The following is a 57671-nucleotide window of genomic DNA, read 5'->3' as shown; positions in this document are numbered from 1 at the left end:
ATAGCCTCTGCTTTCAATGTTTAAAGCAAGATTTTTCCCCATGACAGCCATGCCGACTACGCCAAATTGTTGTTTTGTCATTTTATGACCTCCTATATTATAATCAACGAAAATTCTATGAGCATTCTCTTATAATCCTCACTATTATAACGCACTATCTTTCATATGAAAACAATATAGTGCCAATAAATTTCCAATTTCTTCATATTTTCTTAAAAAAATACAAATCCCCTAGGCTCCATGGTTAGCCTAGGGGATTCAACATTTCAAAAAATGTTTTTATGCTTATGCTTCTTTAGACATTACGTCTTTTCCATCGTAGTGACCACATGCTGGACATACGTGATGGCTTTTTTTCATTTCACCACAGTTTGAGCATGCATTTAAGCCTTTGATTGTTAATTTGTAGTGTGTGCGACGTTTTGCTTTTTTCGCTTTAGAAGTTCTTCTAGCTGGTACTGCCATTGTTGTTCCACCTCCTTGTAAAGATGCGTGTATTTACATACACAATATATTCCAACCTAGCTGTTATCTTCCTCTTCAGCATTATCGCTGAGTAATTCTGATAGTTTAGCCAGACGAGGATCCACTGTTTGTTCTGCTGCTTTCTGCTTACTTTCCAAATATGCTTCTTCTGAAATCACTTCCCAGTCATTGCCACTTGGCATTTCTTGACTGTTTTGTTCTTCTTCTGTAAGCACTTGAATTGGAATGGACAATAGAATGTTGTCTTCGACAGATTCATCTAAATCAATTGTTGGCTTGTCCAATAAAATAATCTCTTCAGCTGCAAATCGTTCATCTCTTGTATCCATTTGTTCTTTTGTCATAAAGACTTCATCGACCGTGATTTGCATTGGCAAAGCCACAGGTTCTAAAGAACGGGATGAAGGAACGGTTACAGTTACCTGAATAGTGTAATGAAGTAAATATTCTGATTTATTGACTGCTAATAAGCCTTCTACTTTGATTGGACTAACATCCAACAAGGTATCATCTCGTTGAAGAAGCTCTTCTTTAAGATGCAATGTTTCTGAAAACACTAGCGGCTCTTCTTTGTATTTATTTAATTCTAACAAAGACCACTTCATAATTATCACTCCTAAGCAACAAAAGCTATTATACAGGGGTATGAAAGCTTTGTCAATGAAATTTTCTTGACAGCCCTTTCTTATTTCCTGTTTTTCTTTCGTTTTTTTTATAATTGTTTTTCTGTTGAAGATAACTTAGCGCTTATTCAATTAAATAACAAAATTTTTGTGTGAAATAACATAGATAATTTAAAAATAAGACATAATTTTACTATTTGCGCCCAACTCTTTATTTACTGAATACGTGTTTTCTGAACATTTCGTACTACTGTCTTCTTTGTAAAAAAAGCTGAGACAAACTGACGAATCGGTTTGTCCCAGCTTTGCGTCCGAGTACATATTGCTTAAAATCAAATGATTGAATTAATTAGACTTAGATAGCTGTTGTTGCTCCGCGGTAAACAATACCACGACGAGGATCAACAGTAATCACTTCGTCATTATTAATTAATGATGTTGCATCTGCAGCACCTACGATAACTGGAATATTTTGCGCAATCGCTACAACAGCTGCATGAGAAGTTAAACCACCTTCTTCAACAACTAATGCTGATGCTTTTTCAATTGCAGGCATGTATTCTTTATCTGTTGTTTTTGTAACTAAAATAGCTCCTTCAGTCGCTTTAGCAACTGCTTCTTCAGCAGTTCCTGCAACAACGGCTTTTGCAATAATTGCTTCTTCACCGACACCTTGACCTTGAACTAATTTAGAACCGATCATTTGAATTTTCATTAAGTTTGTTGTGCCTTTTTCGCCAACTGGAACACCAGCAGTGATAATGATTAAATCACCTTCTGAAGCATAACCTTCTTCTTGTGATACTTTTGAAGCTAAATTAAACATTTCATCTGTGCTTGATGGTTTGTCAGCAACTGTTGCGTAAACACCCCATGATAATGATAAGCTACGTGCTTTTTGTTCTGAGAACGTAATTGCAACGATATGTGCTTTTGGACGGTATTTAGAGATCATACGTGCTGTGTGGCCTGATTCTGTTGCCGCAACGATTGTTTGGATACCCAAGTTACGTGCTGTATGGCCAACAGATTGTCCGATTGCTTCAGTCATATCTGTTTTGCTATATAATTTCAATGCGAATGAATCTTGGTTAACTAATGTTTCTTCTGTACGAACTGCAATACGAGCCATTGTTTGAACAGCTTCTAATGGGTAATCCCCTGCTGCAGTTTCGCCTGATAACATTACTGCATCTGTTCCATCGTAGATTGCGTTTGCTACGTCATTTGCTTCCGCACGTGTTGGACGTGGGTTACGTTGCATTGAATCTAACATTTGTGTTGCAGTGATAACTGGTTTACCTAAAGCATTACATTTTTTAATTAAAGCTTTTTGGACAACTGGAACATCTTCTGTTGGAATTTCAACACCCATGTCACCACGAGCAACCATTAAACCATCAGAAACTTTTAAGATTTCATCGATATTATCGATACCTTCTTGGTTTTCGATTTTAGGAATGATTTGGATGTGTGTTGCGTTTTCTTCTTCTAAAATTTTAGTGATTTCTAAAACGTCAGAAGCACGACGAACGAAGCTAGCTGCGATAAAGTCAATTCCTTGACCAATTCCGAAACGGATATCGTTAGCATCTTTTTCAGTGATCCCTGGTAAGTTTACAGAAACGCCTGGTACGTTAACGCCTTTTTTGTTTTTCAAGACGCCTTCGTTTTTAACAACTGTTACGATTTCGTTTGCATCACGGTCGATATCAGTTACTTCTAAATCGATTAAACCATCATCTAAAAGAATGTGTGAACCTACGTTTACATCATTGATTAATTCTGGATAAGTGATTGAGAATTTTTCATTTGTTCCTAAAACTTCTGTCATAGAAATACGTACTGAGTCACCAATTTTCATTGTGATTGCGCCATTTTCCATGTCATTTGTGCGGATTTCAGGACCTTTTGTATCTAGTAAGATCGCTACGCGTTTCCCTGTAATTTTTACAGCTTCACGAATGTTTTTAATACGAGCACCATGCTCTTCGTAGTCACCATGTGAAAAGTTCAAACGGCAAACATTCATACCTGCATTAATTAAGTTTACTAGCATATCAACGGATTCACTAGCTGGTCCAATCGTACATACGATTTTCGTTTTTTTCATTACTAAAACGCTCCTATTCCAAATTTGTTTATACAAAGCTAATAAGATTAGCTAATATACAAGATTAAAAAGAAATTTCATGATTTAACTCATAAAGAGATAAATCTGGTTTGTGTTTATTGTTTTCTAACGTGTCAATAATATCAGCTGCAACTACTTGGTTATCTAACATACCGATACATAAACCGCCTTTGCCTTCTTTTAGAAGTTCAACAGCATATGACCCAAATTTACTTGCTAATACACGGTCACGAGCACTTGGCGAGCCCCCACGAACCACGTGTCCTAAAATTGATACACGCGTATGGAAATCACCGTATTCAGAAAGTTTATCAGCAAATTCATTTCCGCCCATTACGCCTTCTGCTAAAATGATTAAGCAATGTTTTTTCCCGCGGTCGCGGCCTTCTTGAATACGTTTGGCAACGTTTTTCATATCAAAATCATGTTCAGGAATAATGATTTCATCTGCTCCGCCTGCCACGCCTGACCACAATGCGATATCACCAGCGTTACGTCCCATTACTTCGATAACGAATGTACGAACATGAGAAGTCGCTGTATCACGAATTCGGTCAATTGATTCCAAAACAGTGTTAATCGCTGTATCAAAACCGATTGTGAAATCTGTTCCAGGAATATCATTATCAATCGTTCCAGGAATTCCAACAGCGGGGAAACCACGTTTTGTCAAAGCCATTGCGCCATGATAAGAACCGTCTCCACCAATAACAACTAAGCCTTCAATACCGAATTTTTTCAATTGTTCGATTCCTTTTAATTGCCCTTCTTCAGTAGCAAATTCAGGATAACGAGCAGAGTACAAGAATGTTCCACCACGTTGAATCTTATCGCCAACGTCAGCAACATCTAAACGACGGATGTCGCCTGCGACTAAACCGGCAAATCCATAGTTAATACCGTAAACTTCGATTCCATCAAAAATACTTTTGCGTACGACTGCACGAATTGCAGCGTTCATTCCAGGGGCATCTCCCCCGCTGGTTAAAATACCAATGCGTTTCATTCGCTATTTCACCTCATATAATATACTTTCAACTGCCAAAAGAAACCTTTTCGCAAAAATTGATATACAAAAATATTACGTCATTCATTTTACCATTAAAGAACCAAAATGTCTTGAGTTAAGAAGAAAAAAATGAAAAAAGTTGAAAACAACTAGTATTTTTTACCGTAAATCATTTGAAAATGACGTTTTGCTCGCCTAAAACGTAAGCTAATTGTTGCTGACTAGCGCTTGTATGAGCGACCCAATTTTCTTCATTTAATACTATTTTCTTTCCTGTTTTTTCAAAATAGACAATCACTGGAATGTGTCCAGCATGACGACTAAGTACCTCTTTCATTTTCTGAAAAACGTCCGTTTGTTCGACATCTTTTGTAATTCTGATAAAACACGTTTCGTCACTAATTGATGTTTCTACTTGTTGCGCTTTTTCTATTCGTTGAACCAATATTTGCAATTCTTGATTGTACGTACTGCGTTCCACTTTTCCTTCCACATAATAAACTTGCCCTTTCTCGACACTCTGTCTTAACTGGCGAAAAACAGTTGGGAACAACGTTAGTGAAATACTTCCTGTTGTATCATCCCCATCAACAAAGGCCATTTGTTCTCCCTTTTTGGTCCGAATCGTCCGAATGTTTTTGACATAAATCAATAATTTCGTGGGCTGATTTTCAACAAGTTCATGAACAAGTTGCGTTTGCTTGGCTAAGCGTGTTTTTTTGAACTCTTCTGTCGGATGTCCTGATAAATAGACCCCTAAATATTGTTCTTCTTGTTCTAGTCGCTCTTCTAGCGGATAATCGGCAATTTCTTCTTCCTTTGGCTTCAATGTTTCTAACAAATCCATACTACCACCGCTGAGAAGAATACTTTGGATATTACTCTCTAAACCTACCGCTAATTGACGGCGATTAGGCGCAATTTCGTCAAATGCACCGATGGCAATCAATGGTTCGATATTTTCAACTTTCAACCACTTACGGTCAATTCGCAAAAGAAACTCATCGAACGTTTTGTACGGTCCATTTTCTCGGCGTTCATTTAAAATATTTTGAATGAAGTCTCGGCGGATTCCTTTTAAAGAACTAAAACCAAATAAAATTTGCTGTTGCTGATTTAGGTAAAAGCTGTAGTGACTTTGGTTAATTGACGGCTGCAAAATCGTCTGCTTGTTTTTTCTAGCTTCGCCAATATATTCTTTAATTTTTGTTGGATTATGACGAACAGAATGCAACAATGCGACATAAAAAGCACTCGGATAATGAACCTTCAAGTAAGCCATTTGAAAACCAATAAAGGAATAGGCAAATGCATGCGAGCGGTTAAAGCCATAATTAGCAAAGCGCTCTATATAATCGTACACTTGGTTAGCTGTCTCTTGGGGATAGCCTTGTTGTAGCGCACCATTAACAAAATGATTTCGTTCTTCATCTAGCACATCTTTTTTCTTTTTACTAATGGCCCGACGTAAAATGTCAGCTTGCCCTAAAGAGAAGCCTGCCATTTTCGCAGCAACTTGCATAATCTGCTCTTGGTAAACAATAATTCCGTACGTATTTTCCAAAATGGGGGCGAGACTAGGCTCTGGATAACTAATTTGTTCCAAGCCTTTTTTCCGGCGGATGAAAACATCAATATTTTGCATCGGACCAGGACGATACAGGGCATTGACAGCAGCAATATCTTCAATGCTAGTTGGCCCTAATTTTCTTAATACATTCCGAATTCCAGCAGATTCAAACTGAAAAACACCACTTGTTTCCCCTTTTCTAAATAAAGCCAGCGTCGTTTCGTCATCTAATGGAATCTGATTCAAACGAATGGTTTGATTATAGACGCGTTTAACAGCTGTGAGGGTATCATCAATGATGGATAAATTTCTTAAGCCCAAGAAATCCATTTTCAGAAGACCAATTTTTTCAACATCATTCATAGTAAATTGGGTCAATAAAATTTCATTCGATCCTAGTTGTAACGGAACCAAATTCAAAAGATTTTCATCACTAATTACCACACCTGCTGCGTGCGTAGAAACATGGCGAGGCAATCCTTCTAGCTGAACAGCTGTTTTATAGAGCAATTGATTATTTGGTGAAAAATTGACCAATTCTTGCATCCGTTTCGACTCTTGGTACGCTTCTTCTAACGTAATTTTCAGCTTGTTGGGGACAGCTGCCGACCAACGATTCGCTTCACTCTGGGACAACCCGAAAACACGTGCAACGTCCCGTAAAACCATTTTCGCAGCCATCGTACCAAACGTGGCAATTTGCGCCATGTGATAATGACCATATTTTTGACTGACATAAGCTAAAACTTCCTCCCGCCGATTATCAGGAATATCTAAATCAATATCGGGCATCGTGTAGCGTTCCGGATTCAAAAAACGTTCAAAGAGCAAATCATATTTGATTGGATCTACATCTGTAATTGATAGCACATAGGACACTAAAGAGCCTGCAGCTGAACCTCGGCCAGCGCCTGTAACAATTTGATTGTTATGACAGAAGTCCATCACATCCCAAACGATTAAAAAGTAATCATCAAAGCCCATATTGTGAATGATGGTTAACTCTTTTTCTAATCGTTTTTGGTAAACTTCATTTAGATGAGGCACTCTTTCTGGTAATTTTTCTAAACACAATGTGCGTAAATAAGAACCAGCCGTTTGATTATCAGGCACAGGAAAATGCGGTAATAATTTTTGATGTAAAGGAATGTCAACTCGGCAATTTTCAGCTAGCTGAATCGTATTCTGGACCACTTCTGCACCAGCTATTTGAAGCATTTGTTCCATCGTCGTCTCTGCTTCACGCAAGTAATTCAGACCTTCTATTTCCGGTGTTTGACTTGTAATATTCAATTGATTATTTTCTTTGATGCTCTCAAGAACAGTTACGGCAAAGCCTTCTTCCCTTGTTAAATGACGTACCTCTTGCAAAGCCACGCCAGGTAATTGTTCTCTTTGGTAAAAAGAAAAGAGCGCTGGATTACGTTGTTGATTCATTGAAAAAGAATGTTCAACAAATAACGACTGGGGATCAAAATATGAAGCAAGTTGTTGGAAAGCGTGAACCGCTTGTTGTTCATCTTCAAAAAATGTTTGGGCGACTTCTCCTTTGGCTGACAAAGTCACGGCAAATAAATCACTTAATAAGGATTGATGTTCCGCTAAGTAAAAGGGACCCTCTGTCGTCATTTTGCTGCTAGATAGTTGCATTAATTGCTGATACCCTTTTAAATTTTTAGCAAATAAAAGCAATTCGGAATGCCCTTCTTTTTCTGCTGGGGTATATTCTAATCTTAAACCGATAATTGGTTGAATTCCCGCTTCTTGGCATGCTTCATAAAATTCAACCGCCCCATGCAAGACATTGATATCGGTAATCGCTAATGTTTGATAACCTAACGCTTTCGCTTGTTTTACATAGGAACGAATCCTAACCGTACTAGATAAAAGCGAATAGGAAGTAACGGTATGTAATTGTGGAAATGACATTGGACAGCTCCTTTTTGAATCCTTGCTATTTTTTGCCTCTTCTCTTATTTTCCTATCGCGGATTCTTTACTTTTAAAGAAAATATGCTAAACTAAGAGCTAGAAAAGAGGTGCTCATATGCGTTATCTTGTTGTATTTTTCTGGACCTTCGCATTAGGCCAAGTCGTTGGATATATCGGCGGTGCATTATCTGGTGGTTCATACGACTTTAAAATGACAACGATTCTATCGTTGGCAACAGCCGTTATTATTTTATTAATTGCACACTTTGCAGTACCGAAAGAAACCAAACCTGTTAAATAAGAAAAAACCAGTTACTAAAGTTATTGTAACTGGTTTTTTTATCTTTTCAACTGTTTAGAGCTTTTTATTTAAAACTTTTCGGAAATTAAAGAAGGACAACCCAATGTTTCCTAAAACGAAACAAGCGGTTACCAGAAAAACAGAAGAATAGCCAAAACCATGGGCAACTGTCGACCCTACCATCGGTCCTAAAACTTGACCGAAATTACTACACATCTGATTGTAACTATAAACTCTACTTACGCCCTCTGTTGGCGTTATTTTACTAATTAACGTATTAATTGATGGCATTAAAGCACCTGTTGAAAAACCTAAAAGGAATCGTAAAACACCTAACTGAAAAGGTGTTTGCACAAACGCCATGGGAATGTAACAAATAAAAGAAAGAATTAATCCGCCTAATAAAACTTTTTGGTTCCCAATGCGGTCCCCAATTTTTCCCAAAGTTGGAGAAGAAATAATTGCTGAAACGCCGGCAATCGAAACAATCAAACCACTAACAAATAATACATTCTCTGTATCGCCACTTAAAGATCGAATATAAAGCGTTAAGATTGGGCTGATACTTGTAATTCCTAATTGTAAAATTAACGTAGTCACAAACAAACCAATCAATACTGAAACATGATCCATCTTACTAAAAATTTCTTTCGTCGTTAATAAATCCTTTTTCTCAACTGGTTGAAAATCTTCTTTAACTAAAAAGATAGTCAACAACGTTGTAATGAATAAAATAACGCCGGTAATAATAAAGACATTTTCCATTCCAAACCACTGTGCCAACGCACCGCCAATCGATGGCGCAATTAACGTCCCAGCAATTGCACCTGTTGATAATGTCCCTAGAGCCCAGCCATTTTTCTCTTTTGGCGCCTGCGACGCAATCATCGCTGTTGCGTTAGGAATATAGCCGGATAAAATCCCGTTCATAAACCGCATAATCAACAGCCAGTATACATTAGGGACAAATGCTAACGCCCCCATTGTGATCGTCATTCCTGCTGCAGCGCGAATCATCATAATTTTCCGACCTTTTCGATCAGCTAAATTTCCCCAAATCGGTGCAACAATCGCAGCAGCAAACGCCGTGACAGAAATTGCCAATCCAGAAAACAACTCTACTTGACTCTTAGGCGTCCCTAATTGTTCAACGTATACTGGAATAAACGGCATAACTAAGCTAATACTCGCCCCTGTAAAAAAGCAACCAATCCATGCGACTAATAAATTCTGCTTCCATTTTATTTTCATACTTTTATCCACCTTATCACCTCTTCACCTACCACTATACTCTAAAAGAGTGAATCTCTCAAAAGAAAATTCTTTAAAAAAAAGTCTGACAGACCGGTCAAAACGACCAATCTGCCAGACTTCTTAACACTTGGGCTTAAGATAAACAGCTGAATAAATACAACACCTTCAAAGCTAACCGCTGTTATCTTAGCCTCACTTCTGTTTACTATAAAATAGCTAAGATTACAAAGTTTAAGATAAACAACGCATCAATGACCCAAATAATTGGTGAAACTTCTTTGGCTTTTCCTTTGACTACTTTCACCACTGCATAAAAGATGAACCCAGCAGCAATCCCATAAGAGATGCTATAACATAATCCCATGAAAATTGAAGCAAAAAATGCTGGAATCGCATCTTCTAAATCCGTCCAATTGATGTCTTTGAAAGAAGCTAACATCATAATTCCCACTAAAATTAACGCTGGAGCCGTAGCTTGTGCTGGTACAATAGCAATAAGTGGTGAAAAAAGACTACTTAGGGCAAATAGAATTGCTACCACTACCGATGTCAAACCTGTTCGACCACCCGCACCGATTCCTGCTGCACTTTCTACATAAGTTGTCGTATTCGATGTACCAAAAATCGCACCGATAGATGTTGCAATAGCATCTGCAAATAGAGCTTTGTCCATTTTAGTGCTGAAACCCTTACTATCTTCTAAAGCTAATTCATCTTCTTTAGAGAAAATCCCTGTTCGACGTCCCGTACCGATAAATGTTCCAATTGTATCAAACGTATCTGATAAACTGAAGGCAATAATGGTCATTAAGACTTGAGGAATTTTTGAAGAATCACTAAACAATGACTGTAAGCCCTCAGCACCAAAAGCAGCGCCAAAAGTTGTACCTAATTCTTTAAATGAATTGCCCAACGAATTAGCATGCCAATCAACCGAAGCAGTGTCTACCACCCCCATTGGAATTGCGACTAACGTAGTAACCACAATGCCAATTAAAATAGCTCCACGAACATTCGTGACAACTAAAATCATTGTTAAAACTAACCCAATTACCGCCAAAATAATGGCTGGATTATCAAAATTTCCTAAAGCGGGCACGATACTCGAACCATTCACAACACCATTTTGAGGTTCTGCTTGTACTGTGAAACTTAGTAAGCCAGCATTTTTCAACCCTACATAAGCGACAAAAATTCCAATCCCACCACCAATAGCATGTTGTAAACTCTCTGGAATTGCTTTAATAATCATTTTGCGAATTTTTGTCACTGTAATCAAAATGTTAATCAAACCACAAATAAAAACCATTGCTAATGCTTGTTGCCATGTATACCCCATCCCAAAAACGACCGTAAACGTGAAGAAAGCATTGAGTCCCATCCCCGGTGCTTGAGCGTAAGGTACATTAGCAAACAGCCCCATAATTAATGTACCGATGATTGAAGCAATAATGGTCGCTAAAAAAACAGCCTGAAAAGGCATCCCTGTTTCTGAAAGAATGGACGGATTAACAAATAAAATATAACTCATTGCAAAAAAGGTCGTGACCCCCGCCATTATTTCAGTTGATACCGTTGTCTTGTTTTCCTTTAATTTGAAAAACGTATTCATAATTGCACTTCTCTCCCTTAAAATCCATGTTTTCGAATAATTACTCTTTGATTATAAGAGAATCGCTATCTTTTTACAACAAAATATTAACTATTATATATATTTTTCTATATAACGTTCGTGTTTTGTGGATATAAAAAAAGAAAAAGCTTTACATTGCTTCTTCTTTTCCTAATAATTGGATTAGCCCAAACAACAGCATCTGTAGAAACATCATTAATAAAATAAACATTAATTTTTGAAGGGACCAGTCAAAAAAGATAATTTTCACTGTTTCAATTGGACTCATAAAAAGATAGACACTGTGTAATCGATCAAAACGTCCAACATAAATCGCCAAAGCAGACAAGAAATGAAGGCTGGCTTGAAAGACTACAATTGTTCTATAGTCACAATAACTTTGCAATTTCTGACTAACAGTTGTTACTGTTTTCATCCCTAAAAGTCCATATATAACAATCCCGCTAGTTAAGCAAACAAACGCCCACCAATCACCAATTTGGTTTGCAAAAATCGTATTAAAGCCTCGATAAATAGATAGCGTTTCTAAATGAAAAAAATCCGTAAATAGGTACGGCGCATTAGGATAAAAAATTAACCAAGCAAAACCTATCAACCAATCCCTTTTACGTTTTTCTGCGTTTAAAAGATAACTAAGTTCAATTGGAATATAGGCTAACAACACGTTCAACGCCATAAAATGAAAATGCGTAGCAAATAACCACATATAGATACAATAGATTAAGGTGATCACTCGTAAATAATTTCTAGAATTTTTCAAGATGCTCTGCGCTCCTTTTTCAAACGGTTTATTTTAGTGTAGCATACTTCTTAAGCTTTTTTTTAAACCTTATAAATGAACATGCTTCTCCCCTTGATAATCTTCGGTTTTATGCTAGACTGAGTAAAAGGCATTTAGGAGGAATTTTTACTTGAAAAAATTAATTGCTATTGATTTAGACGGCACAACATTAAATGCACAGTCTTTAATCAGTCCAAAAACCGAACAAACACTAAAAAAAGCGATTGACAACGGTCATTACGTCAGTATTGCCACTGGACGTCCCTATAGAATGAGTCATCAATTTTACCAACAACTTGGCCTAACGACCCCTATGGTTAACTTTAACGGCGCTTTAGTCCACATTCCAGAGAAAAAATGGGACTTGGAAAGCGAAGCCAATATTGAACGTGACCTAGTCTTTGACATTTTGGAACAGAAAAAAGAATTACAATTAGATTTTGTTGCTGCTGAAAACAAAGAAACATTTTATATCGATACGTTAGATGGGTTCGATCCGAAATTTTTTGCTTCCAAAGCAACCTTAGATAATTTACTTACTGCTAAAAATTTACGAACCAATCCTACCTCAATGATGGTTCGGACCACACCAAACCAAGCTGAAAAAGTTGCTGATACATTGACAAAACAATATGGTGATTATATTGATGTCCGCACTTGGGGCGGTCCAATGCCTATTTTAGAAATGGTCGCAAAAGGAATTCAAAAGGCCCATGGCGTTGATCAAGTGGCGAACTTTTTATCTGTCAAACCAGCTGATATCATTGCTTTTGGCGATGAACATAATGACGAAGAAATGTTAAGTTATGCTGGTTGGGGTGTTGCTATGAACAATGCCACGGATAAAATTAAATCCGTAGCTAACGATGTCACTGAAAAAACAAATGATCAAGATGGTTTAGCAGATTACTTAGAAAATTATTTAGATCTATAAAAGGCTAAAATAAAAGTATTTCTTTAAAAAGAACTCACTTTGGTTTAGCTGATAATCTTAAGATTACGAAAGTGGGGCATAAGTCGAAACGACTTATGCCCCACTTCCGTTTTTTTATTCCTTCAATGAATTTTGAAACGTGCTGATTTTTTCAGCCAATCTTTGATAAGTAGTAAAAGACGGATGCTTTAGCTCTTGTTCTTCGTTAACGGATAAAGTTTGTTGTGTCGTAATGGCCTTTGTTAGTGCATCTACAAAATGAATAAAAGAATTGTTGGTTTGTTTATTGTATCCTGGTGAATAATATTTCGATTGACGATAAAAAGGCCGCAGGGCTGTTTCTGTGATTTTTTCCTGTTCATCTGAAAAGTATTCATCATAGCTGACATGTTTTATTTTCTGCTCTTCTGTTATCACTTGAAGTCGAGCGATTAGGCCATTGCCTAAATCTTCTGCGTAACCGATATACGTTTCTTTCGATGGCTCTTTTAGCCAAGTGTCCATCTCTGCTGCTAAAGGCATTAAACCTTCACGCGCAGAAGTTGATGAACCGCGTACCGTATAAAAATTACCTGTGACACGATTTTCGTCACGCATTTGTTTTTCTACATAAGTAATACCATTAACAACGGTGACTAACGTATCGTCTGTGCGCGTGTTGCTTGCTTGAAATTCAGGATAATCCGACAGGCGTTTGTTGACACCCGAATATCGTGTATCGTAATAAGGATCACTAGCAAACTCTGTAAACTCAACATTCAGAATCCGTTGCGTTTCAGGTTCCGTAATAATCTCTACAATGCCGTAATTTCCGCCAGTAAATACACCTTCATTTTTATAATAGTTACCCGTCATTAATCCCAAAGGCGGTTGATTGGACCAAAACATTTTTTCCTTTTTTTCTTCTGGTGTATATTTTGCTGGTGGGGTTGTCCCAAATGTCGTTTGTGTGGCCCCTGTAACCACTTCGTACGTGTATTCATGAGAATCAAAAGTCAATTGATTAGCAATCAGTTCGTCATTTTTAGTCGGCGCTTGTTTTTCCACCGCAGAAGTCGTTTGATTGGTGACGGTAACTTGCTTCACTTGCTTTGTCTCTTGCGGACCACTTGTTGTTTTTTTCGTTGGCTCTTGATCTGGCGTACAACCGACCAAAACAAATAATCCGATAAAAACCAACATTCCTTTAATATGTTTCATTCACTTCTCTCCTTTTTATAAACGCTTAATTTCCTCTTATCTCCAGTGTAGCAAACATTTATAAACCAAAACTGACGGAAAAATGAATAAATAATAAACAAAAACGCTAAGCCTCCTGCAGCTTAAGAGACTTAGCGTTTTTTTATTTAATTGCTTGGCGCTTTTGGCGCAACCACTCTTCTTTAATGTGTTCAGATAGGCGAATCATTCGTTTACCAACTTCACTATATTGGTTAGTAGCTAAATTGGCTAAAGAAATTCGAACTGACCATTTGTCACTCCCGAAAGCATCCGCTTTTAAAAGCATTAATTTTTCTTTTTCTGCTAACGAAGTTAATACTTTTGTGATCGTCCACGATTTCGTTAAATAACTTGAAAATTCTGGGCCATAACGTTTTTCTGTCCAATCTCTAAAGTTAATTTCACAATAGTATGCTGTATTTAAACTTGCTAAAGGCTCTTCAATGCCTAAGGTGCGGAACAAGAGCTTTTCACGCGTATGACAAATATCCATCACTTCGTCTTTATATGCTTGACCGTCTTTTAACAAAGCATACAAACTAAATAAAGCCATCATTGCTTGCTGAATAGAAGAAAGTCCCGCTGCATGGTTCAACGCAATATCGCGGCTGTCTGCTACTAAGCGGCTGATAAAGTTAATTTGGCTTGTGTCTGCATTCAATGTAGCATAACGTGCCTGTAATTCCATTTTTCGAGCCACTGGCAATTCTTTTAATAATTGATCAAAGATGTTCTCTTGGCTAACCGCAATAGTCCCCACACGCCAACCGGTAGCGCCAAAGTATTTAGAATAAGAATAGATACAGGCTGTATTGTAAGGTAACTCCGTAAATAGTGAACGGAAAGCTGGCACAAAGGTTCCGTAAACGTCATCTGTTAAAATCATTAACTTAGGGTTATCCACTGCAACGATTTGTTTGATTTGTTCAATGGTAGGTTTTCCCATAGCATTAGCAGTTGGATTGCTGGGATTTACGACAAAAACAGCTTTGATGGACGGGTCTTTTAGTTTATCAATTTCCTTGTTTGAGTATTGATACGTCGTTTTTCCATCAATAATCATTTGCTCTGCTTTGATTTTAACCACGTCAAAATCATAACGTGGTAGTTCTGGAATTTCTAGATAAGGAGCAAACGTTGGTAATAACAACGCAATACGATCACCTTTTTCTAGTAAATAATTATTTGCCAACGTATCAAACAAGTAACAAATCCCTGCTGTACCACCTTCAACGGCAAAAATATCAAACGGTTGTGCTTCGCTGGAAAATAATTCTTGATTTAAATATGCTTTAATCGGTTGTTCACACGCCTTCAAGCAACGAACAGGATTCGGATAATTATCCCCAATCACATAGTCTAACATGGCATCTAACCACATTTCCTTATCCATCCCAAAATAGTTATGCTCTGCTGTCCAAATTTCTTGTAAAAAGGTTGCCCCTTTGCTAGGATTTTCTGCTAAAAAGTTTAAGAAGCGTTGCGTTCTACCAAAACTTGGCTGAATCATACCAGCCGTTTGTTCGCTCCCCTCTCTTAACGTTTCTTTTGTAGCAAATTGACCTAATAAAAAAAAGGCTTCCCTTGGTGTTGGCGCCGTCCAATTAGGATTGCCTCGCCCTGCATTTAACAATGTTTCTAAATTATGATTTTCTTCATGTAATTTCTTCTCTAAAAATAGACTTAATTCAAACGGACTAAGATTTTCTGTCAATTCATCACTTGTTATCATTTTATCCTCCTGAAGCACACGCGGTCATTTAGTATTTAGTATGTAGTCTATACTACTCTTCTACCTCCAGATGTCAACCATTTAAGCGGAATATTCTGACAATTAATAAAAAAGAAACAATCCTTTATAAAAAATAAAGGATTGCTTCTTTTTCGCTGATTAACCAAAGAACCGTTGCATCTCAATTTTTGCTGATTGGACAGAATCAGAAGCATGGATTAAATTTTTGGTGACAGACAACCCATAATCCGCTCGTAAGGTGCCACTTTCAGCATCTAACGGATTCGTTGCTCCAACTAATTTACGCACTTTTTTAACCACATTGTCCCCTACAACGACCATCACAACCACTGGGCCACTTGTCATATAGGCTAATAATTCAGGGAAAAATAGTTCATCTTTTAAATGCTCATAATGTTCCTTCACTGTTTCTACTGTTAGTCGTTCGAATTTAAGGTGCAATAAGTCAATACCTTTATCTTCAAAACGTTGAATGATTTTGCCAACTAACTTTCGTTCAACGCCATCTGGCTTAATAATTACTAAACTTGTTTCCTTCATTTTTTCCATCCCTTTCAAAACTTCCTTTTGCCCTTTCCCAAGGGGTAGCTACAGAATAAAATGAAAGCGGATACTTTGTCAATGATAAATTTTCTTTTCCTTTTGATTAAATAAAAAATTAAAGATTATTCACAAGGTTTGTGAATTGTTCTTTCAGTTCTGTATTACTTGTTTCTTTTAAAAACAAATAAGGTTGCTCCTCTACTGGCTGTTCTTTACTCACATAGACTTTGGCTTCACCATTCACTAAAGTAAATAAATAGACATGCTTCTGGGCAACTTGTGTCGCACTGTCAGAGTATACTGCCACCAGACAATAACCCCCTTCGCTGCCTGTTTCTGACCAATTTAACCAAATGGGATTGTTCCCAATAGCTGGTTGTATTTTAGGTTCATAACTCAATAAATCATCAGGCACTTGAATCGTGTAAAAAGCTACAGAGTGACCTGGTTGGTACGCTTGATAGTTCTGATTGCGTTCTTGACCCCAGGTTTCCATGTATTGTCCTAACTGTTTTGCTTTTTGCTGATTCCAAATCGTCCCTTCTTCTGTAACTAATTCAGTTAATTCTTGTGTTTGCGTTGTTTGCTCTAATTCCAACGCCGTAGTTTGACTAACTTCGGTTGCTGAAATTGCTCTTGTTTCTTCAGTATTTACATTGTTTGTTTGTACGGTTTGTACTTTCTGTGATTCCTCTTTCGATTTTTGCCAACCACAGCTAGATAAAACGCTTCCAACAACCGCTATCATAATAATCCCGTTTAGTTTCATTCCTTAAACTCCTGTTTTTATTTTTATTCTATCGAAATAAACCTAAAATCTCAATCCCTTTCTTTGGATAGTTGAAAACCATTTGGGAACTAGTAATTCTCCACAATTATAGTCCTCTAGTAATTGTTGGTATTGCTGTTCCATAGTCCTGATTTCTTTTTCACCAAAGCTCAGTGCCCAAACTAAAGAATAGAGTCCTGCGTGAAAAGTATAAAGCTTTTGAAACTGCCAAAATAAGGTAGGAACTTTCCCAGCAAAATAACCTTGTAATTGACCATAAGCAAACAATGGCGAAACATTTCTTGAAAAAAATTGTAACTTGTAAAATTCTTCATAAGGATCCCCAAAATCCCATCGATTAAAATCAATCACACCGACCTGCCTAGTTGGCAAGTAAATAAAATTTCCCACATGGAAATCTCCATGCTGATAAACCACAGGCCGTTGTTGCAATAACGGTAATTGTTTTTCTAAATATGAAATTATTGGCTGCTGGTACGGCATACAAAATTGAGATTCCTTATACTTATTTAGTTGGCTCTGCTTTTTTTCGTATAAATTTCGCGCAATCTCTCTTTGACTAATCCTTTCAGGCAACAAAAGCTTATGGATTTTGTTTAAATAGCGGCCTGCCTCTACGCCTAAGTTCAGTTGTCCTTTGGGAGAAAGAGCGGGTAAAACACCGCTTAAGTCTTCACCTTCTAGATACGTTAATAACATGTATCCTTGTTCACTTTCAGGAATAGGTGCACATAAAAAAGGTTTAGAACTGGGAAATCCTAACGCCGCTACTTTTTTGATAAATTGATATTCTTGTTGTTTGGCTAATAACTCTTCTTGTTGAAAAATTCGCAATAAAAAGGTTTCTTGATTTTTGGTAACTTTAAACTTTAAATCAGTTGACCAACCACGGTGAATAGCTTCAACTTTTTGCCATTGCTGAAACGCTGGAATCTTCTCAAACGCCCTCATTACTTTCGCCTCCATTTCCCTATTGGTTTTAGTATACCAAAGAAAAAAGGCTGGAGACAATTGGGGATAAATTGTCTCTAGCCTTCACTGGTTATCATTTTCTAGTTTTCCTTATATAAATCGTTCCACTCGTTACTAAGAAAGCTCCTCCTAAAACAACCCAGAAAGTACTAGGTACTTCTGCACCTGCTTTTGGTAATACTTTTTTGGGAAGCTGTTCTTGTTTCCCAATCATACTTTTATTAGAAAAAGCATGCGTACTTTCTGTTGATTTGGTTCCCTGATTTGCTGATGAATTCAGCGAATTATCTAAGGATGACTCACTAGTAGTTTTTCCAGCTTTGTCTGGGTTTTGGTTTTGATCTTTTCCTTCGATTGGTCCTTCACTTGTTTTTGTTTCTTTGTCTTTTTCTGGTTTGCCACTTGCATCTGAGTCTTTATCTTTTTCTGGTTCGCCACTTGCATCTGGTTCTTTGTCTTTATCTGGTTCGCCGCTTGCATTTGGCTCTTTGTCTTTGTCTGGTTCGCCACTTGCATCCGGCTCTTTGTCTTTATCTGGTTCGCCGCTTGCATTTGGGTCTTTGTCTTTGTCTGGTTCTTCTACATGTGGTTGATTTATCTTGTGGTTATTTTCAAATAAAGCACCTAATTGTAGCAACGTTCGGTCTTCATTTAATGCACTATTAAATTGAATCCCCAAAGGCAGTCCTTCTTTTGAAACGTAAGTTGGTACACTTAATGCTGGATGTCCAAATAAATTTGCTTGTTGTGTAAACGGTGTATATGTGAACGCCGTCAGCCATTGGTCATAAATCAATTGTTTTTGTTCTGCTGGTGACAATTGATCAATTTTTTCCATCTGTGCTGCATGTTCTGACTTTAGTAACGGATTATCAATACTAGGTGCCGTGGCAGCCGTCGTTGGTGTTAATAAGATAGGATACTGTTGATAAAATTCGTCCATCGCTTGTGCTTGTAAAGCAATATCTGTCCAAGCCGCAGTTGTCTCTTCACTCGTTATATTTTTTCCTGTTTGAAAAAGCGCCCATGTTAACAGTTCTACATCATTTCGTTCAAGCGGTCTTTTCAATTTCTGCCGCGCCATAAAATCGGCAATTCCTGCTGAGCCAGCAGCTACAGTATAATAATTTTTCATTAGACGTTCCCCATCAACAGGGTGCTTCACTTCAACCAATGTGTACCCTTGGTCTTTTAAAAAAGCAACAGCTTCAGCGACCGCCTCTTTTGCTTCGGCACTTACAGGCGTTCCGGCAGGAGATTCTGTTGTATAAGCAATGGGTTGCGCTTGACTTAAATGTCCCGCAGGAAGATCTTTTTTGGTTAATAAGGTTTCAAATAATGCATTTGTATCCGCCACGGTTCGACTTAAACCAAAGTGAACAGTTTGACCTTTTGCACTATTAGAATTACCAATGATTACTCCTCTAGAAGGTTTCAAGCCTACGGTGCCTGTCCAAGAAGCAGGGATGCGGATAGAGCCACCAGCATCACTTCCAGAGGCAATAGGAACAAATGCCGCGGCGACACTAGCACCCGCTCCGCCTGAAGAACCGCCTGAATAATGGTTAGGATTCCATGGATTGACGGAAACGCCATATAACTTTGAATCTGAAATATTCTTCCAACCTAATTCTGGATAATTCGTTTGACCAATGATTATGAATCCGGCATTTTGTAGTGCTTTGACAAAGGTCGATGTCCCACCAGCCACTTGATCTTGGAGAAAACCAAAACCGTTCGTGTTGCTTTCACCTTTCAAGGATTGTCCTAACCCTTTTAGTAAGAGCGGCACACCTAGAAATGGTTGACCTGTATCTTGTAAAGCTTTTGCTTCTGTCAAAGCCGCTTCTTCTCGTAAAGTAATGACCGCATTTAATGTAGGATTTTCACGTTTAGTGATGGCCAACGCAATTTTTACTAATTCTTCGCTCGTCACCTTTTTTTCTCTTACTAAAGTTGCTAACTCCAGTGCAGTTGCTTGTTTATAATCTGTTTCTGAAAAAGCATTCTCTGCAGAAACAGCTTTTTCATCTGTATCACTATTTTGTATCTCATTTGTGGTTTCAGTGGTTACTGCAACCACATTTCGGCTACTGCTTTCGGCGATTGCCGAAGAGGATTCTTTTTCCTGCATCACCGTTTGGCTAGTAGTTTCAGATTCCAAGTTAGCTACAGTCTGACTGGTTTCTGTTGTTACTGATTCCGTTTCTGTTTGAACGGTTGTTTCTAGTATACTTTCTTGTGCCAACATTGGTACCCCTACCAGTGTTTGGCTAATTAATAAAATAATCCCTAACTTTTTGAACAAAATCGACTTCTTCATAAGTCACATCCTTTATCTATTAATACAGATAAAAAATCTGTATTACTTATAGCATAAATGAAAGCGATTAAAAAGTAAAGTTCTCTTGAACATTCCAATGTTCAACTTTTAGGCTAGGTCCTTTTTATATGCTAAAATAGAATAGAAACGGAGGTTTTTTAATGGAATGGATTGAAATTAAGCACGCAACACAAAATAATTTGAAGAATATCTCTGTCAATATCCCTAAAAAGCAACTAACTGTTGTTACTGGACTTTCGGGTTCAGGAAAGTCCTCCTTAGTATTTGACACATTAGCCGCTGAATCACGTCGTGAACTAAATGATACATTTAGTTCGTTTGTTCAAAATTACTTACCCAAATATGGTCGTCCAGAAGTTGAAAAAATCGAGAATCTTCCTGTTGCAATTGTCATTGACCAGAAAAAAGTAGCAGGCAATTCTCGCTCGACAGTGGGAACGTATACAGATATTTATACGTTTTTACGTTTGCTGTTTTCACGAGCAGGTTCTCCATTTGTTGGTTATTCAGATACTTTTTCGTTTAATCATCCGGATGGAAAATGTCCAACATGCGATGGCTTAGGAAAGATTACCGAAATCAATCTTCATCAGCTAGTTGATTATGACAAATCATTAAACGAAGGGCCTATCGATTTCCCCACATTTACAGTTGGCAACTGGCGGTGGAAGCGTTATGCCCATAGTGGTCTATTTGATTTGGATAAAAAAATCAAGGACTATTCTCCTGAAGAGTTAGCATTATTTTTATATGCTCCACAACAAAAACTAGCTAATCCACCCAAAGAGTGGCCTCATACAGCTTTGTATGAAGGAATCGTCCCGCGTATGCAACGTAGCATATTGCATACAGACGAAGGCAAACGTCATCAAAAATACCTTAATCACTTTGTTACCGTAAAAAGATGTCCTGATTGTTTAGGAAGTAGAGTCAATGAACGTGTTCGTAGCTGCAAAATTAATCAGAAAAGTATTGCTGATGCTGTTGACATGCCACTCACTGAATTACATTCTTTTATTCGTTCAATGGACCTATCCTTAATAAAAAATATTCAAGAAGAGCTACTTGTACGTCTAGAAGCATTAATTAATATCGGTCTCTCCTACCTCACATTAGGACGAGCAACTGAAACACTTTCTGGTGGTGAAGCACAGCGGATTAAAATTGCTAAGTATGTAAACAGCGCCTTAAATGATATTATGTATATTTTAGATGAACCAAGTGCTGGCTTACATCCAAAGGACATCGAACGGATCAGTCGTGCGTTGCTCAATTTAAAAAATAAAGGAAACACCGTGGTTCTCGTGGAACACAATCCACAATTAATTAGAGAAGCTGATTTTATCATCGATATAGGACCTTTCGCAGGCGAAAATGGTGGCCATGTCCAGTTTTCAGGAACGTATGACGCATTTTTAGCCTCCAAAACCTTGACTAGTCAAGCCCTTCAAGAGCCGCTCCCTTTAAACGACCAACCAAGAAAAGCAAGGAAGTCTTTAACAATCGAACATGCGACACTGCATAATTTAAACAATCTATCTGTCGAAGTTCCGTTAGGAGTTTTGACTGTTATTTGTGGGGTCGCTGGTTCAGGTAAATCATCATTAGCGGAAGAAATTTATCAAAAAGCCCAGGCTGATAACCAAGAAATTATTCATCTTTCACAAAAAAGCATTACCGCAAATTTACGATCCACACCTATGACCTATCTTAATATTTTTGATAAGGTCCGCAAACTGTTTGCGGAAGAAAATCATGTTAGTCCAGCTTTATTTAGCTATAATTCCAAAGGCGCCTGTCCTACTTGCAAGGGGAAAGGCATAATTGTCTCCGATATGTCTTTTATGGAGGATGTTACTAGTATTTGCGAAACCTGTCACGGAACGCGTTACAAAGAAGAGGTGCTTCATTATCTGTATAACGGAAAAAATATCGTTGAAGTACTAGCTTTAAGCGTTAAAGATGGCTATGATTTTTTCAAAGACCAGCCTTTTGCTCTTTCATTAAAAAATTTACTGGAAGTTGGCTTAAGCTACCTTAAACTCAATCAATCGCTCTCAACATTATCTGGTGGCGAATTGCAAAGGGTAAAATTAGCAGACACACTTCACCAAAAAAAAGCTATCTATTTAATGGATGAACCTACAGATGGTTTACACTTAATTGATATCCAACAAAGTCTTCAACTTTTCAATCGAATGGTAGAAGAAGGAAACAGCTTGATTTTATTAGAACATCACATTGATGTGATTAAAAGTGCCGACTGGTTGATTGAACTAGGTCCCGAAGGTGGAGAAAATGGCGGACAGCTTCTTTTTACAGGAACGCCAGCAAATATGCTAAATTCCACTCATTCTATTACTAAAGGCTATCTGTAAAATAAAAAGTACAAACGGTGCAAGCAACAAGCACCGTTTGTACTTTTTCTATTTTAACCCAACTTCCATCTTCACAGGTTGGTGATCTGTATATTTAAATTGTTCGTCCTTTGTTTTCACGCTATGAACAGCCACATTATCAGAAACAATAAAACCATCAATTACATACACTTGAGATGTTTCATAAGAGCCAGTGTAAGGCTTATTAAGCACCCGCACAGTCGGTTGTTGATCATCATAAGCAAGTGAAAAATGTTTAGGTAAGTCTGCAGGATCAATTTCTCCTGGCGCCCAACCAGCTTCCCCTAAGTCAGGATATCGATGACTGCCTTTGAAAACTTGATTAAAGTCACCTCCAGCAATTACATAGTTTCCTTTAGCGTATTCTTGGGATAATACCTCAGCTAACTTTTTGCTTTGAGCAATCTTCCCTTCCCCATTGTCATAGGCTTCCAAATGTAAGTTAAAAACCACTAATTCTTTGTCTGTGCCTTTAATTGGAAAGCGCGTTTCTAGAAGCGCTCGTTTTAAGTTACTAATGCTAACGGGCCAACGAAAGGGATTGGGTAAAGCAATGCGTTGGGCCTCTGTTATTTTTTCATTTGATAATGTTAATAAACCACTTTCTACTCGTCCAATCGGCGGCCAAGGAATGGGCACATAATCTACCTTAAAATTATAAGCAAATGCGCTGTTCAGCTGTAGCTGTTTTTGTAACTCTTCCTCTTGATTGACTTCATAAGAACGTTGCGAGCGACGATCGACTTCTTGGAATAAGTAAATCATCGCTGGTAATTCTTTCAAGGTTTCTTCAATGCCCGTTAAATTCTGTTGGACCATTGCCTTATTAACTGGTTGGACAGTTTTGCCACCGTCCATAAAAAAATCTTCTGTTTGTCCTAGGCCAGCATAGCCTATGTTATACGTGACTAAAGAAATGGATTGCTTTTTTTCGATGGTTTGCTCTGAAAATTGTTTATTTATAGCAACTGGTTCAACCGCTCGTGGTCGAAACTCTCGGAAGGTTAAATATCCTATCAAAATTAAAGCTATGCTTAGAAGAAGGACCATCAAGCTACCGAGATATTTAAAAAACTTTTTCATTGATTCCGATGTTCCTTTCACATTATGTCAAACCAAAAGTAGCAATTATCTTCGTTGCTACTTCTTCTGGTGTCATGTTTGAATTATTTATTTTCGTTATTTTTACATTTGGAAATGTACTTTCTAGTTCGCCTTCGTGGCTTACTAACCGATGTTCTTTGAAGGTATTGAGTAATTCTTTTCGAGAAAAGTCGACATCGCGTTTTGAAGGTTTTGCCTCTAGCCGCTCTGGATGAACATTCCGTTCTAGGCGGATTTCTGTTGAAGAGACGAGTTCGACGAAATAAACGGACTCATGTTTACTAAGAAAAATTTCTGATATTTCTTCTAAAAATTGAAAATCCTGTTCTTGATCAAAAGCAATCACCACTGTAAAAATAATGTTTTTTGTTGTATTTGTGGCTGGATTTTCTACAAAGGCATGAAAAAGTTCCTTTCTAACGGAATCAGACAATTGAAACGCACGTTCCGTATACCCAAGATAGTTTGCAAATAAGTCAATGGTTTGATGATTAAATAGTAATTTAGCATCTAACTGCTTTTCTAAAGCCTTGCCAACGGTCATTTTCCCGACAGCTTGGGCACCAATTAAAACGATTAAAGACATCAACTTCTCCTCCTCTAGCCTAATTTTTTAGGTGGCTATCTTCTACTATATCACACTATATTACAACACCTTACAAAACTGTTCGGAAAATTTTCTGTTTTTTATTACAAAAAAAAGACAAAAGACTCTATAATGAGAGAGGACTCGATTGATTATAGATGAGATAGGTGACGGAGAATGGCAATAGAAAAATATTTTCAAACAATAGATGGCAGTCAAATTTTTTATCAAATTTTTGGCAAAGAAACAAATTACCCCCTTGTGTTACTTCATGGTAATGGCAATGATCATACTTTTTTTAATTATCAAATTTCTTATTTCTCCAAGGAGTATCAAGTTATTGCGGTGGATACCCGCGGACATGGACGTTCCACCAATACACAAAGTCAATTAACTTTTCCGCTTTTGGCAGAAGATTTAGCTGGTATTATTCAACAAGAACACTTAACAAAAATTAATTTATTGGGCTTTAGTGACGGAGCAAATATTGCCATGGTTTTTACCCATTTATATCCTGATTTCGTCAACAAACTCGTCTTAAATTCTGGAAATGTCACCATGTCTGGTCTGAAAAAATATGTAACGATTGCCACTTATTTTCAATATTGGTTTTGTCGTATTGGCGCCTTTTTTTCAAAAAAATTGCGCGCACGGCTCCCTATCGTGGCTCTGTTATTTGAAGATACTGGACTGACAAAACAAGATTTAGAACACATCCCCTGTCCTACTCTTGTTATTACTGGCAGTCGAGATTTAATTGCGCTTTCCCATTCACGGGCGATTGCTGATGCCATTCCTGATGGCAAATTGGTCTTGGTAAATAAACAGGGTCATTTATTTGCCAAAAACTCACCAGATATTTTTAATAAAACAATCGAAAAATTCTTAAAGGAAATGAAGGTGTCTAAATGAAACAAATTATTCATTGGATCAAAACGCATACAGGATTACTAAAAACACTGTTTGTTATTGCGGTCTCAATTATTGTTGTTGCCCAACTTTTATCAATTGGTAAAACGATCTCATTTGAACAGTTAAAACAGATTTTTGATGAGATTCCGCTATGGAAATTGTTATTGATGATGGTTATCGGTTTAGTTTCCGTTACTCCGATGCTAAATTATGACTTAACATTAAATCGCATTTTAAACTTGAAAGTCTCAAAACGGGAACTCCTTGAATCTAGCTGGATTGTCAATACAATCAATAATATTGGTGGATTCGGTGGTTTGGTCAGCATGGGACTTCGTTCTGAATTTTATGGAAATAAAACAGAGGAAAAGAAAATTTTACCTGCGTTAACCCATATTTTACTTTTTGTGTTATCCGGTCTATCTATTTATAGTATTCTTTGCTTTTTCCTTGTTCAGTTTGATCCAAAGATGGCTTATTTACAGCAATATTGGATTTGGTTATTAGGTGGCGGTCTTTATTTCCCATTACTTTATCTTATTTTACATTTCCAAAAAAATAGTTCCTTTGGTAACCTCGATGCAAAAAATCGCTTATCTTTAGTTGTTTCTTCGTTTTTAGAATGGACAGGTGTTTTAATTACCTTTATCAGTATTGGTTACTTATTAGATGTACCGATTCCTTTAATTGATATTGTTCCTTTATATGTAGCAGCTTCGATTATTGGGATTGCTTCGATGATTCCAGGGGCTTTAGGTAGTTTTGATGTCATGATGATTTTAGGACTGAGCAACTTAGGTGTCGATCGTGAAATTATTGTTTTGTGGTTATTGCTCTATCGTTTATTCTATTATATTATTCCTTTCTTAATTGGCTGTTTGTTCTTTACAAAACACTTAAGCCAAAAATTGGATACTCATTATCGACAATTACTGAAACAAATTACTTTGGAAATTGCCCACAAATTAGAAGTGGTTTTACTTTATTTTTCAGGAATTATGATGGTGCTCCTAGCCACTATTCCAGAAGCCTTCACTCAAGTGCATTGGTTAAGAGATATTAACCCCTTCCGTTCACATATTATTATTCAAATTCCGAGTATTGTTTTAGGCTTTGCATTATTAATTATGGGGCGTGGGATTGCTGATCGTGTTAAAAGAGCCTATTATCCAACGATTATTTTATTAATTGGTGCTATCTTGTATTCATTTGTTGTTGACTTTAGTATGTTTTCCATTTTCTATTTAGCTATTTTATTATTTATCGTTATTTTTTCAAAATCAGAATTGTACCGTGAACAACTGGTTTACTCTTGGGAGTGGATGACGATTGATGGGTTTATCTTTGGCTTGTTGACTTTGTTATACCTGGTAATTGGTGTTTATAATTTACCGAACTTCCCACACCATCGTCATCATTTTGTGGAATTTTTCTTGTTCCCTTCCGAACGGATCTGGTTGTCAGGATTTATCGCTATCCTCTTAGTTATGAGTTTTAACTTTCTATTTGTTCGCTACCTCCAAGGGAAAAAACACCAAGTGGGTGAGTTTCCAGAAGATAGTATCTTGCATAATATCTTAACAACTTATGGCGGGAATATTGACAGTGAACTTGTCTTTCTTCATGATAAACAGGTTTTCTTATATCCCAAAGAAGAACCGACTGTCTTTTTACAATTCAACACCATTAATAATAAATGCGTTGTGATGGGCAATCCTTCGGGGAACAAAGAAGATTTTCCTGCGGCGATTGATGCATTCCTTAAAGAAACAGATCGTTTCGGCTATGTCCCCGTCTTTTACGAAACCAATGAGGACAGCGTGATGTTACTACACGAATATGGCTACGAATTTATCAAAATGGGCGAAGAAGCCTTAGTTAATCTAGAAACATTTACGATGTCTGGGAAAAAATTCAAAGGCACCCGAGCAGTGTTTAATAAAATTACCAAAGCCGGCTATTCATTTGACGTACTCCAACCTCCTTTTAGTGCCGAACAAATGCACGAATTAAAAGCTATTTCAGATAGTTGGTTAGACAATCGAAAAGAAAAAGGCTTTTCACTGGGATTTTTCGATGAAGCGTATCTTCAAAGAAACCCAATTGCTGTTGTCCGAAATGCTGAAGGAGAAATGGTCTCTTTCGCTAATATCATTCCTAGTTACACAAATGAAGTTGGTACCATCGACTTGATGCGTCACCATAAAGAAAAAGCCCCTTCTGGAAGTATGGATTTCTTATTTATTCATTTATTTGAATATATGAAAACAGAAAATATTCATTATTTCAATTTAGGGATGGCTCCGTTAGCCAACGTTGGTCAATCAAGAAAAAGTTTTATTCAAGAACGGATTGCTGCGTTAATTTATGAATTTGGTTCAGAAATTTACTCCTTCCAAGGATTACGCGAATACAAGGAAAAATTTGCTAGCAAATGGCAACCCCGCTATACACTTTATTCTAAAAGCAGCTGGATTGTCTACGTGATGATCGCTTTACTCATTGTCGATCAAAAAAATATTGACTAACAAAAAGAAGCCCAATTAAGTATAAAAAACTTGGCAACTCCACTGAAATTTAGTGAGGTTGCCAAGTTTTTTTTTAATTTCTTTCATCTAGTTTTTCTTTAATTAAAAAGGCTGTTTCTTCGACAGATTTTGCGGTTACATCAATCACTGGGATGCCATACTTCGCAAAAATTTCTTCAGCATAAGCTAATTCTTGTTCAATCCGTTCAACATTGGTATAACTGGTCTCATTACCTAAACCTAAGGAAGCCAACCGACTGCTACGAATCTGACCTAATGTTTCTGGCGAACAAACTAAACCAATCATTTTTTGTGGATCCATTTCTTCCAAAATTGGCGGCAATGGAACTTCTGGAATTAATGGTAAGTTAGAAACGCGGTAGCCTTGATTTGCTAAATACATACTGACTGGCGTTTTTGAGGTCCGCGAAACGCCTAACAACAATATATCAGAATCAAGAAACCCTTGAGGATTTTTGCCATCATCATATTTTACAGCAAATTCAATCGCTGAGATTTTATCAAAGTAAGCACGATCTAGTTGGTGGCGTCGTCCAGGCTCTTCAATAGGATCTACTCCGGCTTTCGCTTGAATTAATTCAAAAAATGGCGCCATTAAATCTAAATATAACAACCCTGTTCGTTCACTAAATTCTTTCGCCGCTGTGATTAGTTGTTTACTGACTAATGTACTGACAACTAAGGCTTTATCTTTTAAGGCATCTTTTAAAATCTCCAATAATTCTTCTTCTGTTGTGACAAAAGAAAAATTGTATCGATTAAGAAAAGAAATATCTGGATATTGTGCGCTTGCTGCAGCTAACAATTTTTGTGATGTTTCTCCAAGTGAATCGGAAATAGTATAAACAATGATCTCTTTTTTCATAATTAAGCTCCCTTATCTATTTTGTGCGGCTTCTTTCGCTTGTTGCGTAATATAGGTTAAAATTTTCGTTTTCGTAATTTTTCCAATAACTTTTTTAGGATTTTCTTTTTCAACGACTGGCAAAGAATCCACTTCGTATTTTTGCAAAGTGTCAGCAGCTTCAAGAATAGTAAATTCTGGTGTGCAGGTTTTCACATGTGGCACTCTTGTCATACAAACAGCAACAGGTGTGCCATCAATATTTGTATTTAAAGAGGCCCGTAATAAATCTTTTCGTGACAAAACCCCTAATAATTCTTTTGCTTCATCCATGACATAAAGAGAACCGACATCATACATAAATAAGTTGGTAATCGCATCTCGAATTGAGGTGTCTTGGGCAACCATCAATGGTGGACTCATGATCTCCTGAACTTTTGTTTGAAAAACATCAAAAAAGAAAAAAGCCTCCATATTATCACTTTCGTAAGTATACCCAACTTTCGGACTTGCTTTTAAAATTCCTGAAAGTGTTAAAAAAGACAAATCAGAACGCAATGTCGCACGTGAAACGGCTAGTATGTCCGAAATGCGTTCACCACTAACTGGCTGATGCTCTTTTACAACAGCGATAATTTGCTCTTGTCGTTTACTTAATTTCATCATTTCCTCCTCAATTCCTCTTAAACAAATTGTGCATTCGCTTACAATTATACACATATTTATTGTTTTTTCAACATATTGACAAGAATTTTTTTCTATTGACAAACTTATTCCTGTCTATTATGATGTTTATTGAACATATAAGACACATATTAAACGGAGGTCACGCATGAAAAAGTTTATTTATTCTTTTAACGAAACACACAATGAAGGTAAAGAGACTCTTGGTGGTAAAGGGGCAAACTTGGCAGAAATGACACGCTTAGGTTTGCCGATTCCACAAGGATTCACGATTACAACCCGTTGCTGTATGGACTATTTGGCAGATGCTACTTTCTTTGAAGAACACTTACAATCAGAAATTTTGAAAGCGGTTAAAAATCTAGAAACTGAAACAGGCAAATCTTTTACCGCGGACAATGAGATTCTCTTAGTTTCCGTTCGCAGCGGTGCTGCCTTCTCGATGCCTGGTATGATGGATACTATTTTAAATTTAGGTTTAAATGATCAACGTGTGAAAAAATTTGCGACCTTAACCTCTCCTGGTTTTGCTTTTGACTGTTATCGCCGACTTATTCAAATGTTTGGAGACGTCGTCTATCACATTCCCAAAGAATTATTTGACCAACAAAAAGAGCGCTTGGAACAAGAGCTAAACAAAAAAATTACCGCTTTTCAAGAAGCAGATCATTTCGCCTTGATTGTCCGCTACCAAGAAGTTTTCGAACAATATCATGTGGTCTTCCCACAAGACCCTGTCGCACAACTTTTTGAAGCAATCAAAGCTGTTTTTGATTCATGGAATAATCAACGTGCGGTGGTTTATCGAAACTTACATCATATTGCACATGATTTAGGTACAGCTGTCAACATTCAAGAAATGGTTTTCGGCAATCGTGGACTAGACAGTGGCACTGGCGTTGTCTTTACTAGAAATCCGGTCACAGGGGAAAATCAACTGTTTGGAGAGTTTCTTTTGAACGCGCAAGGAGAAGATGTAGTGGCTGGTATTCGGACGCCAGAACCCATTCGTCGTTTACGTTTGACTATGCCAAAAGTTTATCAAGATTTTCGCCATTACGCAGAACTTTTAGAATATCATTATCGTGACATGCAAGATATTGAATTTACCATTGAAAATGAAAAATTATATATTTTACAAACAAGAAACGGGAAACGAACCGCCGCAGCTACGGTTAAAATTGCTTTAGACTTAGCCAAAGAAAATCGCATTACTAAACAAGAAGCACTGTTGCGTGTGACACCTGATACGATTGATCAATTAATTCATCCCGTGTTTGATCAAGAGAAACGACAACACATGGAACGTTTAGCTATGGGACTTCCTGCTAGTCCTGGTGCAGCAAGTGGCCAAATTGTTTTTACAGCAGAAAAAGCCAAAGAACTGACCAATCTAGGAAAGAAAGTCATTCTTGTTCGTCAAGAAACTTCACCAGAAGATATTGAAGGCATGGTTGTAAGCGAAGCAATCGTGACCAGTCGTGGCGGAATGACTTCTCATGCCGCTGTGGTCGCACGAGGAATGGGAACTTGCTGTGTGACTGGTTGTGAAAGTTTAACCGTCAATGAAGAAGCCAAACAACTACACTGCGGGCCACAGGTCATCTTAGAAGGAACAATCATTTCCGTCGATGGCTCAACGGGGGAAATTTATCTTGGCGAAATTCCTACAATTTCTGCTGATAATAACGATGACCTTCAAGAGCTCTTGTCTTGGGCAGATGCATATGCTGATTTAACTGTTCGTGCCAATGCAGAAACTACACAAGATTTAGAGACTGCTATCCGTTTTGGCGCAGCGGGGATTGGTTTAGCGCGAACAGAGCATATGTTTTTCGGTGAAGAGCGTGTCTTGGAAATGCGTCGCCTGATTTTAGCAGAGTCTGAAAAGGAAGCAACCTATGCGTTGGAGCAACTTCTTCATTTTCAACAGGAAGACTTTTATCAAATGCTGAAAGTAGTTCAAGACAAACCCATGGTGGTCCGCTTGTTAGATCCGCCGATGCATGAGTTTTTACCTCATGAAAAGAATGATATTCAATTATTGGCGAAGCAACTACAACGGTTCCCGGTGACCATCGCCAAACAAATTGAACGGTTACAAGAAACCAATCCAATGTTGGGCCATCGTGGTTGTCGCTTAGGTGTGACCCAACCACAAATATACAAAATGCAAGTTACAGCCTTATTTACTAGTGCCATTCGATTAGTCAAAGAAGGAATTACTGTTTATCCAGAAGTGATGATTCCTCTAATCGCCGAAAAAGAAGAACTTCTCTATCTCAAACGCATTTTAAAAGAAACGATTGACGGTCTCTTTGAAGAACATAAAATGACTCCTTTCCCTTACGAAATCGGGACAATGATTGAACTACCTAGAGCTTGTCTGATTGCGGATCAGTTAGCAGAAGAAGCAGACTTTTTCAGCTTTGGAACAAATGATTTAACACAAATGACCTATGGTTTTTCTCGTGATGATATCGGTAAATTCATTAATACGTATCGGGAAAAGAAAATCATTACCCAAGATCCGTTTCAATCACTAGATCAAACAGGTGTTGGTCAACTGATTCAATTAGCTGTAGAGAAAGCGCGTCGTACTAAACCAAACATGAGTATTGGCGTATGTGGAGAAGTCGGTGGTGATCCGCAATCCATCACATTTTTCCAAACACTTGGCCTAAACTACATCTCTTGCTCACCTTATCGGGTACCTATTGCGAAACTCGCAGCTGCCCAAGCCAAAATTTTAACCGAACCGGCTGTGACTGAAGAACAAATGGTCCTTCTTTAATTTAACGTGTGTAACAAATGATTCATCCTTACAAGATAAAAAGTGCTAGGAACATCAGTCGAAACGCTTGATGTTCCTAGCACTAAATTTTAAGATCAATGATTGTACTCTGGTTATTTTCTTATAAACGCGGCATCTTTTGTCAAGGGGTCTGTTACATCTGATACATATCTTTCTACTTTCATATGCAAATCATATTTTTCTCTAAGTTCCGTAATACGGGTCATCATTGGAGAAGCGTGGTGTTTGTCTAATGCTTCCTGATCTGTCCAACTATCAATCAGCAGAACTGTTTCTTCATCGTCCATTGGAAAAAAGTATTCATAGCGACTATTCCCTTTTTCTGCACGAATCGCCTCTACAATTCCGCTGGCAATCATTTCTTTGGCAAATTCTCTTGCACCTCCATTTGTCCCACTATAATAAATATTTATAGTAATCGCCATCTGTCTTCCCCCCTAAATTTACTTGCCTTTTTACGTTCCCGACTGGAATTGAACCAGCGACCTACCGCTTAGGAGGCGGTTGCTCTATCCTACTGAGCTACGAGAACAATCTGTTTTAATTTTAGAAGTCTTCACTACATCTGTCAATAGACAAAAAGAAAGTATCCTGCATAAATAATTATGCGAGATACTTTCTTTCAGTGAAACACGTCGTTCGTTTATCTATTATTTTTTTTGCCGCCGATCAAGAATCATTTTTCCTAAATAATAAAGTCCTGTCGCAATAGCTATATATTGCCCAATTTTATTATTGCGTGCAACTTTTTCTTGTTTCGTTTTCGCCATTGTCCCCATCACCTTTCTAAAATAATTCTTTTTACATTTTTATTATAGTAGGTTCTGTCATTTTTTGCGAATAAACACACTTTTAAAAATAATCTTCTAAAATTGGCATGCCTTTGACTAAACGTTGTCCTAAACGTTGAGCTGTCGTTGCGTCTCCTTGCAAGCGTTTATAAAAAGATAACGTCTCTGCTGAACGATAGCCCAAGAATAGTTGCGTCCACGTTTGGATATCTGCTTTCAAAGCAGCAGTCCCTTCTTTTTCCGCAGCACCTTTAGTCACTGTTGCTTTTCCTTGTTCGTCAATTGTGATTGTCCAAATGCCTTCATTCCATGGCCCATAGGAATCTTCAATCTCTAAAGAATACGTTTCTTTTTCTCCTGATTGAAATGGATATTTTTCCAGAAATGTTTGTAACTCAACGATTCGTGCCATCATGTAAGGTAAAATTTTTACAGAAGCTGCTGGCGTTGGCATTAAATCATTTAAATCTTTTCCAGCAAAACCATTAATCCAATGGAACGATTGAACGGAACCACTATGTGAGCCAATAAACCCAGCTAAAGCTTTAAAAGCTGTATTAGTTAAATAGTTCCATTCTACGATTTCAAAGGTGCCAGCAGCTATCCGATAAATCACATAGCCTTCTGCTTTCCCTTCTGACGAATAATAAATCGCTTGATTATTTGGTTTACTTGCACGATTCAGCGTATAATCCAGCCACCAAGTTTCACGGATCACACCACCAGAGTGCGCTCTTTGATTTTCAAGGTATACGTCTTTAATGACCTCTTTACCGTCAGCCCAAGAAACTCGTTTAATGGTACCCGGAACTCGTTTAACACGTGGCCAATCTTCCGTTTTAATTGTATACTCTGCTTGTTCAAATGTTTGTTCATAGCCATATTGACGATAAAATGGATATGAAAACGGTGCTAAGTAAGAAAGGGCAACCTTTTGTTTCGCTAAATCAGCCAACATTTCTTTCATAATAGCAGAGATGCCGCCTTCACCACGATATTCTGGATAAGAAGCCACATAGCCAATTCCAGCCATGGGATAGCGGACACCATGGAAATTCACTTGAAAAGGTGTCGCCATCACTTGACTTGTTAACTGCTCATCAATTAGGAAGCCATAGCTTTGCGTATGTGACAACAATTTTTCAAAACGTTCTTGGCGTTCCGCCGTGGGTTCCTGATTAAAAGCATAGATAACAAGATCAAACATCTCTTTCATTTCTTCTTTGCCCATTTTTTTGACTCTTTTAGTTGTCATTTTCTTTCCTCCTCGCACATTGTATCAATTCATTTTATCACAGAAACGGTTCTCTTTCTAAAAGCCGTTATTTGCTGTCATTTCTTTGAACCAACGACCGCTTTTCTTAATGGTCCGTTTCGCATCATCATCTAAATCCACAGCGATGAAGCCATAACGATTTTTATAGGCATTGAGCCAAGACCAGTTATCCATACACGTCCACATATGATATCCTTGAACATTACTACCTTCTTGAATCGCTTGGTGCACCCATTTCAAGTGATCTTGCACGAATTCAATCCGATAATCATCTTCAATGACTCCTTGTTCATTGACAAAGCGTTCTTCTCCTTCTACGCCCATGCCATTTTCTGAAATGTAGCAGCGAATGTTGCCATAATTTTCTTTTAAATTCATTAATGTATCATAAATACCTTTTTCGTAGATTTCCCAGCCACGGTAAGGATTCATTTTTTTGCCAGGCATATCGTAGACATCATAGAAATCTTCTGGAAGTAAGCCTTCTGGTCGTGTTTCAACAGGTGTTTCTTTTGCTTTGGCACGACGTGGTTGATAGTAGTTTACTCCTAATAAGTCCACAGTATTTTCAGCAATTATTGCTAAATCTTCTGGCGTTGTTTCTGGCAATAAGTCATTTGCTTTCGCCCAAGCAACCATATCTTCTGGAAAATGACCTTTAACAGCCGGGTCTAAAAACGAACGATTAAAGAAACCATCGACAAATTTAGCCGCATTTACATCGGCTTCGTTGTGCTCATCACGAGGATAAGTCGGCGTTAAGTTTAAAATAATGCCAATTTCACCTGATAAGTTCATAGAGTGATAGACGGCAATCGCTTTGGCACTAGCTAAAGCTTCATGATAGAGTACTTGAATCCCTTCTTTTAGATTCACTTTATCAGGATAATGCCAGCCATAGAGATAACCACCTTCAACTGGTACAATTGGTTCATTGTGCGTAAACCATTTTTTCACGCGATCGCCAAACAATTCAAAACAGGTTTTGGCAAAGTCAACATACAAATCAACCACTTCACGGCTTTCCCAACCGCCTTTTTCTTGAAGTACCATCGGCATATCAAAATGATACAAGTTCATAAAGGGCTCAATCCCGTGTTCTAATAAATCATCAATGACTTGATTATAAAAATCAACTGCTGTTTGATTGACTTTTCCTGTTGTAGGATCTGGAATTAAACGGCTCCATTGAATGGATGTTCGAAAAGAGTTATGTCCCGTTTCTTTCATTAACTGAATATCTTCTTGGTATTTTTTATAAAATTGTGAGGTCTTATCTGGACCGACTTGTTGAAAAAATTTTTCTGGCGCTTCTTGATACCAAAAATCCCAAATATTTTGACCTTTACCATCACCTTCAAAAACGCCTTCTGTTTGAGGACCGCTGGCTGCAGAACCCCACCAAAAATTTTCTGGAAATTGATATTTCATGTTATTTGCTCCTTTACGATTTAATCATTAAAAAAAGGATTGAACCCTCCGTAAGAGTCCGGACGATTCAATCCTTCGATTTTTTACTCAGCTGCTTCTGCGGCTGCTTCTTGTTTCAAGTATTGATCTGTTGCTACTTTTACGAAAGGCATGTAGATCAAAATAGAAATCAATAAGTTAACAGCTGCTAAAACTCCGCCGGCGATACTCTTCGTTGCTAAAAATCCGCCAATAATTGGTGGTGTTACCCAAGGTGGCATAAAGGTTGCAGCTGGTACTAAACCAGTTGCTGTCGCCACATACGCAACAGTTACAAGAACCATTGGGACTAAAATGAATGGGATAAACATAATTGGGTTTAAAACAATTGGTAAACCGAACATGACTGGTTCATTAATATTAAATAGTCCTGGTGCTAAACTTAAGTTTGTAATGACTTTGTATGGTTTGTTACGACGACCAACGATAAAGATAGCAATTAACAGACCTAATGTTGCCCCTGTTCCACCTAAGTTTACAAATGAATCAAAGAAAGGTTTGTTTACAATATAAGGAATTGCTTTACCTGCTTCTAAAGCTTTAATGTTCGCATCAATCGCTGGTACGTTGATTGTTTGCATTAATGGGTCAACCATGTTGGCACCATGTAAACCAAAGAACCATAAGAATGGTGTAATGAAAGCTAACAATAATGCTGATGGGTAGCTGTTTGCAAGTCCCATAAATGGTTGTTGAACTGCTTCATAGAATGAAATAACGATATTGTCAATTCCTAAAGCAAATAGAATTGATGTAATTAAACTAAATAAACTGATTGTAATCATTGCTGGTAATAATGCCGCAAATGATTTTGCTACTGCTGGTGGTACACCATCAGGCATTTTGATAACTAATTTAGGATTGCCAGATAAACGTTGGAATAGTTCTCCTGAAATAAGTGCAATAATCAAAGCAATAAATAATCCAGTTGCGCCCATGCCTTCTAAGCCGCCAACTGCGAAGAATGAAGCTACAGAAACTGTACCGGCTGCAATGCCGTCTTTTCCATAAGATTTAACTAAATTGTGTGCTACTAAAAAGGCTACTAAAACGGCAAAGATTGCGAATGTACCGTTCCAAATGTTACCACCAAAGCTTTTCCAAATTGGTGCATCGTTATACATCATTGGGAAAATTTTGTTTAAAAAGTCCTCATATCCTGGAATTGGAATATTATTAATTAATACCGCCAAAGCCCCTAAAATCATTAATGGCATCGTTACGACAAACGCGTCACGAATTGCTACCAAGTGCCGTTGCGCTGCGATAACTGACGCTTTCGGCATAAAGTGTTTCTCCATCCATTGAACAAATCCGTCCATTGTTATTCCTCCTAATTAACGCTTTCTCAAGCGCGTTTTTCTTATAAGACGCATTGACAACGAGATTACTCGTTATCAATACGGCGATAAAGATCGATAATTTCTTTTGCTAAATCTGTAAATGCAATCGCAGTCATTAAATGATCTTGACTGTGCACTGTTAACAATGTTACTTGCATGTTATTGCCTTTTGCTTCTTCTGTTAACATTCCTGTTTGCGAATGATGTGCATGTACAAGTGATTCTTCTGCATCTGCAATTTTTTTGTCTGCTAATTCAAAATCCCCCGATTTTGCTGCGGCAATCGCTTCCATTGCATCGCTTTTAGCATTTCCGCCATACATGATTAAACCCATGATTGCTTCTAAGTTCTGTTGTCCGTCCATTACCTCTACCCCATTTTCTGCTCTAGTTTGATGATCCCATTAATGAAATTGCTTGATCTAAAACTTTTTCGCCATTCATCATGCCATAGTCCGCCATGTTAATGACATCTAAAGGAATCCCTTTTGGTTGTAATTTTTGTTCAAATTGCCCTTTCATGAAACGAACTTGTGGGCCTAATAATAAAACATTTACCTCTTTATTTTCCAAGTTTGTATCTGCTTCAGAAGCCGATACTGCAAAGATGTCTGCTTCCATGCCACGATCTTCTGCTGCTTTTTGCATTTTTGTTACTAATAAACTTGTGCTCATTCCTGCGGAACAAACTAACATAATTGTTTTTTTTGCCATTTTCCTTCATCTCCTAAATTCTCTTTGTTTTGCTTTACACCTTTATATAAGCAAGAAGCGTGCCAAGTTTTAACACATTGAAAACCTTGATATGACAACATTTTTCAACATAGAAAGCGTGTACACACTAAAAATAAAACGATTACACACAGCTTTTTTGTGTGCGTTTCCAAAATAATAGGGCAACAAAAGAAAGTGAGCGATAAGTCGAAACGACTCATCGCTCACTTTCTAAAGCTGAAGAGAATCAACTGGACAAAAGCCGCTTTTTCCCTTTAAGCAGTTTCCATCATTTTAAGCATTTTATAAAACTGTTTCTTTTTAAAATAACTTAAAAAGATACCTAATACTGCATCATTCAGTTTTTGTAACGCCCCATAAGAAACCATTGTTTCTGTATAACGCAGTTCACAGCTTTTTTCATCAATTGGCTGGAGCTCATACCGCACCGAGAAATCATTTTTAGTTGTGGATGTTCGAAATTGATAGGTCTTATTTTCTACAGCTTCTTCAATAACTATTTTCGCGCGACTATTTTTACTATATTCTTTGATATATTCAAACTTACGCAACTGCTTTCTTGTAAGAGTTTTGCCTGTTTGCTTACGGATATCAAAAATAACAGAATTCATTAATTGCGTGTAAAATTCATCTGCTGAAATAGTTAATGTTTTCGTAATTTCCATTACCGTTTCACCTCATCCTTTGTCGCCTCTTCTTCAGCAACTTTTTTTCCTTTAAAAAACAGGTAACCACCAAGTCCAATGAAAAAAATCCCCGTTGTCAGACTTAATAAATCATAGTTTAAGGAGCTGGGATTCAACGAATACAAAACAATCAAGAAGCCAATACTACATAAAAATAATCCATTTCTAATCATTTTCATCCATCCTATCTTTTTAGACTACCGTTGCTTGGAAATATAAAACGCCACCCCAAGGTTGTTCCTTAATCAGCTGTTTTGCTACTTGTGCAGCAGTTTCAGGGTCTCCTTCAACTTCAAAAAATAACTTAATACCATTCTTTTCTTTAAAAGTAAATGTTTCATTTTCCCCTTGATATGCCTCTAATAAAGTAATAATTTCCTCTTGCTTCATTGCACTTGCAATCGAAATCATGCCGCTCGCTCCTTTCTATACAAGTAATTGCTGTTTTTATTGCCTATTGCTCACTTTCGCCTAATGCAGGATCCATTTTGTTAGCAGCGATAACAAACGGTGTCCAAATCAAGAAAGTGACTACCATACATACCAACGCTACGATTGGTGCGCGCCAGTCGGCACCTGTCGCTAAGAAAGATAATAGCAACGGCGGTGTCACCCATGCGACTTGTTGAGAAACTGGGGCGACTAGCCCAAGATACGTTGCAACCCAGCCAATTGTAGTAGCAACTAATGGCGCAATTACAAATGGAATAAACATAATTGGATTCAGAACAACTGGTAAACCAAACATAATCGGTTCATTGATATTAAAGATCCCAGGTCCTAATGATAATTTACCAACTGTTAAATAATCTGCTCGTTTGGAGAATAACAAGATTGCAATAATTAGGACAATTGTACCGCCTGAACCACCAAACCAAGCAAAAGCATCAAACGAACCACGGACCCACATGTAGGCTTTACCGTCGTCAATAGCGGCTAAAACCGCAGCTGTTCCTGTTTTTCCTTCATAACCTTTTTGGAAAATATCAATATTGATTAATTGTGCTTGCCCCCAAATTCCTTCAAGAACTGGTGCCAAAACGTTTGGACCGTGAATACCAAAGAACCAGAAAATTTGAACAAAAACCGTTACGATTAACACAGCGCCTAGTCCTTGTGATAACCCAAGGAACGGTTCCGCGATATATTTTTGAATTAAGTCAATTAATAATTGACCGCCTGAAAGTTTTGACACCGTAAAGTTAATAATTGCTACGACATACAATGCGATTGTTGCTGGTAAAATTGCCGCAAACGCTTTTGAAACTGCTGGTGGTACAGAATCAGGCATTTTTATTGTTAAATCCGCTTGCATTAATTTACAAAAAATAATGGTTGATAAAGCGCCCATAATCATCACCGTAAAGAAAGCGTTACCATTTAAATGGTTGAGATTTAACCAACCCCATGGATTGACAGTCAATTGATTATTAGCAATTGACGCACCAATTTCTGCCCCATTAATTGCGTTGGCAATCTTTTCTGGCACTTTCACAGCTAATTCAGCTGTGTTATTTGGTGCAAAAGCAACACCTGAAATTAAGGTAGCTAAACTGACAATCCCACCAGCTAGCTCATTCACATTGTATGCTTTCGCTAAGTTATAGCCCCAAGAAAAAGCGAAAATCAAACCAGCGATAGCCAATGTACCATTCCAAACAAAACCATTAATCCCAATGATGACATTCAATACTGCAAAAATACCTTTGTCTGCTTCCAAACTTGCCGCATAAGTTGAGACAAACTCTTGGGGAAGATCTCGAATAATTGCGTTAATCATTACGGCGACTGATCCAGCCATTGTCGCAGGTAATGTACCAATAAAAGCATCCCTTAGTGCCACCAGATGTTTCTGTGCACCAATTTTTGCGGCAGTTGGTAAGATATATTTTTCCATCCATGCCATTAATCCGTTCATTTTTATTCCTCCTGTATCCATTTATATTTATTAAAAAGGCAGTAGCCTCATTAAACGAATGAATCGAGCGTACAAAACAAAACCTTTGGTAACATGCACTATCCTTGTTTGCTATTCACTTTTCCTAAACGTTTTAATTCCTTATCCCATTAATGAGATTGCTTGATCTAAAACTTTTTCGCCATTCATCATGCCATAATCTGCCATGTTAATTACATCTAAAGGAATCCCTTTTGGTTGTAATTTTTGTTCAAATTGCCCTTTCATGAAACGAACTTGTGGACCTAAAAGTAAAACATTCACCTCTTTATTTTCCAAGTTTGTATCAGCTTCAGAAGCCGATACTGCAAAGATGTCTGCTTCCATGCCACGATCTTCTGCTGCTTTTTGCATTTTTGTTACTAATAAACTTGTGCTCATTCCTGCGGAACAAACTAACATAATTGTTTTTTTTGCCATTTTTTCTTCATCTCCTTAAAAGTTATGACGTTATACACTTTATTTATAGCAATAATTGTGCCAAGTTTTTTCCTCATTAAAATACTGATATAACAGCTTTTGTCATCGAAAAAAGCGTGCACACACTAAAAGAAAACGCTTACACACATGAAATTGTGTGTAACTTACAAAAAGAAAACATCAAGAAAAAAGAGAGCGTTTTCTCATTTCTTGATGTTTTTTTATTTATTATTGTTTACTTTTAATTTCATTTTCTAAAAACATTTGGGTAACATGCGCAACTTCCGCTTCTGGAATCGTCACACGATACGCCCGTTCAATTAACATAAAATTCGTGCGTACGACATCGATTTCTAAACGATGTGTTTTAACATATTCCGCTAAGTTTGGAAAAGTTCTTGCTTCTTCTCCTTTAATTAAAGCATCTACCAGAAAAGCCAAATGAATCATGATTCCGGCATCCACCCCTGGTTCAACAATAATATGCATGTCTGTTTGTATTTGATGAACTGTTTTTTGTAACATGAGAATTAATTTTTGTAAGGAGTCCACAGAAGTAATGACGCCACTTAGTGAATGAACAATTGTATCAATCGCCACTTCATCACTAGCAATCCGTTTCAGTACATTTAATTTTTCATCATCAAAAATATCATAGACGGAAAAGAAGGGAATATTTTGATATTCAACATCCACAGTGCCCGCAATGGCCTTAATTTCATATTCCTCCATCAAGTTGTCGATATGCTTTTTAAACGTTTCTCGTTCAATAAATTGCATTTGAATCAGTTCCACTTTTGTTTCATCAATAACGGGTAAGATTCGTTGGTATAGTTTTGCGGCGACCCCTTCTCCTGTAAAGCACGTCACGATTACTGCTTTTTTTACGTTTTGACGTTTTTGCAGACTAGAACGAAATTGTTCTCTCACAACGCTTTCAAAAGAAAGTTGAATATTTTGGTAAATGTCCTCTAAACTTCGTCCCACGCTTGCCATTCGAATAGCTTCTAAGACAATCATTGTGCTCGTCATTGTAATCGCCTTCGTTCGGATACCTGTTTCTTCAAACAACATATTTCCAAACGAATTTAATGAACCCATATCCGTCAGTAATAAAATCCCATTATTTAACGATTCTTTTTGCGTAATTACTTGGTTTCGTAATTGTTCATACATTGTTTGAACTTCCATCGTTAACGGCATATTCATCGCTGTTCCGATTGACGTTCCTAAAAGTTCTTGGGCGGTTTTCAACATACTTGAGGCAGTAGAATCCCCATGCATTAAGACGAACACACCAACATTATTTTCTGGAGTTCTTTCTTCTTTACCGACATTAATAGATAAAAACATACTAATAAAGCCAATTTCATCGAAAGGAATCTCTATGTTGTTCTCTTCTTCAATAATAGAAGATAAATCTAAGGCTACTTGAAATTCTTTTTTCATATTTTTACGGACATTATTTAAATCAGGATGGACAATCACGTGACCTTCTTTGACACGTTCAATCGTACTTTGTAAATGAAGCGCAAAGGCAAAGCGTGCTGTTTCGTTGTACGTGTGTTCCAAACGCTCTTCTGCGATATCATAAAGACGATTCGTTAAGTCCCAAATAGCTTCTGGTAATAACTCCTTATGTAAAGAATGTTGGGTTAATTCTTCGACATAATTTTTAAAATACGCATTCATATCTTTAGAAATCAATTCTTCTAAATCAACATTTTCTAAGTCAGCTTCAGACAAGTCAGCGACTTTTTCTTCGATTTCATTGTAAACTTGCATGTCTCTAGCTGGATCTTGCGACCAAACAATTTTGTTGGTACCTGGTTGGAAAGATAAATAATTACTTTTACTGTCGACAAATTGATCCAAGCGCTCAGGTACTTCTTTAATTTTTAATAATCCTTTTTGGACAGGTAACGACAAATCCCGTTTACGGATAACCAAATGTTCTAAATTGTGCGTCCGATAATAAAGAAATGACTTAGCACAAACTAATTTTAAGTCCCGCTTCACCTGACCAATATTTCCTTCTGCATCGTATAACATGAACGCCAAAACTGCTTCGCGTTCGATATCAATTTGTTGGCCCAAACGTGTTGCCTCTTGCTGAATAAATAACGAAATGATGGCATAACGCTCATCTAGCGTCCGTGCATCTAAAGATGGTAATGTAATCGACATCGGAATCCGCCGATTAAAAGTGGTTAAAAAGTTTTCTGAGGATTCCGTTGTCGCACCAATAATTTGAACAGAGGCTTCATAGGTTTGACCACTTTCTCCTAATGGACGGTACACGCCTTTATCAATAAACGTAAAGAGCATTTCTTGACCTTCTGGCGGTAAACGATGAATTTCATCTAAAAAGAGAATCCCGCCATCTGCTTTTGCCATTAAGCCTGGACTATCTTCATTCGCACCAGTATAGGCGCCTTTTTTTACGCCAAAGATATGACCAAATAATAATTGTGGGTTTTGTGCATAATCAGCACAATTAAAAGAGACAAAAGGGGCATCTTCATCTAAGGTTTTTGAATCAATGGCAAAACGGTACATACATTCAGCAAAAAGAGATTTCCCTGTTCCTGTTTTCCCAAAAATAATCGTATGCAAACCTCTTGGTGGATATAAAATAGCCGCCTTAGCCTGCTGAATACTCACTTTTAAAGAATCATTGGCACCTACTAATGTGTCAAAACTAACAGAGGTGGACTCATCTACATGGACTTGTTCTCCTTCATTGATTGTTGGCACTGAATAGATAACAGGACGTCCAGTACTTCTAGTAATTTTCTTTTCTTTGAATAATTCATTTAAATAACGGCTGGCATTACTGCGATCAATCATTAACTGTTCTGCTACCGCTCCTGCCGTTAAGCCAGTTTCATTTTTTTGAAGTAACGCTAAGATTTCTTCCTTCCGAGATTTCATGGAATCCTCCTCGATACAACGTTCTGCTTGAAGCTCGTAAAGCGTTATTTCTTCGCTTTACGAGCTCCTTTGTTTTTCGTGTTTTTCTTTTTGTTTTTCTTCTTTTTGCGTGTTTCTTGTGGTTCTTTGACAACAGAATTTACTGTTTCTGGTTTTCTTTCTTTCGTACTCTTTTTTTCTGAATACGTATCTTTGACTACGTTCTTTTTTTCTAGTTCATCTTTGGCTTTTGGCTGTTCATGAAGTGCACCATCATATAAAAAGATTTCCTGATAAGGAATGGCCAATTGTTTCATCAAACGTTGATAATCCCTTTTGGTGCCATCGTTGATAAACGTAATCACTGCCCCTTGTGCACCCATCCGGCCAACGCGACCAGAACGATGAATATAGCTCTCTTCGGTTAAAGGAACATCTACGTTTACGACGTAAGGGACCCCAGTGAAATCTAAGCCCCGTGCCGCAATATCCGTGGTTAATAACAACTTCACTCGTTCTGCTTTAAATTGATCGATCGCCAATTTACGCAACTGTTTACTTTGATCTGAAGCCAGACCAATAGCCGGAACATTCTCATAAACTAATTTTTCTTCTGCTGCACCTAAATCAGCAACTTGATTGAAAAAGACCATGCTTCTGAATGCTTCTGTATGGGCCAAACGACGTAAGTAATCAGCTTTTTTTCTTGGTGCTAACCGAATAAAGTAGTGGGCGACTTGGCCTGCTGAAGTATCTTCTTCCGTCACATCAATCACCTGTAATTTTTGGCTTAAAGATTGCGCTTGATTCACGACACGATCAGCAGTCGCTGAATAAAAAACAAGTTGGTATTCGGTTGGTGTGTGTGTCAAAATTTGCTTGGTTAAACTTAGCTCTTCCTCTTGGAAAAGTTGATCAACTTCATCCATTACAATTGTTTTTACCAACTGAGCTTTGACTTTTTTATTCTTCATTAACTCTAAAATCCGACCTGGTGTTCCGATTAACACTTCAGGACGTTTTTTTAACTTGTCAATCTGGCGTGAAACATTTGCCCCGCCGATTAACGTTTGAACCGTTAATTGAAGTGGCTTAGCCCAAGTCCGAGCAACTTCAGCAATTTGCATAGCTAATTCTTGAGACGGAGCAATAATCAACAATTGATTTCCCTGTCCTTTTTCAACAGTTAATAGTAAAGGCAGCATGTAAGCAAGTGTTTTTCCAGTTCCTGTCGGCGAAATTCCTAAAACATTTTCTCCTTCGCGAAGGGGCGTAAAACTTTTTTCTTGAATTGTTGATGGTTCGTTAAAGCCAGAAGCTTGCCACTGTTCTTGCCAAGCCTCTGGAAGTTGTTCTAAAAATCTCATATTGTTCCTTTCCTATCGCTTAATTCTTATTTATCAGCATCAAAAATAATGCCGGCACTATGACGTAAATCAGTGACTACTTTATTGACATTTCGAGCAAGCTCAACCCATTCTTCATACTTGGTGCCCCAATACTTATCTGTTGGGTTATTTAAAACTGCTGCAAAATCACGGGCTTCTTCAATCATTGGATTATCGGCTACTTGAATATCTAAGACATCACGTTCTTCATGTGCGCGATCATGGTACTCAGCCGAAGAAATAGCATTGACACTATCTAAAATCAAGGTCCCGTTTTCAAAGTAAATTTCGGATGGCGCAAAAGAATCACTAATTTTCCCAGTGTTTAACGTCACGTCAAACTGATCATATCGTAAAATAATTGTTCCTAAGCCATCGACACCTGTCGCAATTTTACTAGCAAAATAATGGCTTTCGTTTGGTACGCCAAACCAGCCCAAGGCTGCATAAACTAAATAAACGCCTAAATCTGCTAAGGCCCCCCCAGAAAAATGAGGAGAAAAAATATTTGGCTCTTTGCCTTCTAATACTTGATTATAGCGAGAAGAATATTTCATATACGTAAAATTCGCACCTAAAATTTGGTTTTTTAATGGCAATAATTCAGCAATTTTTTGGAAACTTTGCTCATGAATATTACGGGCCGCTTCAAAGAAATACACACGATTTTTATTCGCTAATTCAATAATTTCTGCCATCTCATCAGGCGTTGAAAAAGCTGGTTTTTCAACAATTACATTTTTTTTCGCTAAAATTGCTTGCTTCGCTTGTTCAAAATGTAATGAATTTGGTGAGGCAATATAAACCGTATCCATATGTGCAATACCAAAAAACGTCTCTAAATCAATTGCATATTCCACATCCCCATAGCGAGAACCAAATTCTTGTGCCGTTGCTAGTTTCCGAGAATAAACAGCCGTTAAATCATACGCACCCGTTTCTAAAGCTGCTGCAACAAATTGATGACTAATCCAATTGGTACCAATTACGCCTAAATGTATCATAATCAAAAACCTCCATTTTTTGTTTATTTACTCTCTTTATAATAGTAATCTCTCGTACAAAAGTCACGTAATTACCCTGCCTTAAAGCGCTAGGAGTTCTTCAAGTTATTTATTAGGATCATCAAATGCCTGTAATAAATCAAAGGTTACCTGTGACTTAAGTTCAATCGTTGCTGGTGTTACGTGGCAATTGTAAGCAAGGACTTGCACACCTTGATCAATTGCAGCACCCACATTTTCAGCAAAGGCAGGTTGCATCTCTTGGTGAATCGTTGCTTGCTTAATTTCTTCAAATTGGACCACAAACAAAATGTAACAGCGGTAACCCGCTTTAGTTGCAGCCATTAGTTCAGTGACATGCTTCAAGCCACGAAGTGTTGGTGCGTCAGGAAAAGCACCGATGCCTTTATTTTCTAAAGTCATGCCTTTCACTTCGACAAAAGCTTGTTCGTCCGCATCCGTTTCCACTAGAAAATCAAATTTTGAATGTGCAAATCGTTGCTCACGTTTAACAGTTTGGATCGTACCAACTAAACCAGGAAGCACAATTTGACCATTTTTTAACGCTTCATTGACTAATGTATTCGGTACTTGGCTATCAATATTAATCCAAAAAGAACCTTTTTTTACTGCAATCAAATCGTAATCTGTTTTTCTTTTAGGCGATGGTTGATAACTAAGCGCCACAACAGCACCTGGTAAAAAAACTTCTTTCCCTCTGCCAGTATTTTTGACATGTGTGATTACTTCTTCATTCGTTTCCATTAAACGACAGTGTGCAATAAACCGATTGGGTCGTTCGATAAAATAAGCAAGTTGGACATTCGGGTACTTCATACACAGACTTCCTTTCTTACACACTATACCATAAAAAAACAAGGAAAAGTATAGACCAAAACCAACAATTTTACTATCTTGTGTCAATCATTAAATATTTGTCAATTCTCAGCGATTTAGTCGAATATTTTAGACAAGTTCTATATAATAAAGGTAACGAAGACGAATAAATGAAAATGAAGGTTAGGAGGAATTTCTTTGAAAAAACATTGGACTTTCTTGGTTGGTGCATCTTTACTTACTGGATTAGCAGGCTCTATCCTCTGGAAAAAAAATAAACAGCTCCCTTCCCCACAGGAGCTTCAACACAACTATACTGGACATTGGTGGTTTGTAGACGTGAAGAAAGCCACGCAACACACCTTGGAAATCACCTCATCTTTCAATGTTTTCATTGATGGCAAACAAACGCATGCCTTGCTTGTTGAATTAACCCCTAAACGCTTAGTTATCTTAGACAAGTTAGGTTACCATTTAATCATTCAATGTGAAAATGGTGTCCCTGCGACGCTTTACGATGAAGCCGACGACGAAACCTACACACTAGAACGGGCCATTTACAATTAATAAATCACCCATGACACATAAAATGAAGTATGTGTGGTGGGTGATTTATTTTTTTACATCCCTTGCAAAAGCATTCAGAAAGTTTTCTTACAACTTGAATATTATTAAATAGTCAAATGCGCCTTTTTCTGATAAACTTAGGATGATGTTTTTTTGAAAGGATGAGCCCCTATGACACCAAATCGCGAAGACTATTTAAAATTAATTTTTGAATTAGGTGGCGACGAAGTTAAAGTGAATAATAAACAAATTGTTTCTGGACTCGATGTTTCAGCAGCTTCGGTTAGTGAGATGATTTCAAAGTTAGTAAAAGAAGATTTGGTTGAGCATTCTCCTTATCAAGGGGTTCAATTAACTGAAAAAGGCTTAAAAAAAGCGAGTACGTTAATTCGCAAACACCGAATCTGGGAAGTCTTTTTAGTAGAGCACTTAAATTACACTTGGAATGATGTGCACGAAGAGGCAGAAGTTTTAGAACATGTTACTTCACAGACGCTTGTGAACCGTTTAGCGGATTATTTAAATCATCCAGAATTTTGTCCACACGGTGGTGTTATTCCCGAAGATAATCAACCCATTCATGAGGAGAAACGCCAAACGTTAACAGACTACCCTGTTGGCACAAAAGTTCGGATTGCACGTGTCTTAGACGAAAAAGAATTACTGGATTATTTAGTTTCCATTGATTTAAATATTCAAGAAGAATATACGATTAAAGAAATTGCTGCATATGAAGGACCGATCACCATTTATAATGAAAACAAAGAATTATCCGTTAGCTTTAAAGCAGCAAACACAATTTTTGTTGAGCCGTTGATTAGAGAAAGTGAGGAAAACTAATGAATGAAAAAGTAGCATTATTTACTATTTTCGGGGGGACAGGTGATCTTGCCAAACGTAAATTGTATCCTTCCCTGTTCCGCTTATATAAAAAAGGATTATTAGCTGAGCGTTTTGCGGTGATTGGTACCGCACGTCGGGAATGGACAGACGAATACTATCGTGAAATCGTTCGTGAAACCATTCAAGACTTAAATCCCACGGCCGAAGAGGCAACTGAATTTTCTAGTCATTTCTATTACCAATCACATAATGTGAATGATACGGAACATTATAATACCTTAAAAGAATTATCTGATCGCCTAAATGAACAATACCACTTAGAAGGCAATCACGTTTACTATTTAGCTATGGCCCCTCAATTCTTTGGAACCATTGTTAATCACTTGAAATCACAACATATTATTTCGGAAGAAGGCTTTGATCGTCTAATTATCGAAAAGCCATTTGGTTCTGATTATGAATCTGCCTACGAATTAAATGAAGAAATTCGTGCTGCATTTCCTGAACAAGATATTTTCCGAATTGACCATTACTTAGGCAAAGAAATGATCCAAAATATTTCAGCCATTCGTTTTGCCAATAATATTTTTGAATCACAATGGAACAATCGTTACATTGATAATGTCCAAATCACCTTCGCTGAAAGCTTAGGTGTCGAGGATCGTGGCGGCTATTATGACCACAGTGGCGCACTAAAAGATATGGTTCAAAATCATATTTTACAAGTCGTTGCATTGCTTTCGATGGAGCCTCCTGTTGCCTTTTCTGAAAAAGAAATTCGGACTGAAAAAGTAAAAGCTTTACGTGCCATCCGCCTTTATTCTGAAGAAGAAGCCCTTCAAAATTTCGTGCGTGGACAATACGGCGAAGGTCAGCTAGCTGATCAAACATTTGCAGCCTATCGTGATGAACCGAATGTGGCAGAAACTTCATCCACTGAAACTTTTGTTGCTGGTAAATTTTTAATTGATAATTTCCGTTGGTCTGGCGTCCCTTTCTATGTTCGCACAGGTAAACGATTAACTGAAAAAGGCACACGCATTAACATCGTCTTTAAACAAGTACCTATTAATGTCTTCAAAGATGATACGTGCGAAGAATGCGATAAAACCGATTTACCACCGAATGTTTTAACTATCTATATCCAACCAACTGAAGGATTTTCATTAACCTTAAATGGAAAAGAAATCGGTCAAGGGTTCAATACAACTCCAGTGAAACTTGATTTCCGTCAAAGTGCTGAAATGACTGAAAATAGTCCAGAAGCATATGAAAAACTTCTATTAGACTGCCTAAATGGCGATAGTACAAACTTCTCTCATTGGGACGAAGTTGCCCAATCTTGGCGCATTGTTGACATTATTCGACATGCTTGGGATAAAACAGACGTTTCTTTCCCTAATTATGCCGCTGGCACAATGGGCCCGCAAGCTGCCTTCGACTTATTAGAAAAAGATGGCTTTACTTGGGAATGGCAACCAGATAATTGGTACCGTGACCGCGGTCAACTTGATCAATAAATAAGCCAAAAAAGATCCGCTAGTTAACGACTAGCGGATCTTTTTTCTTGTTTATTCGAATCCTTCAGCAACCGCTTCTGGATAATTTTCTTCAACAATGTGTGCACAACGGCCACAAAGTGTTGGTAATTTTTCATCTGAGCCGACATCTTGACGAACGGAACGACAACGGTCACACGTTTCGCCTTCTGCTTTTTCAACTAAAATAGCCATGTCTTCAAATTGAACAGCTTCACTAGGTGCTACTTCTTTTGATACTTCAAAGTCGGAAACAATTAGTAATTGAGCAATATCTGCATCAACAGCTGTCATTAATTGACGAATTTGTTCATTTGGATAAACGGTCACTTTAGCTTCTAACGATTTACCGATTAATTTAGAATGACGAGCTTCTTCCAACGCTTTTAAGACATTGTCACGGAAATCCATAAAGGCTGCCCATGTATCCATCAATTCTTCTTCATTAGTAAACGTTTCGTAACCTGGGAATTCAGCTAATTGCACATACTCTTCTTCTTCTTGTAAGAAACTCCAAATTTCTTCCGCTGTATGTGGAATAATTGGTGTCAATAGTTTTGTTAATGAAACCAATGTTTGGTAGAAAACAGTCTGCATACAACGACGTTGATAATCGTTTTCAGCTTCAATATAAACGACATCTTTCGCAAAGTCTAAATAGAAAGAAGATAGATCCACAGTTAAGAAGTTCATAACTGTCCGATAAATATGCATGAAATTATATTTTTCATAACCATTTTCACGGATTTCTTGAATGACTTGATTTAAACGAACCGTCATGTATTTATCTACAGAACGTAAATCAGCATAAGCTACAGTATGCTCAGCTGGATTAAAATCACTCGTATTCGCTAACAAGAAACGCATAGTATTACGGATTTTCCGGTACACTTCAGATACTTGGTTTAAGATATCCATTGAGACACGCACATCGGCTTCCGCGTCAACACTACTTACCCACAAGCGTAAGATATCTGCACCCATTTGGTTGATAACTTTTTCAGGTAAGATAGTATTGCCTAACGATTTACTCATCTTACGGCCTTCGCCATCGAGAACCATCCCTTGAGAAATGATTGATTTATAAGGCGCTACCCCATTGATAGCAACACTTGTTGTAATACTTGAGTTAAACCAACCACGATATTGGTCAGAACCTTCTAAATACATATCTGCTGGGAAAGTTAACTCTTCTCTTTCTCGTAAAACTCCTTCATGTGAAGAACCTGAGTCAAACCAAACGTCCATGATATCTGTTTCTTTGGTAAACTCGCCATTTGGTGAACCTGGATGTGTAAAGCCTGCTGGTAGTAACTCTTTTGCTTCACGCATAAACCAGATATTTGATCCATGTTCTGCAAATAAATTCGCTACATGTTCAATTGTTTCTGGCGTAATGATGGCTTCCCCATTTTCAGCATAGAAGATCGGTAATGGTACACCCCACGCTCTTTGACGAGAGATTACCCAATCACCACGGTCACGAATCATATTATACAAACGTGTTTTTCCCCAAGGAATTAGCCAGTCAACTTTCTCAACTTCATCTAAAATATCTTGACGGAATTTAGAGATTGAAGCAAACCATTGTGGCGTTGCACGGTAGATAACTGGTTTTTTGGTACGCCAATCATGTGGATAACTATGCGTAAAGAAATCTAATTTTAATAACGCGCCTTTTTCTTCTAATAACTCAGTAATCATTGGATTCGCTTTGTCATAGAAAATTCCTTCAAAACCAGGTGCTTCATCTGTAAAGACCCCACGGCTGTCAACAGGAGAAATAACAGGTAAATCATATTTACGGCTGACAATATAATCATCTTCCCCATGTCCTGGTGCGGTATGAACTAAGCCAGTCCCGGCATCTAGCGTCACGTGGTCGCCTAGCATAACAAGTGATGTTCGATCATAGAATGGATGTTGAGCTGTCATACGATCTAATTTTTCACCAGAAAATTCTCGCAAGACTTCTACTTCTTCCCAACCAACCGCTTCTTTAACTGTTGCTAATAAATCTTTAGCAATTACAAATTTACGACCGTCTGCCTTCACTTCAACATACGTAAAATCAGGATTAACTGAAATACCTAAGTTGGCTGGTAATGTCCAAGGGGTTGTCGTCCAGATGACGAAGGCTGTCTCGTTATCTAAAAGACCTTTACCATCGGCCACATTAAAAGCTACGTAAATAGAAGGTGATTTTACATCTTTGTATTCAATTTCTGCTTCTGCTAAAGAAGATTCACTTGAAGGAGACCAATAAATTGGTTTTAAGCCTTTATAAATATAGCCTTTTTCTGCCATCTTACCAAAAACACGAATTTCTGCTGCTTCATACTCTGGATCTAACGTAATGTATGGATGTTCCCAATCGCCTGACACACCTAAACGTTTAAAATCGTTACGTTGTTTATCGACTTGTGATAAGGCATACTCTTTACATTTTTCGCGATACTCAGCGACAGTCATTTCTTTACGTTTAACCCCTTTATTGGTTAACACTTGCTCAATTGGTAAACCATGGGTATCCCAACCAGGCACATAAGGAGAACGGAAACCAGACATTGATTTTGAACGAATAATAATATCTTTACTGATTTTATTCAAAGAATGTCCTAAATGAATATTTCCGTTTGCATACGGAGGGCCATCATGTAAAACAAAGGTTGGTTTTCCTTCGTTTAATTTTTGACGTTGTTCATATAAGCCTTTTTCTTCCCAGTCTTTTTGCCATTCTGCTTCACGGTTTGGCAAGTTCCCACGCATTGGAAAAGCTGTTTTTCCTAATTGCAATGTTTCTTTCATTTTCATATGCATTTGCCTCGCTTTCATTTTATCGATTTAATTGTGTTAGTTCATACTAAAGATGAACGATAGCTGATAAAAGTAGATAAAAAAAGAGTACTCCATCCCAAGGGACGAAGTACTCGTGTTACCACCCAAATTCAAAGTAGAGTTGCCCCTACTTTCTCTGAAATTGATAACGGTAATTATCCGGCAGTTCCTACTCAAGTGTTCAGAACTGCATCTAGGATAGAGGATCTGTTTAATGCCAGTGTCTGTCAAACTTTCACTATCATTGACTCGCTGCTAAGAATAAACATTAAACGTTCTGTTCTATCTATTTTGATTCTTCTTCAATTGTTTCTTCAGTGACTTCAATTACAGGCTTTTTTTCTACTACAGCATCTGTGTTCTCTTCAGAGTTTACAACAGTTTCATTTTCGTTGTCAAGGTCTTGTTCATCAAGAATTTCCTTAACTGCTGTATGTTTGTCTCCGACATAACTAGAAAAAGGCTTTAAAATCTCTTCCCACTCTTCACTCTTCACTTGCTCTAATTGAGTTTCAAGCATTAAGCTTAAGCGTTGATGGAAGACACGTGTTTTCTTCTTCAAGTCTTCTGTTTCCCCAGCTAATTGACGGGCACGTTCAATTGCTTCTGCTAAGATTTGTGTTGATTTCGCTTCAGCATCTGCAATCATTGCATTTGATTTACGTTCAGCTTCTACCAAGGTTTCTTTGGCTTGGTTATCTGCCGAAGTGATAATCATTTCTGATTCTTTATTGGCACTTGATTTCACTTTATCAGCGGTATCTTGTGCAACAATAATTGATTGGTTCAATGCATCTTTCAATTCATTGAAGTATTGTAATTTTTCTTCTGCGTGTTTTAATGATTTCTCAAGTTCACGATTTTTTTGTAATGCATCTTCATAATCACGTGTGACTTGATCTAAAAAGTCATCTACATCGTCTTGGTTATAGCCTCTCATTTTTGTTGAGAAGTCTTTGTTTTGAATATCTAATGGAGTTAATGCCATATTCCTTCACCTCTTTGGATTATTTTTGTAAAACCCCTTATGAACACATTCTCATACTAATCCTGAAATAGCAAATATCTTACTTTTTTTATTATACACAACTTCGTCTGAATGAACAGCCAAAATGGTTTTCTTAAACAAAAGTTCGAGATTATTTTCTCAATACCCCTAAGAGGACACGAAATTTTTCTTTCTTTGTTTTTCCTTCTAATTCTTGAATCTGAAGGCGCCCAAATCCCCGTATCGAAACAATATCTAATAAGTCTAAAGCAAAATCTGGTCGTGTCGTTTCTGTCCAATTGACTTTTACTTTACCAGATTCGATCAATTGTTTTGATCGCTGCCTTGAAATATTAAATACGGCGGAAATCACACTATCCAGCCGCAAAGAGCTCATAGTCGTTCGCTCTTCTTGCCAACCATCCTTCGGTATCAAAATTTGTGTATAATCCCGTTCTTCTAAGCGAACAGTAATTTTACCAATTTTGTCGACTTGGTTAACAACGAAGCCAGCTACTTCTTGTGCTATAAAAACCTGCCACTTATCACCATCGGAAATAATATCTCCAAAGGCTTCCCTACGAACCCCAACATTCATCAAGGTGCCTAAAATTTTCCCATGAGATAATGTCGCAAATTTAGATGGATAAATAATTTCAAATAATACAACACCAAAATCTGTCTCTTCTGGTATGTAATACGCTGGATAAATCAAGCAGCGTTTTCGTTCTGCTTGCTCATAACCACCATAAAAAGTAAACGATAAATCACTGTTTTGTCGAATCAACGTTTCCAAAATATACGCCTGTCTAGGATCAAGAAAGTCTGTCAAATAAGGCGCGTATTGCATCTCCACTTGCTCTAGCCAATCCCCGACAGTGTCAATAAAAGGATGTTCATCTTTGCGGAAATGTTGATACACATTTGCGTTCATAGATAAATCATCCTTTCTAAAAGTTATTAATAAACAATAGCTCGTAAAATGACTGCTAAGCCACCCGCTGCTAGGTTAAGGACAATAATCCCTACCATTACGTTAAATCCAACCATTCCAATCCTTAAATTCAAACGGTCAAACAAACTTAAGTATGGTTCACAAATTCTAGAGAGCAAACGCCCGAAAGCAGAATCATATGCTCCTGGAAACCATGAAAGTAGCGCGTAAATCACTAGTAATCCTGAATAGATTTGAACGCCTTTGTATAATAGAGTAATCAGTGTTGCGATAATAACACCTCCCTAAGGCTTAGAAATCAAAGAATTGTTTGTTGGCTAAAGATTGTGCTGTCGCACTATCAATTTCCATATTCGCTGGTGTGCATAAGAAGATTTCATTGCCAACGCGCTGAATATCTCCGTCTAAAGCATACACAGTACCAGTTAAGAAATCAACGATGCGTCGTGCTTGGTCTTCTTCTACTAATGTAAAATTAACTAGCACAGCTTCTTCAGCAAATAAATGTTTCGCAATGCTCATTGCTTCTGAATACACACGTGGTTCAATAATAGTAATTTTATGTGTTTTTGCATTGGCGGTGCTTTCTTGTGCTCGTCTTGTATTCGTAGTCGCTGATTGATTAGAACTACGCATAGAAACCACTTTTTTCTCTGTGTAAGCAGCTTGTTGTGTGTCTCTTTCTTGATGCGCTTCAGCAGAACGATAGCGTGCAGAAGGTTTTTCAACTACAGGCTCACTTTGTTGTGTATAAGCTGGCTGATTGTAACTTTCCTGTTGTTGAACAGGGCGTTGTGGTTTAGGCCGAGCTGCACGACGCGGTGGTTCATTAACTGCTTTGCGCTCTTCATATTCTTCGTAGTTATCATAATAATCATCTTCTTCGCCAGATAAGCCAAAAAAGCTCGATAACGCATCCTTGTTAAAAATTGACATAAATTCCTCTCCTTTACGCATCTCTGAATAACGCTGTTCCGATTCGTATAAAAGTTGCACCTTCTTCAACTGCGATTGGGAAATCGTTACTCATTCCCATGCTAAGTTCTGTACAAGGAGCAAAAGATAAATGTTTCTCATTTACGGTCATTTGCAGCTCTTTTAATTCTCTAAATGTTGCATGTAATACTTCTTCACTTGCCCCAAAAGGTGCCATAGTCATTAGACCGACGATTTGAATTTTGTCCAAATCAGCAAGTTCTTGAATGAAAGGTAAGACGTCTTCTTTACGAAAGCCGTGCTTGCTTTCTTCCCCAGTTATATTCACTTCAACAAAACAACGAATAACTTTCGTTGCTCTTTTTTGAATTTCTTTGGCTAGACTCAGACTATCTAATGCATGAAAATAATCTATCTCATTAATAATTAATTTTACCTTCCTACGTTGTAAATTACCAATTAAATGCCACTGAATATCATTAAATTTTTCCAATCCAGCTTTCTTTTCTAGTAACTTATCTACTCGGTTTTCAGCTAAATTCTGGACACCAAGCTGAACAAGCTCTGCTGCTTCCTCAATTCCTACTGATTTAGTGACGCCAATCATTGTCACATCAGCAACAGAGCGCTGTGAGCTTTTGCATGCTAGCTGAAGTTGATTATTAATATTTGTTAAGTTTTCAGCTATCATTTCTAATCGATGCTCCTTATCGTTTTCTGCGGAAAAATGGTGGCGTACTTAATTCGTCATCATTGTGATTTGGTTCTTCACGGTGGAATGTGTCAAATTCTTTTTTGTCTACTTGTTCTAATGAAGATTCATCAACTTTTGGACGTGTATTTTGTTCTCTGCGAATATCCCAATCGCCAAAAGCACTTGCTTCTTCTTGTGATTTTGGTTGATCCATTTCCACAGATTGAGTTGTTTGTTGCATTGGTTGAACCGCTTGTCTTGTTTGACGGTGCGGTTTTCTATCCTTTTTTGATTCATCAATACCTGTAGCGATTACTGTTACACGAATTTCGTCGCCTAAATCTTCGTTAATTGATGTACCTAGGATGATGTTCACATCACCTGAAGCAGCATTTGTAACGATATCTGAAGCATCTTGCGCTTCAAACAAGGTCATATCTAAGCCACCAGTAATGTTTAATAAGACTTGTTCCGCACCATCGATTGATGTTTCTAACAATGGTGAAGAAATAGCTTTTTTCGTTGCTTCAATTACACGTTCTTCGCCGCTCGCTACACCAATTCCCATTAAAGCTGTTCCTTGGTTTTCCATCACTGTTTTCACGTCAGCAAAGTCCAAGTTTACGTAACCTGGTGCAGTGATTAAATCTGAAATCCCTTGAACACCTTGACGTAATACATTATCAGCTTCTCTAAATGCTTCAAGCATTGGCGTTTTCTTGTCAACGACTTCTAATAAGCGGTTATTTGAGATAATTAATAGTGTATCAACGTTTTCTTTTAATAAGGCAATTCCTTCAGCGGCAAAACGACCACGTTTTGGACCTTCAAAACTAAATGGACGAGTTACTACACCAACTGTTAAAGCGCCTAATTCTTTAGCGATTTTTGCAACTACTGGCGCAGCACCTGTACCAGTTCCGCCACCCATACCAGCAGTAATGAAAATCATATCCGCGCCTTGTAATGATTCTGAAATCACTTGTTCACTTTCTTCTGCAGCTTTTTGGCCAACTTCAGGTTGTGAACCAGCACCTAAACCACGAGTGTATTTAGGGCCTAATTGAATCACTGTTTCTGCTTTTGAATGTTTTAATGCTTGAACGTCTGTATTGGCTGTGATAAATTCCACGCCTTTAACGTTTTCTTCGATCATACGGTTTACAGCGTTTCCGCCGCCGCCACCTACACCGATAACTTTAATGACTGCACCGTTGTTAATGTTATTGTCTAATGAAAATTCCATGATATCGTATCCTCCTGTTTATGTGATTAGTCGAAAATGTTCGAGAAGAAGTCTTTGATTTTGCCTGTCACTTT

51 protein-coding genes and 1 tRNA gene (2 of these 52 only partly in view) are annotated in these 57671 nt (G+C 37.6%); 9 read left to right on the top strand and 43 right to left on the bottom strand.

All coding sequences use genetic code 11. The features are described from left to right. The 6 genes from gndA to dnaE form a co-directional block, all read right to left on the bottom strand. A protein-coding gene (gene gndA / locus IGL37_RS03860) for an NADP-dependent phosphogluconate dehydrogenase (protein ID WP_002355953.1) crosses the window boundary here: on the bottom strand, positions 1–81 show its beginning. Its footprint begins 1341 nt before the window's first position; only the first 81 of its 1422 coding nucleotides appear in the window; its start codon is at positions 79–81; its stop codon lies beyond the left edge, outside the window. Positions 82–285: 204 nt separating this feature from the next. Further along, positions 286–465, bottom strand: coding sequence for a 50S ribosomal protein L32 (rpmF, locus tag IGL37_RS03855; RefSeq protein ID WP_002355952.1), 180 nt, complete (start codon positions 463–465; stop codon positions 286–288). 56 nt (positions 466–521) lie between these two features. Beyond that, a complete protein-coding gene (locus tag IGL37_RS03850) occupies positions 522–1091 on the bottom strand; it encodes a YceD family protein (RefSeq protein WP_002363429.1) in 570 nt (189 codons plus the stop codon). A 373-nt stretch (positions 1092–1464) separates the two neighbouring features. Further along, complete coding sequence (gene pyk, locus IGL37_RS03845) at positions 1465–3222, bottom strand: pyruvate kinase (protein ID WP_002355949.1); 1758 nt, start codon at positions 3220–3222, stop codon at positions 1465–1467. A 64-nt stretch (positions 3223–3286) separates the two neighbouring features. After that, positions 3287–4249 carry a 6-phosphofructokinase gene (gene pfkA, locus IGL37_RS03840; protein ID WP_002355947.1) on the bottom strand — a complete coding sequence of 321 codons (963 nt, stop codon included), beginning with the start codon at positions 4247–4249 and terminating at the stop codon, positions 3287–3289. 172 nt (positions 4250–4421) lie between these two features. After that, positions 4422–7751 carry a DNA polymerase III subunit alpha gene (dnaE, locus tag IGL37_RS03835; protein ID WP_002361435.1) on the bottom strand — a complete coding sequence of 1110 codons (3330 nt, stop codon included), beginning with the start codon at positions 7749–7751 and terminating at the stop codon, positions 4422–4424. Between the two features lie 117 nt (positions 7752–7868). On the opposite strand from dnaE, the gene IGL37_RS03830 reads away from it, so the two are divergent. Then, complete coding sequence (locus IGL37_RS03830; protein WP_002355945.1) at positions 7869–8054, top strand: YjzD family protein; 186 nt, start codon at positions 7869–7871, stop codon at positions 8052–8054. Positions 8055–8108: 54 nt separating this feature from the next. Here IGL37_RS03830 and IGL37_RS03825 read toward each other — a convergent pair whose 3' ends face one another. The 3 genes from IGL37_RS03825 to IGL37_RS03815 form a co-directional block, all read right to left on the bottom strand. Next, on the bottom strand, positions 8109–9305 hold the full coding sequence (locus IGL37_RS03825; protein ID WP_002381323.1) for a multidrug efflux MFS transporter: 1197 nt from the start codon (positions 9303–9305) through the stop codon (positions 8109–8111). A 208-nt stretch (positions 9306–9513) separates the two neighbouring features. Continuing rightward, the gene (locus tag IGL37_RS03820; RefSeq protein ID WP_033918007.1) at positions 9514–10920 is read right to left on the bottom strand and encodes an NCS2 family permease; all 1407 of its coding nucleotides are present in this window, start codon (positions 10918–10920) and stop codon (positions 9514–9516) included. 151 nt (positions 10921–11071) lie between these two features. Next, positions 11072–11647: a DUF1361 domain-containing protein gene (locus IGL37_RS03815; RefSeq protein ID WP_002386206.1), complete on the bottom strand. Its 576-nt coding sequence runs from the start codon at positions 11645–11647 to the stop codon at positions 11072–11074. A gap of 205 nt (positions 11648–11852) precedes the next feature. Here IGL37_RS03815 and IGL37_RS03810 point away from each other — a divergent pair, with 205 nt between their 5' ends. Next, entirely contained in the window at positions 11853–12656 is an 804-nt protein-coding gene (locus IGL37_RS03810; protein WP_002364659.1) for a Cof-type HAD-IIB family hydrolase, read from the top strand. A 114-nt stretch (positions 12657–12770) separates the two neighbouring features. Here IGL37_RS03810 and IGL37_RS03805 read toward each other — a convergent pair whose 3' ends face one another. The 6 genes from IGL37_RS03805 to IGL37_RS03780 all read right to left on the bottom strand — a co-directional run bounded on the left by IGL37_RS03805 (position 12771) and on the right by IGL37_RS03780 (position 20258). Then, positions 12771–13856, bottom strand: coding sequence for a hypothetical protein (locus IGL37_RS03805; RefSeq protein ID WP_033918006.1), 1086 nt, complete (start codon positions 13854–13856; stop codon positions 12771–12773). Between the two features lie 142 nt (positions 13857–13998). Further along, complete coding sequence (gene aspD, locus IGL37_RS03800) at positions 13999–15609, bottom strand: aspartate 4-decarboxylase (protein WP_002355939.1); 1611 nt, start codon at positions 15607–15609, stop codon at positions 13999–14001. Positions 15610–15768: 159 nt separating this feature from the next. Further along, positions 15769–16179, bottom strand: a complete 411-nt coding sequence (gene ndk, locus IGL37_RS03795) for a nucleoside-diphosphate kinase (protein WP_002381321.1) — start codon at positions 16177–16179, stop codon at positions 15769–15771. Positions 16180–16288: 109 nt separating this feature from the next. After that, positions 16289–16942, bottom strand: a complete 654-nt coding sequence (locus tag IGL37_RS03790; RefSeq protein WP_002376227.1) for a DUF4767 domain-containing protein — start codon at positions 16940–16942, stop codon at positions 16289–16291. 42 nt (positions 16943–16984) lie between these two features. Next, positions 16985–17929: an aminoglycoside phosphotransferase family protein gene (locus tag IGL37_RS03785; protein ID WP_002386204.1), complete on the bottom strand. Its 945-nt coding sequence runs from the start codon at positions 17927–17929 to the stop codon at positions 16985–16987. Between the two features lie 79 nt (positions 17930–18008). Further along, positions 18009–20258: an amidase family protein gene (locus IGL37_RS03780; RefSeq protein ID WP_016627073.1), complete on the bottom strand. Its 2250-nt coding sequence runs from the start codon at positions 20256–20258 to the stop codon at positions 18009–18011. Positions 20259–20419: 161 nt separating this feature from the next. On the opposite strand from IGL37_RS03780, the gene IGL37_RS03775 reads away from it, so the two are divergent. Next, positions 20420–22657, top strand: coding sequence for an ATP-binding cassette domain-containing protein (locus IGL37_RS03775; RefSeq protein ID WP_002364653.1), 2238 nt, complete (start codon positions 20420–20422; stop codon positions 22655–22657). A 48-nt stretch (positions 22658–22705) separates the two neighbouring features. Here IGL37_RS03775 and IGL37_RS03770 read toward each other — a convergent pair whose 3' ends face one another. Together IGL37_RS03770 and IGL37_RS03765 are read right to left on the bottom strand one after the other, a co-directional pair. Next, entirely contained in the window at positions 22706–23761 is a 1056-nt protein-coding gene (locus IGL37_RS03770) for an endonuclease/exonuclease/phosphatase family protein (protein ID WP_002391253.1), read from the bottom strand. 22 nt (positions 23762–23783) lie between these two features. Beyond that, positions 23784–24368, bottom strand: coding sequence for an AAA family ATPase (locus IGL37_RS03765; protein WP_002364651.1), 585 nt, complete (start codon positions 24366–24368; stop codon positions 23784–23786). Between the two features lie 177 nt (positions 24369–24545). Between IGL37_RS03765 and IGL37_RS03760 the strand changes: the two genes are divergently transcribed. Further along, positions 24546–25280: an alpha/beta fold hydrolase gene (locus tag IGL37_RS03760; protein ID WP_002361424.1), complete on the top strand. Its 735-nt coding sequence runs from the start codon at positions 24546–24548 to the stop codon at positions 25278–25280. Further along, entirely contained in the window at positions 25277–27808 is a 2532-nt protein-coding gene (mprF, locus tag IGL37_RS03755) for a bifunctional lysylphosphatidylglycerol flippase/synthetase MprF (protein ID WP_002358907.1), read from the top strand. Before IGL37_RS03760 ends, mprF begins: the two co-directional genes overlap by 4 nt. A gap of 73 nt (positions 27809–27881) precedes the next feature. On the opposite strand, the gene IGL37_RS03750 is transcribed toward mprF, so the two are convergent. Continuing rightward, entirely contained in the window at positions 27882–28694 is an 813-nt protein-coding gene (locus IGL37_RS03750; RefSeq protein WP_002355927.1) for a pyruvate, water dikinase regulatory protein, read from the bottom strand. Between the two features lie 12 nt (positions 28695–28706). After that, entirely contained in the window at positions 28707–29336 is a 630-nt protein-coding gene (locus tag IGL37_RS03745) for a helix-turn-helix transcriptional regulator (protein WP_002355926.1), read from the bottom strand. Positions 29337–29505: 169 nt separating this feature from the next. Here IGL37_RS03745 and ppdK point away from each other — a divergent pair, with 169 nt between their 5' ends. After that, positions 29506–32151: a pyruvate, phosphate dikinase gene (gene ppdK, locus IGL37_RS03740; protein ID WP_002358905.1), complete on the top strand. Its 2646-nt coding sequence runs from the start codon at positions 29506–29508 to the stop codon at positions 32149–32151. Positions 32152–32264: 113 nt separating this feature from the next. Here the strand turns inward: ppdK and IGL37_RS03735 are convergent, their stop codons facing one another. The 16 genes from IGL37_RS03735 to sfsA all read right to left on the bottom strand — a co-directional run bounded on the left by IGL37_RS03735 (position 32265) and on the right by sfsA (position 46992). Continuing rightward, entirely contained in the window at positions 32265–32597 is a 333-nt protein-coding gene (locus IGL37_RS03735) for a putative quinol monooxygenase (RefSeq protein ID WP_002355924.1), read from the bottom strand. Between the two features lie 33 nt (positions 32598–32630). Then, positions 32631–32704, bottom strand: a tRNA-Arg gene (locus IGL37_RS03730). Positions 32705–33024: 320 nt separating this feature from the next. Next, on the bottom strand, positions 33025–34218 hold the full coding sequence (locus tag IGL37_RS03725; protein WP_033918005.1) for a GNAT family N-acetyltransferase: 1194 nt from the start codon (positions 34216–34218) through the stop codon (positions 33025–33027). A gap of 57 nt (positions 34219–34275) precedes the next feature. Then, complete coding sequence (locus IGL37_RS03720; protein ID WP_002355921.1) at positions 34276–35670, bottom strand: glycoside hydrolase family 1 protein; 1395 nt, start codon at positions 35668–35670, stop codon at positions 34276–34278. Between the two features lie 83 nt (positions 35671–35753). Beyond that, entirely contained in the window at positions 35754–37031 is a 1278-nt protein-coding gene (locus IGL37_RS03715) for a PTS sugar transporter subunit IIC (RefSeq protein ID WP_002355920.1), read from the bottom strand. Between the two features lie 65 nt (positions 37032–37096). Further along, complete coding sequence (locus IGL37_RS03710; RefSeq protein WP_002355919.1) at positions 37097–37417, bottom strand: PTS lactose/cellobiose transporter subunit IIA; 321 nt, start codon at positions 37415–37417, stop codon at positions 37097–37099. A gap of 22 nt (positions 37418–37439) precedes the next feature. Beyond that, on the bottom strand, positions 37440–37766 hold the full coding sequence (locus IGL37_RS03705) for a PTS sugar transporter subunit IIB (protein WP_002355918.1): 327 nt from the start codon (positions 37764–37766) through the stop codon (positions 37440–37442). A 275-nt stretch (positions 37767–38041) separates the two neighbouring features. Beyond that, the gene (locus tag IGL37_RS03700) at positions 38042–38452 is read right to left on the bottom strand and encodes a DUF3284 domain-containing protein (RefSeq protein WP_002355917.1); all 411 of its coding nucleotides are present in this window, start codon (positions 38450–38452) and stop codon (positions 38042–38044) included. Beyond that, a complete protein-coding gene (locus tag IGL37_RS03695) occupies positions 38452–38652 on the bottom strand; it encodes a DUF3188 domain-containing protein (RefSeq protein WP_002355916.1) in 201 nt (66 codons plus the stop codon). The genes IGL37_RS03700 and IGL37_RS03695 overlap by 1 nt, the downstream gene beginning before the upstream one ends. A gap of 13 nt (positions 38653–38665) precedes the next feature. Continuing rightward, positions 38666–38884: a hypothetical protein gene (locus IGL37_RS03690; protein WP_002355915.1), complete on the bottom strand. Its 219-nt coding sequence runs from the start codon at positions 38882–38884 to the stop codon at positions 38666–38668. A 43-nt stretch (positions 38885–38927) separates the two neighbouring features. Further along, positions 38928–40391 (bottom strand): PTS sugar transporter subunit IIC, encoded by a 1464-nt coding sequence (locus tag IGL37_RS03685; protein WP_002364646.1) that lies wholly within the window; start codon positions 40389–40391, stop codon positions 38928–38930. Between the two features lie 141 nt (positions 40392–40532). Next, a complete protein-coding gene (locus tag IGL37_RS03680; protein ID WP_002355913.1) occupies positions 40533–40850 on the bottom strand; it encodes a PTS sugar transporter subunit IIB in 318 nt (105 codons plus the stop codon). A 228-nt stretch (positions 40851–41078) separates the two neighbouring features. Next, entirely contained in the window at positions 41079–43784 is a 2706-nt protein-coding gene (locus tag IGL37_RS03675) for a sigma 54-interacting transcriptional regulator (RefSeq protein ID WP_002355912.1), read from the bottom strand. Between the two features lie 44 nt (positions 43785–43828). Beyond that, on the bottom strand, positions 43829–45130 hold the full coding sequence (locus IGL37_RS03670; RefSeq protein ID WP_002378138.1) for a DEAD/DEAH box helicase: 1302 nt from the start codon (positions 45128–45130) through the stop codon (positions 43829–43831). A 26-nt stretch (positions 45131–45156) separates the two neighbouring features. Beyond that, entirely contained in the window at positions 45157–46155 is a 999-nt protein-coding gene (locus IGL37_RS03665; protein ID WP_002378137.1) for a Gfo/Idh/MocA family protein, read from the bottom strand. A 105-nt stretch (positions 46156–46260) separates the two neighbouring features. Then, positions 46261–46992 carry a DNA/RNA nuclease SfsA gene (sfsA, locus tag IGL37_RS03660; RefSeq protein WP_002355909.1) on the bottom strand — a complete coding sequence of 244 codons (732 nt, stop codon included), beginning with the start codon at positions 46990–46992 and terminating at the stop codon, positions 46261–46263. 198 nt (positions 46993–47190) lie between these two features. Between sfsA and IGL37_RS03655 the strand changes: the two genes are divergently transcribed. The 3 genes from IGL37_RS03655 to zwf all read left to right on the top strand — a co-directional run bounded on the left by IGL37_RS03655 (position 47191) and on the right by zwf (position 49922). Further along, positions 47191–47559 (top strand): DUF4828 domain-containing protein, encoded by a 369-nt coding sequence (locus IGL37_RS03655; protein WP_002355908.1) that lies wholly within the window; start codon positions 47191–47193, stop codon positions 47557–47559. 171 nt (positions 47560–47730) lie between these two features. Then, a complete protein-coding gene (locus IGL37_RS03650; protein WP_002355907.1) occupies positions 47731–48399 on the top strand; it encodes a metal-dependent transcriptional regulator in 669 nt (222 codons plus the stop codon). Further along, positions 48399–49922, top strand: a complete 1524-nt coding sequence (gene zwf, locus IGL37_RS03645; protein ID WP_002355906.1) for a glucose-6-phosphate dehydrogenase — start codon at positions 48399–48401, stop codon at positions 49920–49922. Before IGL37_RS03650 ends, zwf begins: the two co-directional genes overlap by 1 nt. A gap of 51 nt (positions 49923–49973) precedes the next feature. On the opposite strand, the gene ileS is transcribed toward zwf, so the two are convergent. From ileS to ftsA, 8 genes are all read right to left on the bottom strand, one after another. Then, positions 49974–52754, bottom strand: a complete 2781-nt coding sequence (ileS, locus tag IGL37_RS03640; protein ID WP_002387984.1) for an isoleucine--tRNA ligase — start codon at positions 52752–52754, stop codon at positions 49974–49976. 310 nt (positions 52755–53064) lie between these two features. Beyond that, complete coding sequence (gene divIVA, locus IGL37_RS03635) at positions 53065–53766, bottom strand: cell division protein DivIVA (RefSeq protein ID WP_002355904.1); 702 nt, start codon at positions 53764–53766, stop codon at positions 53065–53067. Between the two features lie 151 nt (positions 53767–53917). Beyond that, positions 53918–54700 (bottom strand): RNA-binding protein, encoded by a 783-nt coding sequence (locus IGL37_RS03630; RefSeq protein WP_002355903.1) that lies wholly within the window; start codon positions 54698–54700, stop codon positions 53918–53920. Positions 54701–54726: 26 nt separating this feature from the next. Continuing rightward, a complete protein-coding gene (locus IGL37_RS03625) occupies positions 54727–54984 on the bottom strand; it encodes a YggT family protein (protein WP_002355902.1) in 258 nt (85 codons plus the stop codon). A 28-nt stretch (positions 54985–55012) separates the two neighbouring features. Beyond that, positions 55013–55657 (bottom strand): cell division protein SepF, encoded by a 645-nt coding sequence (locus IGL37_RS03620; RefSeq protein WP_002358891.1) that lies wholly within the window; start codon positions 55655–55657, stop codon positions 55013–55015. Between the two features lie 13 nt (positions 55658–55670). Continuing rightward, the gene (locus tag IGL37_RS03615; protein ID WP_002358890.1) at positions 55671–56348 is read right to left on the bottom strand and encodes a YggS family pyridoxal phosphate-dependent enzyme; all 678 of its coding nucleotides are present in this window, start codon (positions 56346–56348) and stop codon (positions 55671–55673) included. 16 nt (positions 56349–56364) lie between these two features. Continuing rightward, positions 56365–57597 (bottom strand): cell division protein FtsZ, encoded by a 1233-nt coding sequence (ftsZ, locus tag IGL37_RS03610; protein ID WP_002355899.1) that lies wholly within the window; start codon positions 57595–57597, stop codon positions 56365–56367. Between the two features lie 26 nt (positions 57598–57623). After that, a protein-coding gene (ftsA, locus tag IGL37_RS03605; protein WP_002355898.1) for a cell division protein FtsA crosses the window boundary here: on the bottom strand, positions 57624–57671 show its end. Its footprint extends 1275 nt past the window's final position; the window shows 48 of its 1323 coding nt (coding positions 1276–1323); the start codon falls outside the window, past its right edge; its stop codon occupies positions 57624–57626.

This window comes from Enterococcus sp. AZ119 (assembly GCF_050546175.1).
Classification (GTDB): domain Bacteria; phylum Bacillota; class Bacilli; order Lactobacillales; family Enterococcaceae; genus Enterococcus; species Enterococcus faecalis.
The sequence above is the reverse complement of the archived record's forward strand: the minus strand, read 5'-3'. Positions and strand labels throughout refer to the sequence as shown.

Excerpts from the sequence above, each read along its gene's own strand:
- IGL37_RS03805 (WP_033918006.1), bottom strand. The coding sequence starts at position 13,856 with ATGAAACATATTAAAGGAATGTTGGTTTTTATCGGATTATTTGTTTTG.
- dnaE (WP_002361435.1), bottom strand. The coding sequence starts at position 7,751 with ATGTCATTTCCACAATTACATACCGTTACTTCCTATTCGCTTTTATCT.
- aspD (WP_002355939.1), bottom strand. The coding sequence starts at position 15,609 with ATGATAACAAGTGATGAATTGACAGAAAATCTTAGTCCGTTTGAATTA.
- IGL37_RS03665 (WP_002378137.1), bottom strand. The coding sequence starts at position 46,155 with ATGATACATTTAGGCGTAATTGGTACCAATTGGATTAGTCATCAATTT.
- IGL37_RS03615 (WP_002358890.1), bottom strand. The coding sequence starts at position 56,348 with ATGATAGCTGAAAACTTAACAAATATTAATAATCAACTTCAGCTAGCA.
- IGL37_RS03815 (WP_002386206.1), bottom strand. The coding sequence starts at position 11,647 with ATGTGGTTATTTGCTACGCATTTTCATTTTATGGCGTTGAACGTGTTG.
- IGL37_RS03710 (WP_002355919.1), bottom strand. The coding sequence starts at position 37,417 with ATGGACGGACAACAGAACTTAGAAGCAATCATGGGTTTAATCATGTAT.
- IGL37_RS03735 (WP_002355924.1), bottom strand. The coding sequence starts at position 32,597 with ATGGCGATTACTATAAATATTTATTATAGTGGGACAAATGGAGGTGCA.
- IGL37_RS03790 (WP_002376227.1), bottom strand. The coding sequence starts at position 16,942 with ATGAAACTAAACGGGATTATTATGATAGCGGTTGTTGGAAGCGTTTTA.
- ftsZ (WP_002355899.1), bottom strand. The coding sequence starts at position 57,597 with ATGGAATTTTCATTAGACAATAACATTAACAACGGTGCAGTCATTAAA.
- mprF (WP_002358907.1), top strand. The coding sequence starts at position 25,277 with ATGAAACAAATTATTCATTGGATCAAAACGCATACAGGATTACTAAAA.
- IGL37_RS03780 (WP_016627073.1), bottom strand. The coding sequence starts at position 20,258 with ATGAAGAAGTCGATTTTGTTCAAAAAGTTAGGGATTATTTTATTAATT.
- IGL37_RS03700 (WP_002355917.1), bottom strand. The coding sequence starts at position 38,452 with ATGGAAATTACGAAAACATTAACTATTTCAGCAGATGAATTTTACACG.
- IGL37_RS03680 (WP_002355913.1), bottom strand. The coding sequence starts at position 40,850 with ATGGCAAAAAAAACAATTATGTTAGTTTGTTCCGCAGGAATGAGCACA.
- IGL37_RS03715 (WP_002355920.1), bottom strand. The coding sequence starts at position 37,031 with ATGGACGGATTTGTTCAATGGATGGAGAAACACTTTATGCCGAAAGCG.
- IGL37_RS03745 (WP_002355926.1), bottom strand. The coding sequence starts at position 29,336 with ATGAAATTAAGTAAACGACAAGAGCAAATTATCGCTGTTGTAAAAGAG.
- sfsA (WP_002355909.1), bottom strand. The coding sequence starts at position 46,992 with ATGAAGTACCCGAATGTCCAACTTGCTTATTTTATCGAACGACCCAAT.
- IGL37_RS03775 (WP_002364653.1), top strand. The coding sequence starts at position 20,420 with ATGGAATGGATTGAAATTAAGCACGCAACACAAAATAATTTGAAGAAT.
- IGL37_RS03630 (WP_002355903.1), bottom strand. The coding sequence starts at position 54,700 with ATGAACGCAAATGTGTATCAACATTTCCGCAAAGATGAACATCCTTTT.
- ppdK (WP_002358905.1), top strand. The coding sequence starts at position 29,506 with ATGAAAAAGTTTATTTATTCTTTTAACGAAACACACAATGAAGGTAAA.
- IGL37_RS03770 (WP_002391253.1), bottom strand. The coding sequence starts at position 23,761 with ATGAAAAAGTTTTTTAAATATCTCGGTAGCTTGATGGTCCTTCTTCTA.
- pfkA (WP_002355947.1), bottom strand. The coding sequence starts at position 4,249 with ATGAAACGCATTGGTATTTTAACCAGCGGGGGAGATGCCCCTGGAATG.
- zwf (WP_002355906.1), top strand. The coding sequence starts at position 48,399 with ATGAATGAAAAAGTAGCATTATTTACTATTTTCGGGGGGACAGGTGAT.
- IGL37_RS03725 (WP_033918005.1), bottom strand. The coding sequence starts at position 34,218 with ATGACAACTAAAAGAGTCAAAAAAATGGGCAAAGAAGAAATGAAAGAG.
- IGL37_RS03620 (WP_002358891.1), bottom strand. The coding sequence starts at position 55,657 with ATGTCAATTTTTAACAAGGATGCGTTATCGAGCTTTTTTGGCTTATCT.
- IGL37_RS03850 (WP_002363429.1), bottom strand. The coding sequence starts at position 1,091 with ATGAAGTGGTCTTTGTTAGAATTAAATAAATACAAAGAAGAGCCGCTA.
- pyk (WP_002355949.1), bottom strand. The coding sequence starts at position 3,222 with ATGAAAAAAACGAAAATCGTATGTACGATTGGACCAGCTAGTGAATCC.
- IGL37_RS03825 (WP_002381323.1), bottom strand. The coding sequence starts at position 9,305 with ATGAAAATAAAATGGAAGCAGAATTTATTAGTCGCATGGATTGGTTGC.
- IGL37_RS03720 (WP_002355921.1), bottom strand. The coding sequence starts at position 35,670 with ATGAAATATCAATTTCCAGAAAATTTTTGGTGGGGTTCTGCAGCCAGC.
- IGL37_RS03785 (WP_002386204.1), bottom strand. The coding sequence starts at position 17,929 with ATGGAGGCGAAAGTAATGAGGGCGTTTGAGAAGATTCCAGCGTTTCAG.
- divIVA (WP_002355904.1), bottom strand. The coding sequence starts at position 53,766 with ATGGCATTAACTCCATTAGATATTCAAAACAAAGACTTCTCAACAAAA.
- IGL37_RS03675 (WP_002355912.1), bottom strand. The coding sequence starts at position 43,784 with ATGAAATCTCGGAAGGAAGAAATCTTAGCGTTACTTCAAAAAAATGAA.
- IGL37_RS03690 (WP_002355915.1), bottom strand. The coding sequence starts at position 38,884 with ATGATTTCGATTGCAAGTGCAATGAAGCAAGAGGAAATTATTACTTTA.
- IGL37_RS03820 (WP_033918007.1), bottom strand. The coding sequence starts at position 10,920 with ATGAATACGTTTTTCAAATTAAAGGAAAACAAGACAACGGTATCAACT.
- rpmF (WP_002355952.1), bottom strand. The coding sequence starts at position 465 with ATGGCAGTACCAGCTAGAAGAACTTCTAAAGCGAAAAAAGCAAAACGT.
- IGL37_RS03670 (WP_002378138.1), bottom strand. The coding sequence starts at position 45,130 with ATGAGATTTTTAGAACAACTTCCAGAGGCTTGGCAAGAACAGTGGCAA.
- IGL37_RS03830 (WP_002355945.1), top strand. The coding sequence starts at position 7,869 with ATGCGTTATCTTGTTGTATTTTTCTGGACCTTCGCATTAGGCCAAGTC.
- IGL37_RS03750 (WP_002355927.1), bottom strand. The coding sequence starts at position 28,694 with ATGAAAAAAGAGATCATTGTTTATACTATTTCCGATTCACTTGGAGAA.
- IGL37_RS03695 (WP_002355916.1), bottom strand. The coding sequence starts at position 38,652 with ATGAAAATGATTAGAAATGGATTATTTTTATGTAGTATTGGCTTCTTG.
- ileS (WP_002387984.1), bottom strand. The coding sequence starts at position 52,754 with ATGAAAATGAAAGAAACATTGCAATTAGGAAAAACAGCTTTTCCAATG.
- IGL37_RS03705 (WP_002355918.1), bottom strand. The coding sequence starts at position 37,766 with ATGGCAAAAAAAACAATTATGTTAGTTTGTTCCGCAGGAATGAGCACA.
- ndk (WP_002381321.1), bottom strand. The coding sequence starts at position 16,179 with ATGGAAAAAATGAAGGAAACAAGTTTAGTAATTATTAAGCCAGATGGC.
- IGL37_RS03685 (WP_002364646.1), bottom strand. The coding sequence starts at position 40,391 with ATGAACGGATTAATGGCATGGATGGAAAAATATATCTTACCAACTGCC.
- IGL37_RS03765 (WP_002364651.1), bottom strand. The coding sequence starts at position 24,368 with ATGTCTTTAATCGTTTTAATTGGTGCCCAAGCTGTCGGGAAAATGACC.
- IGL37_RS03650 (WP_002355907.1), top strand. The coding sequence starts at position 47,731 with ATGACACCAAATCGCGAAGACTATTTAAAATTAATTTTTGAATTAGGT.
- IGL37_RS03760 (WP_002361424.1), top strand. The coding sequence starts at position 24,546 with ATGGCAATAGAAAAATATTTTCAAACAATAGATGGCAGTCAAATTTTT.